This window comes from Leptolyngbya sp. FACHB-60 (genome assembly GCF_014695775.1).
Lineage (GTDB): Bacteria > Cyanobacteriota > Cyanobacteriia > Phormidesmidales > Phormidesmidaceae > Nodosilinea.
This window is the reverse complement of sequence record NZ_JACJOX010000061.1, coordinates 1-56,209: the sequence shown is the minus strand read 5'-3', so window position 1 is coordinate 56,209 and position 56,209 is coordinate 1. Positions and strand designations below refer to the sequence as shown.

55 protein-coding genes, 2 tRNA genes and 1 riboswitch (1 of these 58 cut by a window edge) are annotated in these 56,209 nt (G+C 55.4%); of the genes, 26 read left to right on the top strand and 31 right to left on the bottom strand.

Features of this window, described 5'->3' with window-relative positions:
- Positions 1-165 carry the 3' portion of a hypothetical protein gene (locus H6F57_RS27305; RefSeq protein ID WP_190624501.1) on the top strand. The gene continues 9 nt to the left of window position 1, outside the view, so the window shows 165 of its 174 coding nt (coding positions 10-174); the start codon falls outside the window, past its left edge; its stop codon occupies positions 163-165.
- Between the two features lie 8 nt (positions 166-173).
- Positions 174-1,037 (top strand): alpha/beta hydrolase, encoded by an 864-nt coding sequence (locus H6F57_RS23020; RefSeq protein WP_190624500.1) that lies wholly within the window; start codon positions 174-176, stop codon positions 1,035-1,037.
- 310 nt (positions 1,038-1,347) lie between these two features.
- On the opposite strand, the gene H6F57_RS23015 is transcribed toward H6F57_RS23020, so the two are convergent.
- Both H6F57_RS23015 and rppA read right to left on the bottom strand, forming a co-directional pair.
- Entirely contained in the window at positions 1,348-2,625 is a 1,278-nt protein-coding gene (locus H6F57_RS23015; protein WP_190624499.1) for an ATP-binding protein, read from the bottom strand.
- A 9-nt stretch (positions 2,626-2,634) separates the two neighbouring features.
- Positions 2,635-3,321 carry a two-component system response regulator RppA gene (rppA, locus tag H6F57_RS23010; protein ID WP_190624509.1) on the bottom strand — a complete coding sequence of 229 codons (687 nt, stop codon included), beginning with the start codon at positions 3,319-3,321 and terminating at the stop codon, positions 2,635-2,637.
- Between the two features lie 195 nt (positions 3,322-3,516).
- Between rppA and H6F57_RS23005 the strand changes: the two genes are divergently transcribed.
- Positions 3,517-3,852 carry a hypothetical protein gene (locus H6F57_RS23005; protein ID WP_199294878.1) on the top strand — a complete coding sequence of 112 codons (336 nt, stop codon included), beginning with the start codon at positions 3,517-3,519 and terminating at the stop codon, positions 3,850-3,852.
- A gap of 10 nt (positions 3,853-3,862) precedes the next feature.
- On the opposite strand, the gene H6F57_RS23000 is transcribed toward H6F57_RS23005, so the two are convergent.
- Positions 3,863-4,585: a bacteriorhodopsin gene (locus tag H6F57_RS23000; protein ID WP_190624497.1), complete on the bottom strand. Its 723-nt coding sequence runs from the start codon at positions 4,583-4,585 to the stop codon at positions 3,863-3,865.
- A gap of 180 nt (positions 4,586-4,765) precedes the next feature.
- Here H6F57_RS23000 and H6F57_RS22995 point away from each other — a divergent pair, with 180 nt between their 5' ends.
- Entirely contained in the window at positions 4,766-7,480 is a 2,715-nt protein-coding gene (locus tag H6F57_RS22995; RefSeq protein WP_190624496.1) for a cation-transporting P-type ATPase, read from the top strand.
- Between the two features lie 75 nt (positions 7,481-7,555).
- The gene (locus tag H6F57_RS22990) at positions 7,556-8,086 is read left to right on the top strand and encodes a hypothetical protein (protein WP_190624495.1); all 531 of its coding nucleotides are present in this window, start codon (positions 7,556-7,558) and stop codon (positions 8,084-8,086) included.
- Between the two features lie 526 nt (positions 8,087-8,612).
- On the opposite strand, the gene H6F57_RS22985 is transcribed toward H6F57_RS22990, so the two are convergent.
- The 5 genes from H6F57_RS22985 to H6F57_RS22965 form a co-directional block, all read right to left on the bottom strand.
- Positions 8,613-8,918 (bottom strand): hypothetical protein, encoded by a 306-nt coding sequence (locus H6F57_RS22985; RefSeq protein ID WP_190624494.1) that lies wholly within the window; start codon positions 8,916-8,918, stop codon positions 8,613-8,615.
- A gap of 54 nt (positions 8,919-8,972) precedes the next feature.
- On the bottom strand, positions 8,973-10,484 hold the full coding sequence (locus H6F57_RS22980) for a sulfite exporter TauE/SafE family protein (protein ID WP_190624493.1): 1,512 nt from the start codon (positions 10,482-10,484) through the stop codon (positions 8,973-8,975).
- The gene (locus tag H6F57_RS22975) at positions 10,484-11,776 is read right to left on the bottom strand and encodes a tetratricopeptide repeat protein (protein ID WP_206753724.1); all 1,293 of its coding nucleotides are present in this window, start codon (positions 11,774-11,776) and stop codon (positions 10,484-10,486) included. The genes H6F57_RS22980 and H6F57_RS22975 overlap by 1 nt, the downstream gene beginning before the upstream one ends.
- 269 nt (positions 11,777-12,045) lie before the next feature.
- A complete protein-coding gene (locus H6F57_RS22970; protein ID WP_190624491.1) occupies positions 12,046-13,269 on the bottom strand; it encodes a DUF4331 domain-containing protein in 1,224 nt (407 codons plus the stop codon).
- A 112-nt stretch (positions 13,270-13,381) separates the two neighbouring features.
- Positions 13,382-15,184: a DUF4394 domain-containing protein gene (locus H6F57_RS22965; RefSeq protein WP_190624490.1), complete on the bottom strand. Its 1,803-nt coding sequence runs from the start codon at positions 15,182-15,184 to the stop codon at positions 13,382-13,384.
- Positions 15,185-15,496: 312 nt separating this feature from the next.
- Here H6F57_RS22965 and H6F57_RS28130 point away from each other — a divergent pair, with 312 nt between their 5' ends.
- Positions 15,497-15,622, top strand: coding sequence for a hypothetical protein (locus tag H6F57_RS28130; protein WP_277881795.1), 126 nt, complete (start codon positions 15,497-15,499; stop codon positions 15,620-15,622).
- A gap of 260 nt (positions 15,623-15,882) precedes the next feature.
- Here H6F57_RS28130 and H6F57_RS22960 read toward each other — a convergent pair whose 3' ends face one another.
- The 8 genes from H6F57_RS22960 to H6F57_RS22925 form a co-directional block, all read right to left on the bottom strand.
- Entirely contained in the window at positions 15,883-16,710 is an 828-nt protein-coding gene (locus H6F57_RS22960) for an SPFH domain-containing protein (RefSeq protein WP_190624489.1), read from the bottom strand.
- A gap of 486 nt (positions 16,711-17,196) precedes the next feature.
- Positions 17,197-17,400, bottom strand: coding sequence for a hypothetical protein (locus H6F57_RS22955; RefSeq protein ID WP_190624488.1), 204 nt, complete (start codon positions 17,398-17,400; stop codon positions 17,197-17,199).
- A 36-nt stretch (positions 17,401-17,436) separates the two neighbouring features.
- Entirely contained in the window at positions 17,437-17,613 is a 177-nt protein-coding gene (locus H6F57_RS22950) for a hypothetical protein (protein ID WP_242024714.1), read from the bottom strand.
- A gap of 25 nt (positions 17,614-17,638) precedes the next feature.
- Positions 17,639-17,902: a hypothetical protein gene (locus H6F57_RS22945; RefSeq protein WP_190624486.1), complete on the bottom strand. Its 264-nt coding sequence runs from the start codon at positions 17,900-17,902 to the stop codon at positions 17,639-17,641.
- 315 nt (positions 17,903-18,217) lie between these two features.
- A tRNA-Val gene (locus H6F57_RS22940) sits at positions 18,218-18,291 on the bottom strand.
- Positions 18,292-18,350: 59 nt separating this feature from the next.
- The gene (locus H6F57_RS22935; protein WP_190624485.1) at positions 18,351-19,565 is read right to left on the bottom strand and encodes a SpoIID/LytB domain-containing protein; all 1,215 of its coding nucleotides are present in this window, start codon (positions 19,563-19,565) and stop codon (positions 18,351-18,353) included.
- Positions 19,566-19,722: 157 nt separating this feature from the next.
- On the bottom strand, positions 19,723-21,081 hold the full coding sequence (locus H6F57_RS22930; protein ID WP_190624484.1) for an N-acetylmuramoyl-L-alanine amidase: 1,359 nt from the start codon (positions 21,079-21,081) through the stop codon (positions 19,723-19,725).
- Between the two features lie 159 nt (positions 21,082-21,240).
- Positions 21,241-21,738 carry a GNAT family N-acetyltransferase gene (locus tag H6F57_RS22925; protein ID WP_190624483.1) on the bottom strand — a complete coding sequence of 166 codons (498 nt, stop codon included), beginning with the start codon at positions 21,736-21,738 and terminating at the stop codon, positions 21,241-21,243.
- 537 nt (positions 21,739-22,275) lie between these two features.
- Here H6F57_RS22925 and H6F57_RS22920 point away from each other — a divergent pair.
- Positions 22,276-23,754 (top strand): alpha-amylase, encoded by a 1,479-nt coding sequence (locus H6F57_RS22920; RefSeq protein WP_190624482.1) that lies wholly within the window; start codon positions 22,276-22,278, stop codon positions 23,752-23,754.
- A 114-nt stretch (positions 23,755-23,868) separates the two neighbouring features.
- On the opposite strand, the gene truB is transcribed toward H6F57_RS22920, so the two are convergent.
- The gene (gene truB / locus H6F57_RS22915; protein ID WP_190624481.1) at positions 23,869-24,756 is read right to left on the bottom strand and encodes a tRNA pseudouridine(55) synthase TruB; all 888 of its coding nucleotides are present in this window, start codon (positions 24,754-24,756) and stop codon (positions 23,869-23,871) included.
- Positions 24,757-24,850: 94 nt separating this feature from the next.
- Entirely contained in the window at positions 24,851-25,507 is a 657-nt protein-coding gene (gene msrA / locus H6F57_RS22910) for a peptide-methionine (S)-S-oxide reductase MsrA (RefSeq protein WP_190624480.1), read from the bottom strand.
- A gap of 314 nt (positions 25,508-25,821) precedes the next feature.
- On the opposite strand from msrA, the gene H6F57_RS22905 reads away from it, so the two are divergent.
- The 4 genes from H6F57_RS22905 (at position 25,822) to H6F57_RS22890 (ending at position 29,369) form a co-directional block, all read left to right on the top strand.
- Positions 25,822-26,529: an FCD domain-containing protein gene (locus tag H6F57_RS22905; RefSeq protein ID WP_190624479.1), complete on the top strand. Its 708-nt coding sequence runs from the start codon at positions 25,822-25,824 to the stop codon at positions 26,527-26,529.
- A gap of 82 nt (positions 26,530-26,611) precedes the next feature.
- The gene (locus H6F57_RS22900) at positions 26,612-26,899 is read left to right on the top strand and encodes a DUF4090 family protein (protein WP_190624478.1); all 288 of its coding nucleotides are present in this window, start codon (positions 26,612-26,614) and stop codon (positions 26,897-26,899) included.
- A 184-nt stretch (positions 26,900-27,083) separates the two neighbouring features.
- Positions 27,084-28,184 carry a hypothetical protein gene (locus H6F57_RS22895; RefSeq protein ID WP_190624477.1) on the top strand — a complete coding sequence of 367 codons (1,101 nt, stop codon included), beginning with the start codon at positions 27,084-27,086 and terminating at the stop codon, positions 28,182-28,184.
- Between the two features lie 249 nt (positions 28,185-28,433).
- Complete coding sequence (locus H6F57_RS22890) at positions 28,434-29,369, top strand: DUF3365 domain-containing protein (RefSeq protein ID WP_190624476.1); 936 nt, start codon at positions 28,434-28,436, stop codon at positions 29,367-29,369.
- A gap of 65 nt (positions 29,370-29,434) precedes the next feature.
- On the opposite strand, the gene H6F57_RS22885 is transcribed toward H6F57_RS22890, so the two are convergent.
- From H6F57_RS22885 to H6F57_RS22870, 4 genes are all read right to left on the bottom strand, one after another.
- Positions 29,435-30,238, bottom strand: a complete 804-nt coding sequence (locus H6F57_RS22885; protein ID WP_190624475.1) for a hypothetical protein — start codon at positions 30,236-30,238, stop codon at positions 29,435-29,437.
- 104 nt (positions 30,239-30,342) lie between these two features.
- The gene (locus H6F57_RS22880) at positions 30,343-32,385 is read right to left on the bottom strand and encodes a protein kinase (protein ID WP_190624474.1); all 2,043 of its coding nucleotides are present in this window, start codon (positions 32,383-32,385) and stop codon (positions 30,343-30,345) included.
- 324 nt (positions 32,386-32,709) lie between these two features.
- Complete coding sequence (locus H6F57_RS22875) at positions 32,710-33,588, bottom strand: PhnD/SsuA/transferrin family substrate-binding protein (protein ID WP_190624473.1); 879 nt, start codon at positions 33,586-33,588, stop codon at positions 32,710-32,712.
- Between the two features lie 135 nt (positions 33,589-33,723).
- Positions 33,724-34,305, bottom strand: a complete 582-nt coding sequence (locus H6F57_RS22870) for a thioredoxin family protein (protein ID WP_190624472.1) — start codon at positions 34,303-34,305, stop codon at positions 33,724-33,726.
- Positions 34,306-34,356: 51 nt separating this feature from the next.
- Between H6F57_RS22870 and H6F57_RS22865 the strand changes: the two genes are divergently transcribed.
- From H6F57_RS22865 to H6F57_RS22855, 3 genes are all read left to right on the top strand, one after another.
- Positions 34,357-34,806, top strand: coding sequence for a protein tyrosine phosphatase family protein (locus H6F57_RS22865; RefSeq protein WP_190624471.1), 450 nt, complete (start codon positions 34,357-34,359; stop codon positions 34,804-34,806).
- A 62-nt stretch (positions 34,807-34,868) separates the two neighbouring features.
- Entirely contained in the window at positions 34,869-35,579 is a 711-nt protein-coding gene (locus H6F57_RS22860) for a DnaJ domain-containing protein (RefSeq protein ID WP_190624470.1), read from the top strand.
- Between the two features lie 69 nt (positions 35,580-35,648).
- Positions 35,649-36,602, top strand: a complete 954-nt coding sequence (locus tag H6F57_RS22855; RefSeq protein WP_190624469.1) for a pseudouridine synthase — start codon at positions 35,649-35,651, stop codon at positions 36,600-36,602.
- A 41-nt stretch (positions 36,603-36,643) separates the two neighbouring features.
- On the opposite strand, the gene H6F57_RS22850 is transcribed toward H6F57_RS22855, so the two are convergent.
- Positions 36,644-37,051, bottom strand: a complete 408-nt coding sequence (locus H6F57_RS22850) for a GNAT family N-acetyltransferase (RefSeq protein ID WP_190624468.1) — start codon at positions 37,049-37,051, stop codon at positions 36,644-36,646.
- A 274-nt stretch (positions 37,052-37,325) separates the two neighbouring features.
- Here H6F57_RS22850 and H6F57_RS22845 point away from each other — a divergent pair, with 274 nt between their 5' ends.
- Complete coding sequence (locus H6F57_RS22845) at positions 37,326-37,757, top strand: pentapeptide repeat-containing protein (RefSeq protein ID WP_190624467.1); 432 nt, start codon at positions 37,326-37,328, stop codon at positions 37,755-37,757.
- A 169-nt stretch (positions 37,758-37,926) separates the two neighbouring features.
- Here the strand turns inward: H6F57_RS22845 and H6F57_RS22840 are convergent.
- Positions 37,927-37,997 (bottom strand) — tRNA-Cys (locus H6F57_RS22840).
- 149 nt (positions 37,998-38,146) lie between these two features.
- On the bottom strand, positions 38,147-38,965 hold the full coding sequence (locus H6F57_RS22835; RefSeq protein WP_190624466.1) for a creatininase family protein: 819 nt from the start codon (positions 38,963-38,965) through the stop codon (positions 38,147-38,149).
- A gap of 149 nt (positions 38,966-39,114) precedes the next feature.
- Positions 39,115-39,170: riboswitch (Glutamine riboswitch) on the top strand.
- Positions 39,171-39,209: 39 nt separating this feature from the next.
- On the opposite strand from H6F57_RS22835, the gene H6F57_RS22830 reads away from it, so the two are divergent.
- The 4 genes from H6F57_RS22830 (at position 39,210) to H6F57_RS22815 (ending at position 42,669) form a co-directional block, all read left to right on the top strand.
- A complete protein-coding gene (locus H6F57_RS22830) occupies positions 39,210-39,380 on the top strand; it encodes a DUF4278 domain-containing protein (RefSeq protein ID WP_190624465.1) in 171 nt (56 codons plus the stop codon).
- Positions 39,381-39,558: 178 nt separating this feature from the next.
- Positions 39,559-40,917 carry a PAS domain-containing sensor histidine kinase gene (locus H6F57_RS22825; protein ID WP_190624464.1) on the top strand — a complete coding sequence of 453 codons (1,359 nt, stop codon included), beginning with the start codon at positions 39,559-39,561 and terminating at the stop codon, positions 40,915-40,917.
- A gap of 175 nt (positions 40,918-41,092) precedes the next feature.
- On the top strand, positions 41,093-41,860 hold the full coding sequence (locus H6F57_RS22820) for a pseudouridine synthase (RefSeq protein ID WP_190624508.1): 768 nt from the start codon (positions 41,093-41,095) through the stop codon (positions 41,858-41,860).
- A gap of 32 nt (positions 41,861-41,892) precedes the next feature.
- Positions 41,893-42,669 (top strand): RodZ domain-containing protein, encoded by a 777-nt coding sequence (locus H6F57_RS22815; protein ID WP_190624463.1) that lies wholly within the window; start codon positions 41,893-41,895, stop codon positions 42,667-42,669.
- Between the two features lie 79 nt (positions 42,670-42,748).
- On the opposite strand, the gene H6F57_RS22810 is transcribed toward H6F57_RS22815, so the two are convergent.
- Together H6F57_RS22810 and purM are read right to left on the bottom strand one after the other, a co-directional pair.
- Complete coding sequence (locus H6F57_RS22810) at positions 42,749-43,570, bottom strand: prohibitin family protein (RefSeq protein WP_347279984.1); 822 nt, start codon at positions 43,568-43,570, stop codon at positions 42,749-42,751.
- 161 nt (positions 43,571-43,731) lie between these two features.
- On the bottom strand, positions 43,732-44,784 hold the full coding sequence (gene purM, locus H6F57_RS22805) for a phosphoribosylformylglycinamidine cyclo-ligase (RefSeq protein WP_190624461.1): 1,053 nt from the start codon (positions 44,782-44,784) through the stop codon (positions 43,732-43,734).
- 618 nt (positions 44,785-45,402) lie between these two features.
- Here purM and H6F57_RS27720 point away from each other — a divergent pair.
- The 3 genes from H6F57_RS27720 to H6F57_RS22790 all read left to right on the top strand — a co-directional run bounded on the left by H6F57_RS27720 (position 45,403) and on the right by H6F57_RS22790 (position 49,338).
- Complete coding sequence (locus H6F57_RS27720; RefSeq protein WP_190624460.1) at positions 45,403-46,512, top strand: septal ring lytic transglycosylase RlpA family protein; 1,110 nt, start codon at positions 45,403-45,405, stop codon at positions 46,510-46,512.
- A gap of 255 nt (positions 46,513-46,767) precedes the next feature.
- Positions 46,768-48,339 (top strand): bifunctional pantoate--beta-alanine ligase/(d)CMP kinase, encoded by a 1,572-nt coding sequence (locus H6F57_RS22795; protein WP_190624459.1) that lies wholly within the window; start codon positions 46,768-46,770, stop codon positions 48,337-48,339.
- A 138-nt stretch (positions 48,340-48,477) separates the two neighbouring features.
- Positions 48,478-49,338 carry a shikimate dehydrogenase gene (locus H6F57_RS22790; protein WP_190624458.1) on the top strand — a complete coding sequence of 287 codons (861 nt, stop codon included), beginning with the start codon at positions 48,478-48,480 and terminating at the stop codon, positions 49,336-49,338.
- A gap of 109 nt (positions 49,339-49,447) precedes the next feature.
- On the opposite strand, the gene H6F57_RS22785 is transcribed toward H6F57_RS22790, so the two are convergent.
- Both H6F57_RS22785 and H6F57_RS22780 read right to left on the bottom strand, forming a co-directional pair.
- Positions 49,448-50,779, bottom strand: a complete 1,332-nt coding sequence (locus tag H6F57_RS22785) for a serine hydrolase (protein ID WP_190624457.1) — start codon at positions 50,777-50,779, stop codon at positions 49,448-49,450.
- Between the two features lie 116 nt (positions 50,780-50,895).
- Positions 50,896-51,267, bottom strand: coding sequence for a hypothetical protein (locus H6F57_RS22780; RefSeq protein ID WP_190624456.1), 372 nt, complete (start codon positions 51,265-51,267; stop codon positions 50,896-50,898).
- 71 nt (positions 51,268-51,338) lie between these two features.
- Between H6F57_RS22780 and recR the strand changes: the two genes are divergently transcribed.
- The 4 genes from recR to H6F57_RS22760 all read left to right on the top strand — a co-directional run bounded on the left by recR (position 51,339) and on the right by H6F57_RS22760 (position 54,748).
- Positions 51,339-51,932, top strand: a complete 594-nt coding sequence (gene recR, locus H6F57_RS22775) for a recombination mediator RecR (protein ID WP_190624507.1) — start codon at positions 51,339-51,341, stop codon at positions 51,930-51,932.
- A gap of 149 nt (positions 51,933-52,081) precedes the next feature.
- Positions 52,082-52,726 (top strand): histidine phosphatase family protein, encoded by a 645-nt coding sequence (locus tag H6F57_RS22770; protein ID WP_190624455.1) that lies wholly within the window; start codon positions 52,082-52,084, stop codon positions 52,724-52,726.
- 13 nt (positions 52,727-52,739) lie between these two features.
- Positions 52,740-53,393 (top strand): histidine phosphatase family protein, encoded by a 654-nt coding sequence (locus H6F57_RS22765; RefSeq protein WP_190624454.1) that lies wholly within the window; start codon positions 52,740-52,742, stop codon positions 53,391-53,393.
- Between the two features lie 134 nt (positions 53,394-53,527).
- A complete protein-coding gene (locus tag H6F57_RS22760) occupies positions 53,528-54,748 on the top strand; it encodes a PQQ-dependent sugar dehydrogenase (RefSeq protein ID WP_190624453.1) in 1,221 nt (406 codons plus the stop codon).
- Positions 54,749-55,021: 273 nt separating this feature from the next.
- On the opposite strand, the gene H6F57_RS22755 is transcribed toward H6F57_RS22760, so the two are convergent.
- The gene (locus H6F57_RS22755) at positions 55,022-55,246 is read right to left on the bottom strand and encodes a DUF2811 domain-containing protein (RefSeq protein ID WP_242024713.1); all 225 of its coding nucleotides are present in this window, start codon (positions 55,244-55,246) and stop codon (positions 55,022-55,024) included.
- A gap of 807 nt (positions 55,247-56,053) precedes the next feature.
- Positions 56,054-56,209: transposase (locus H6F57_RS22750; protein ID WP_190507635.1), on the bottom strand; the 156-nt coding region annotated here is incomplete at its 5' end.

Sequence of the window (56,209 nt, the reverse complement as noted above, 5' to 3'; positions counted from 1 at the left end):
GTTCTGAAGAAGATAAAATTTTGTTTGGTTCTATTCTGTATTGGGTCAATGGCAACCTTGATAGGAGTTCCAATCATTTCGCAAGAGAAAATTGAGCAAATCATTCAAGCTAAAAATCGAGATGTAGCAGCAGAAGTAGAGCAGGCTTCAGATGAGCAACGGTGAGGAGGTTTATGAATACAACAAATTTGCTGACTTTACCTGGCAATCGGCAGTTAGCCTATGCAGAATATGGTAAACCCAATGGTCATCCACTTCTTTACTTTCATGGTGGTGGAGCTTCTCGATTAGAGCCATTGTTGTTGGGCGATGAAGTTTTTAGTCGATTGGGGTTACGGGTCATTGCACCAGATCGTCCGGGAATCGGGCAATCTGACTTTCAACCCAAACGCGGATTTTCTGACTGGGTGAAGGATATTGAGGTGCTTGCTGATGGGTTGGGATTGGATAAATTCTCAGTTTTGGGCATTTCGGCAGGAGGTGGCTATGCTGCTGTCTGTGCTGCAAAGATTCCCGAACGATTACACGCAGTGGTGATTGCATCAGGGGCATGGCAAATGGATACCATCAACAATTTGCCGCAGTTCAATCGTTGGAGTTGGATTCTCATCAAACAATTTCCTTTATTACATCGAGGGTCGCTGAAAGTTATGCAGCGATCGCTCAACAGTTCTCCAGAAAGATTGCTTGCTTCGTTCAAACCGCAACTTCCACTATCTGACTATGTAGTCTTGGAATCACCGGGTCGAATGGAAGTTTATCGTCAAGCAGCGATCGAAGGACTGCGTTTAGGTACGCGAGGAGCGGCTTGGGATATTCAGCTTTATTTGAGGAAGTGGGATTTCAGTTTGGATGAAATCCAAATGCCATTAACGCTGTTCTATGGTGAAGAAGATAGGAACGTACCGCTCGACCTAGTAAGGCGAGTCGCTGGTGGTCTACCTCAAGCTAAATTGATCATCCTCCCAAACGAAGGACATATTTCAGTCGCGGTCAATCAGATTGAAGCGATCGCCAAAGTGCTTGTGGGTGAATGAAAGACTCCACCAGGTTTGTGCTGACCTAGCAAGCAGGCTAACAACACCCGTGAACCCATCTGTTTAATGGTTATTAATTGAGTTCGAGAGTCTATTCGCGGCGGGTTACGGGCAACGTTCGATCACCTGCAATCAACCTATTTCCTGAAATATCGATTTTGAATGGGCAGAATGACGCTGCTGGGAGGTAACTGAGGTAACTATTGATAATGGCCTTAACCTGAGTTCGGGTTAAGTACTAAGGACTTCTCTGGGCCGTCTGCACCGCAGCCGGAGTTCCTCATTCTGGACTTCTGAATCCGTTAAGACCCTAGTAGGGCTTGAGGGGCAGTTCAATCTGAAACTTTGAGCCTTTACTTACCTCACTTGTGACATAGATACGCCCGCTATGAGCATGGACAATTTGCCGGGCGATCGCCAACCCTAGCCCAAAACCACCGTTTTCCTGAGAACGCTGAGTGTCTACCCGGTAGAATCGATCGAAGATATAGGGTAGGTCGGTTTCTGGAATTCCAACGCCTGTGTCAATTACCTGAATCACGGCCCAACCAGGGTGAGGCACTAAGCGCACCAGGATCACGCCACCAGAAGGAGTATATTTACAGGCATTGTTGAGCAAATTTTCGATCGCCTGTCGCAGCAAGTCGGGGTCAGCCCACAGTTCGATTAATTGCTCAGGCGGCTCATAGGTCAAGTTGATAGATTGCTGTTTTGCTAGGGTTACAAGCTGAGTCACCAGATTGTTGAGCAAATCGTCGAGATTGATTATTTTGAGTGATTCTGGTGCAAGCTGTCCCTGATGACGAGCGAGCAATAACAGATTATTGACGAGAGTACCCATTGATCTTGCGCTATCCACGATGTTTTCCAAGGGAGGGTGATAGCGGGAATCATCATCGGCGATGAGTAATCCCAATTGCGCATTGGTCAAAATCGCAGAAATGGGCGATCGCAACTCATGGGAAGCATCTGCTGTAAACCGTTGAAGCTGTTGATAGGCTTGCCGAATGGGTTGCATAGCAAAGCCGCTGAGAATCCAACCTGTGAGGGCAATGAGTCCTAGTGTGAGCGGTACTGTCAGAGCCAGCACCATCTGAAGCTCCTGAAGGTCTTGTTGAGTCTCCATGAGGGGAACGGCAACCTGAAGATACCCCAAAGTTCCAGTTCTGCCCTCAACCGGTAATGTCGCCTGACGGAGCCAAATTTCTTCCTCCAAAAGTGGATCTGTCGATTGAACTGTGAGATAACCAAGAGGTGTATCTAACCGGTCTGAAGGGGGCGCTCCGAAAAAGCGAACGAGCCGTCCTTGCGCGTTATACCAGCGCACATAAATCAGCTCCTCTGCAAGCGGATGGGAGCCACTGCCCAATAACGGAACATGGCTCAGATCGACCTGACTCTGGTCTTGGCGCACTTCATAATGCACGCTGGCAGCCATCACTCTAGTCTTGTCGTGAAGTAAGCGATCGAGTGCTTCCAGTTTTTCCGTGATCTCGATCTGATAAATTGCTCCAGCAAACAGCACCAGAATGCTTCCCATTGAAAGGGTGAACCAACGAGCCAGGTTGCGACGACTTCGGTTAAACACGTCTTGCCTTCAAGATTCATGCGTTTCAGGAGGCGTTAGGCGATAACCCATGCCATAAATGCTCTCAACCCAGTCAGCTGCTCCTACAGTCTGCAAGCGTTGACGCAGTTTGCGAATCAGGACAGTGATTGCATTGCTTTCGGGTTCGGTTCCCCACTCCCACACTGCCTGCTCGATTTGGTTGCGGGTTAATACCTGTCGAGGGTGGCGCATGAAGTACTCCAACAGTTGAAACTCACGACTGGAAAGAGCAACAGTGTCATCTTGCCGTTTGACAGTCAGGGTATCGAGGTGGAGGTGCAGATCCTCAAGACTTAGTGTATCTCCCTGCCAGAGGGGCGATCGCCGTCTTAATGCCCGGACTCGTGCCATGAACTCCACCAGGTCAATCGGCTTCACCAGGTAGTCATCTGCGCCTGCGTCTAAGCCAGTTACTTTCTCAGGCGTAGTGTCTCTTGCCGTGATCATCAAAACTGGAGCTGTTTTCCCGGCTGCTCGATATTGGCGACAGAGGGTTACGCCGCTGACATGCGGTAACATCCAGTCTAGAATCAGCAGATCATATTCTTTTTCTGATAAAAGCCACTGAGCCGTCTCACCATTATTGACACCATCGACGCTGTGTCCTGCCTGAGAGAGCGCCATTTGCAGCGGCATCAGTTGTTTTGGGTCATCTTCTACCAGCAGAACTCTCATTCCTTTGCTGCTCCCCTTGCGGCTTGCAAGAGTGAGCATAGGCATTTAGCACAATGTAAACATCCCCTTTGAGCCAGATTTTGAGGCAGATTAGATTGTTAGAGTGCAGACAGCAGAACAGATAAGCTGATGAGAAATAATAGTAGGTGGCGGGCAATCAAACATTGGCTCCAAGCATCGGGGGCAGAATTCTGGTTGCCACTGCCGTTTGTGGCGATCGCCTTTTGGTTTGGCACCAATACTCTGATGGCTCAAGAGCTGCGGCAACCCCAACTGACCGAAACAAGACTTCAGGCAGATACCCAGCTTAAGGCAACTGTATCCATCAACGTTTTGCTAATCAATGCAACCGTCAATCGACAGCAGGGGGTTACGCAGGTTGAGGTAGAAACAACGGAACCCATCTTGAAGCGGTTGGAACTGGAATTGCCGATGACCAACATTAACCAAATCGAGGCGGCGATCGCGCAAGAACTTCAGCTATCTCTTCAAGATGTGCGGCAACTCGTTCGCTATGAAATTGTTGAATGAGACGACTGTATCAATAGGCTACGTCGTGACTTGCAGTATTTACACTGTTTTTGATCCGGTTTAAGCGACGTAAACCATTCAAATCTAAATAGCTAAAACCAACTTTGGAGAAAAAGGGCAGCACACAAAATAATAGTGTCTCAATCGTCTGGTTGACCCAACCCAAACCAGAAGGACCAATCAACCAGGTGATCGGGTAGCTAATCCATAGCACCGTAAAGTAGCTCAGAAGTGTGTCATACAGCCTAGATAACTCTACCCCTTGCCCACGAGTTTTAGTCCGCAAAGGCACCCAAATTCCCCAAAGGACAACCAGAAACGCAACAACACCACAGGTGTACCAAAGAAATCTGGCTTCATCGGTTGTGGACAGGTCAGCGATCAGCCCTGATACCACGACGATCACTTGGGTTCCCATGAGTGAAGCAATTAATATCCAGTCTTTGGCAATGAAATACATTGCTGTTAAGGAAAGTGATAGCAGGAGTAAAGGGGTGGTGACAATCCAGTCGATGTAGCGAGCGTAGTGAGTAATTTGGCCTGTAATTTCGATCTTCCCTTGACCGAGTGCCATTGCCATGTAAGCCAAACCCGACCAGATGGGAATAAAAGTGGCAATTAAATACTCATATTTGGGAACACCACGCGGATTGGTGCCAAGTGAAATGAAATATAATGCGCCGATCGCCATCGCAATCACATAAGCCCAGTGAAATAGAGCTTGCAAATCCATAAGCTACCTCCATCTTTTCTCAGTCTTATATTACAAATGTGATCCAAAAGTGAGTAGTAGAGATTTGGCACTCACTTTTGGATCACTTTCTTGAAGGAGGCTAGAGAGGTAGAGAAGCAAGCAATGCTGGCTTACAGCAGCCGTGCTGCTCCAGATGGTATGAGGTCGGGAGGCAATGAGATGGCAGTACTGGACAGCGTCAAATCTACAGAACAGCAATGGCATCACCTTTCCCAAGAGCAGGTTGTCCGTTCGCTCAAAACTGATCCTGAGCAGGGTTTATCTTTTACAGAAGCAGCAGAGCGACACGATCGCTTTGGTCCGAATCAGTTGACAGCTCAGAAGAAACAGAGCGCTTGGGTGCGTTTTCTTCAACAGTTCAATCAGCCATTGCTCTACATCTTGCTAGTTGCGGGGTTGGTGACAGCGTTTCTGAGAGAGTGGATTGATTCGGGCGTGATTTTTGGGGTGACGCTGCTCAATGCCATCATTGGCTTTGTACAAGAGTCTAAGGCAGAGGATGCGATCGCCGCCTTATCAGAAGCGGTTACAACCGATGCAACCATTCACCGCAACGGTCAGAAGCAAGTTGTTTCATCCCGCGAACTGGTTCCTGGCGATCTCGTCTTGCTATCTTCCGGCGATAAAGTACCTGCGGATCTGCGGCTGATCGAACTTCGTGACTTACAGGTAGACGAATCAGCCCTTACAGGAGAATCGGTTCCAGTCGAAAAAAACCTCGATCCCCTCGAAGCAGACGCTCCGCTCGCAGAGCGCACCAACATGGTGTACACCGGCAGCCTCATCACTTTTGGGCAAGCGCGTGGAGTTGTTGTGGGCATTGGTGAGATGACCGAAACCGGGCACCTCTCCCAACTGATGCAGCAAAGTACAACCATAGACACTCCCCTGACTCGCAAGATTGATAAATTCAGCAAAACCTTGCTCTACGTCATTTTGGGACTCGCTACCTTCACCTTTGCTGTTGGCATTGCTCAAGGGTTTTCCTGGATTGAAGTGTTTAAGGCGGCGGTTGCGCTGGCGGTCAGTGCGATTCCTGAAGGATTGCCTGCCATTCTCACCGTGACATTGGCGATCGGCGTATCTCGGATGGCAAAACACCACGCCATCATTCGCAAACTGCCGGCGATCGAGACTCTGGGCAGTACCACCGTGATTTGTTCTGACAAAACCGGAACTCTGACCGAGAACCAAATGACGGTTCAAGAAATTGATGCTGGTAGCAGGCGTTTTCGGGTGAGTGGCGGAGGCTATGCGCCGGATGGTGAGATCTCTCTGAATGGACACGCAATTGATCTGGCAAAGACACCAGCTTTATATGAATGCCTGCAAGCTGGACTGTTGTGCAACGACTCCCATGTAGAAATGCAGGACGGAAACTGGATGGTGGTCGGTAGCCCCACAGAAGGAGCACTGGTTGCTGTCGCTCACAAAGCGGGACTCGTTACAGACAAGCTGGAGCAGGCGATTCCTCGACTTGACACCCTGCCGTTTGAATCTCAATTTCAATATATGGCAACACTGCATCGCAACCAACCAGAACGGTTGATTTATGTTAAAGGTTCGGCTGAAGCCATCCTCAAACGATGTCGTCAGATGGTTGATGAAGATGGAGAAGCGATCGCCCTTAACCCGACACAGCTTGAGCAAACTGTAGAGAGCATGGCAAAAAAAGGGCTGCGGGTTCTGGCACTTGCCCGGAAAGCTGTTCCTGATTCCCAAAGCTCGATTGATCATTCTGACCTGGAGCAGGGTTTGGTATTTCTGGGATTGCAAGGCATGATCGATCCGCCTCGTCCCGAAGCAATTCACGCCATCGAATCTTGTAAGTCTGCGGGGATTCAGGTCAAGATGATCACAGGCGACCATGCCAAAACAGCAGCGGCGATCGCTCAACAAATGGGCCTAAATCAGACAAAAAATGCACCTGTTGTCACAGGTCAGGAACTTGCCCAACTAGATGAGCAAGGATTAGCCAACGCTGTTGAGCAGAGCAATGTGTTTGCACGAGTTGCACCTGAGCAAAAACTGCGGATTGTAGAAGCACTTCAATCCAAAGGTGAGATTGTGGCAATGACCGGAGATGGAGTCAATGATGCGCCTGCATTGAAGCAAGCTGACATTGGCGTGGCAATGGGCATCACGGGCACCGAAGTCACGAAAGAAGCAGCAGATATGATTCTGACGAACGATAACTTCGCTTCGATTGAAGCCGCTGTTGAAGAAGGACGCACTGTTTATAAAAATCTGTTGCGGGCGATCGCCTTTATCTTGCCCGTAAACGGTGGCGAATCGATGACCATTTTGATCGCCGTGATGCTAGCAACGCCACTGCCAATTCTGCCCGTGCAAATTCTCTGGTTGAACATGGTCAGTTCTGTGGTCTTGAGCCTACCGCTGGCATTTGAGCCGCCTTCTCCAGATGTGATGCAGCACCCACCTCGTCCTGTTAATGAACCGCTGCTATCACGCAAGCTAATCAGCCGAATTCTAACCGTTTCGCTGTTTAACTGGATTGTGATCTTCGGAACGTTTAATTGGATTGTTCGTACCACTGGAAACGAAGACCTAGCACGAACGATGGCGATTCAAGCATTGGTTGCCGCAGAAGCATTCTACTTGTTAGGGATCAGCCGCTTTATTCCCGCGATCGTTGCAAGGCTACGTGGTAAAGATGAATCACTCGGTTACGCTGTGGCGCTCGGTATTGCAGGGGTTTTCATACTTCAACTTTTATTTAGCCAATGGAGCCTCATGAATAGGCTCTTCGCGACTGAAGCATTAACTCTGACTCAAGGCTTGATCTGCCTTGGCATTGGGTTACCCATGATTGCTTTAGCGGCGTTGCTGAAGCGTTTTGCTCCGCTGACATAAATGACTTCAATAAAGCCGCTCCTCGGATCGTGCTTGTCCCACAAATTTTGTAGTGTTGATATCCATTTTTGTCTTATGGCTTCTCATAATCTCAAACGTGCGATCGGCATATTCTCCAACCGCCGAGACGCAGAACAGGCAATAGCTGAGCTAAAAAACAAGGGTTTTCCCATGCACAAGCTCTCAGTGATCAACAAGTCATCTGGTGATAACAATAGTTTAGATAGTCAAAGTCTAGGGCAGCCTTCGATTACAAGAGTGCAAGGTGCAAAAACAGGCGCGATCGCGGGAAGTATAGGAGTAGGTTCACTTGCCCTGATTGTAGGACTCGCTAGCCTGCTAATTCCCGGCATTGGTCAGATATTAGCGATAGAAAGCCTTTTAACAACCTTTCTTGGAAGTGGAATTGCTGCAACTGCTGGTGGTCTATATGGCGCTATTCAAGGATGGCTGGTGCCAGCGGAACAAACAAAAATGTACAGCGACAGATTTAACCGAGGGGATTATTTGATCATCATGGAGGTAGTAGAGAATGAGATCCTGATTGCTGAATCTGTCCTTAAGCACCGGGGGATGCGGACATGGCGTGTCTATGATGCCTCTTGAACTCGAGGGCTGCACTAGCGGCGGCATTTCCTCATCTGCGCTATCAGAGGGCTGCATGACCTCTTTAGCAAACTCATCAGCATAAGCACCTGGGCAGTGTTGCGGTAGTTGAGCTTGAGGATAGTCGTTCTACCCTCTGTTCACATTCCTTTGCTTTAGATGACCTAATTGCCACATATTTTTCTAATCCAGCTCTGGATTAAAGACGACTCCTAGGCCATGGGCCAGCCCCGCAATTGAAACGCCTGTGAAGTCAGCCCAGCTGCCCCCTAAGAGGATGTTTTAAAAGGGTCGGATTGAGGATCAAAAGTCACCTGTACGGATCACCTCGTTCCTTGAAACCCTCATTCCTTCGTAGTCGTCCCTCAGTAGTTAAGGTAGTTTAAGTTACTCCAGAGGGCTTTTCAAACACCCTCTAAAACTATCCCAACTAGAAAGACATCCCTTCCAAGGACGCGAACTCGTCCCGTTGGGGTCAGAGCTATGGTGAAATCCCGGATAAGTATTTAGTTGGAACGCTCTAAACCTAGTTACTAAAGGGGGGCCTACCCGTTGCAGTACAGGGCTTGCCGTCGCTATCGAGGAAATAGCAGGGCTCGGTATTTTGAACCACTTGTTGAGGGGCAGCATCCGACGAGCTACCGCACAGTGACGACAGGTCGCGCACTTGGCCATCGGTAGTGACCATGTAGCAAAAGAGCGAAACGACGGATTCAGCCTGGCGCGGGGGGGAAGCCGGATTAGCTAGGGCGGGCGAGACGACGGCGATCGCCAGGGGCAGGGTCATCGTCCATCGCAGCAGGGTTGGCATGGTGTGCATCCAATTAGTCAAAGGGGCAAGTTGGTCGGTGAGCAAAGACGCGGGCGGTGAACCTGGCGTTAAGCGCTAGAGCAGCTGCATGATCGATCGGGTCGAAATGCCGAGGCCGATGATGGTGATGCCCACCGCGCTCGCAAGCGGCAGCCACTGCAACGCTTGAAGGCGGGGCGCGGGAACTTGCCTAAACATCCGTTTAGCCGAAACCAGCAGCAGGCCCAAACCCGCTAAAACGCTGGCCAGCCCCAGACTAAAGGCCACCACCAGCAGCAACCCCGAGATCGGATTGCCAAAGGCGATCGCCCCCAACAGCAGCACCAGGGCCGCCGGACAGGGCACCAGCCCCGCCGACAATCCCAGCAGCAGCAGACTGCGCCAGGACATTGCAGTGCCGTCGGGCGTCACGGGCAAATGGCTGTGGGAATGTCTGCCGTGGTGGTGCCCGTGAGCTTGGGCATGGGGGGGATGAACGGAGTCGTGATCATGGTGATCGCGGGCATGAGAGTGATGCCCATGGGCATGGTGAGGGCTGTCATGGGAATGGTGATCGTGGGCGGGGGAATTTGTGTAGGCATGGGCATGAACCAGTTCACTGGGGGAGTGAGCATGGGTGCTAGGAGCATGGGTGTGAGCCAGTTCACCGGGGGAGTGAGCGTGGGCGCTGGGTTGATGGCCAGCGCGCTGCCGCCGCTGGACAATTAGGTTGGCACCAATGCAGACAATCATGACCCCGGAGATCAGGCTCAGCCAGGGATAAATTTGCTCGGGCAGCACATAGCGGGCTGCCGCTAGGGTGATGAGGCCGAGGGCAAAGACACCGAGGGTATGGGTGACGGTGGTCATCAGCGCCAAAAACAGGGCGTGGCGGGGGGTGGCGCGTTCGCCTACCAGGTAGGCCCCTACCAAGGTTTTGCCGTGCCCCGGCGACAGCGAGTGTACCGCACCCCACAAAAATGCCCCAAGCAGCGTGACAAACCAGGCCTTGCTGCCTAACGCAGCTGAGCTAGCTGACTTCACAGTGAAGGAGGAGTCTTCAGGGGTGAAGACGTAGTTGGTGACCTGCCCGTTTTGAGCAATAGTGGCCAAGCAACTTGCCTCGGGCGCATCAACCGGAAAAAGGGTGTAGGTGATCGCCAACCCCGACGGTGGCTCGGTCCAGGAGTATAGGAGTTGCAGCGTGGTGTGGCTGCCGGGGGCAGTTCTGGCATTGGCAGAGGCGATGTCTACGGCGGGCTGGAGGGTTAGCTGGGGCGATTGGTTGCGGCTGTCTCTAAGGGCGATCGCAGACTCAAGCTCTCGCGTTAGCGCCTCTCGATGGCGAATCAGTTCGGCGGTAGAGAGTTGTCCGCTGCCGTCGTCATCGGCAAAGGCGGTCAACCCGGTTGGGTAGGTCAGGGCGATGCGGGTCTCAGTCCCCTCCAGGGCAATTTCAGCAGCGGCCAAATCGCCCCAGTGGGCGGCGGCGGGTGGGGCGATCGCCAGCCCAACCACGATGCAGCTAAGGGCGACCAGCAGCCCCAAAACACCGTACGAGCGAAAACGAAGTCGGCGCAAATTCTGGTGCAACTGCTGGGTAATCATCAAAGTTCCTCCTGTTTGGTCAGGCCTAACCGTTGCCGAGTCTGGGGGGTAAACGTGGGATCTATCGCTGTCGCCTGGCGAAAAAATTCTGCCGCCTGGGCGGGATGATTGAGAGCTGACTCAATCTCTCCTGCTCGGTAGGCGATCGCCGCACTGCGCACCCCTTGGTCTAACGCCTCTTGGATCACCTGTTGGGCCTCGGGCAGTCGGTCCGCCGCCCCCAGCGCCCAGGCCAATATATCGAGGGTTTCAGCATCTCGGCGGTTGGCAGTTTCGGTTTCCATCAGCGCTACCGCCTCTGCCACATCGGCAGGGTCACCCCGTTCTAGCAGTAGATGGGCCAAATCGCGCCGATGCCCCAGAGCGTTGCCCTCGACGTTGCGTCGCAGCTCGGTTTCGGCCACATTCCAGTCCTCGGTTGCCGTTCGCCCGCGCAGGGCTTCGATTCGAGCCAGGCCGTGGAGCGCGGTTGGCCCGCCGACCTCGTGGTAGTGGTGTTTGGCCCTGCGATATTGTCCTTGAACCGTTGCCAACTCCGCCAGCTGAAGATGCGCTAGCGGATGGTTAGGGACGATCTTTAGCGCCTCATCGTAAAGGGCTTGAGCCGTTTTGTAGTCGCCCCGCTGAGCGTAAAACCGGCCCAAAAACACGCGGGTCTGGGCCGAACCGGCGGGGTTGTCGGGTTCTTCTGCTGCGATCGCCCGCTGAAAAGCCGACAGGGCTTGGTCATCTTGCCCTTGGGCTTTGTGGGCCAGGGCCTTGAGCGTCAGGCTCCCCAGTGACGGATACTGCTCCGCTAACGCGTTAGTTAAAGGCTGTGCTTCTGACACCTGGCCCATCGCCAGCTTAGAAGTAATCACTAAACCTAAAGCTTCGGGGGTGCCTACGCTTTCCGCTAGACTAACGGCGGTCTTAAAGTCATGCTGTGCCTCAGCGATCTTAGCCAGGGCCAAGATTGCGCCTTGATTATCGAAGGGCAAATTTGCCAGCGATTGTTGCGCCGATTTTTCTGCCAGTAAGTACCAGCTATCGTTACGCGTGGCGCGGGCCATTTGAATGTAGAGATTGGCCAACGTCGCCTGATCGAGCCCATCGGTTGGGTTCTTTTGCACCTGCCCTTGGTAGAACGAAATCGACTGCTCTAGGGTTTGCTGACCCTGGCGATCTAGAAAGTCAGGAAACGAATATTCGTAGGCAGTCTGAGGCCAAAACGTCGGCCATTGCCAGTTTGGAACCTGCGTCAGAGCGACTGCCCCAAGCGCGAGCAGACCCAAACCTAGGCCCCTAGACATAGATGCTCGCCCCGAAGCCGATGCTATTGATTTGATGGGTACCATTGCGATCGCGTCCTACACTTACCAAACGTCTCCACCCGCCCAGGGGACCAGCACCAAGTAACGGAGCCATGAACTAATTGCTCCTAACCCAGCCTCAAACGGAAGAATCAAAGGAAACTGCCGCTGCTAAGCGTTAGGTTCTGGCTGCTGCTGAACGGCTGGCGGCAGATCGCCAAAACCTAACGACTTACTCTCCTTGCTGTTAATAGAGAGAGTGTGGGCGGCTAGTTAGCAGGAGCCAGGTAAGGGAAAGCCGGCTCTAAGGGGTCATGGCCCTGGGCCTGGTTGCCGGTGGTTCCTTGATAGGACACACCGTCGCTGGTGATGGCGCCGTTAGTGAGCACCGAGAGCGTGATATCGACAACGTCGTCTAACAGTAGTCGCCCCCGAATAGGGCTGCCCTTAGCATTAACGGCACTGGCGTAGCCGCTCGGCCCAGTAGTGTCGATCCGCATGACGTCGGGCAGAAAGGCCCCGAGCAGGGCATTGGCCCGCTCCTCGCTATTGCCGAGCGCCAGCAGCGTTTGTTTGGCTTCTGCAACAATAGGAGCCCCCGCACTGGCTGCCGGTTCCTGACCCGCCAAAATTGCGGCCTCAAAGGCTGGGTCAACGCTGTTAAGGGTGTTCAAGAAGTCGTTGGTGACGATCAGGCCCTCATTGATAGCGGGGCGAGCCAAGCGCTCGACCTGATTAAACTTCTTGCTCCCCGGCAGTGTTACCGTCATCCACACATCAAAGGTCGTGGCACTGCTTGAGCCCTGTAAAAGGTCGATCGGCAGCTGAACGGCGATCGCATTGACGTTATACCCCTTGGTAAAGTCCACCGCTGTAGCGGGGTCGCGAAACCCAACTGCAGGCCCTTTGCCCAGCGCCCCAGCCCGCACCCGAAAGAACTGCTCTACATCAAAAAAGAACGGATCTTCGCGCAGGCCTGCAAATACCTGAACGTTTGAACCATCGACGGTGCCCGTATTCAGAATTGGGGTCTCTTGCAGCGCGGTTGTCTGTCCTTCAATCACGTCCTTGCTGCCGTCTTTGGTGATCGTCATCTTGTAGTCTTGGCTATTGTTGCCTTTCGGCGGGCCAAACTCAAACTCTAGGACAACATCCGATAACCCTGTCGGCGTAGCATCTTTGTTGCTAACGCGGGAAATATTAAATTTGTACTTCGCTCGGGTGCTGAAATAATACTGCTGCCCTGCTACAGAGCGGGGATTGGTATCCATAATCAGCACCAAATTTTCCGGTGAAGCGGCAGGATTTTGATCGCTTTCTCGGAACACATAAAGATCGGTCAGGTTCAGGTTGCGTCCTTTGATTTCTGACTCGCCGTCATCGTGGTCAGATGCGTTGACAAACACAGCGCCTGCGCCAATGGTGGTCGCAAGCCCAAGCAATAACCCAGCAGCAAGCAGAGACTTTTTAAAGGTCTGGTTCGTGGTCTTCATTGTAGGTATAACCCTTGATTTGGATAAGAACTAGTGATCGGGGTTTTGAAAGCCAAGTAGCTTAACTCCCAAAACTTGTCGATGGGATAATAGAGACCAACTTTGCGATCGCTTAAACGATCACGCTGACCTCAGGAGAAAGCGTCACAATTAAGTCGTTAAAGTCAAAATCTCCAGCATCTTCAAACAGCAACGTGTTTCCCTCACGCTTAATGCGCGTCTGCCCTAGGGCCGCGTCGCCTACTGTCGCCAGGTTTTGAATGTTGCCATCGATCAGCAATGCCGGCGCGTAGTAGGTTCCGCCAAGGAGGTTTAGCCCCACATCAATACTTTGATTGTTGCCAACCGTCAGAGCGATGCCATCGAGAAGATTGGCGGCAACGGCGGCTTCATAGCCTGCGTCCCCGGGCAGCAAGCCATCCACCCGTCCCAAGGCGTCGGTTTCATAAAAGGCCAGCACATTATCAAAGAAGGCTTCACGGGAAAGCTGTTGGATAACGTTAACTGCCACATTGCTATCAAAGCCGGTCAGGTCGAACAGCTCGGGCAATGGTTCAACGTCGGCGATCGAGGGTGCGGTCGTCAATCCCTGGAAGCTGATCATGTCGTCGGTGCCGATCGCCCCCAGGCTGGTTGCAGTCCCAGACTCAAGGTTGAGGGCATAAAGGGTCGCATCAGACACCACAAACGCAGTATTGTCTCCCGCTGAGGAGGCCACAATTTCGAACCCCCCTAGGGTGGCGAGGTCAAAACCCAGCCCGCCTACCGTTTGCAACGTGCCATCGTTGGGCGGGTTTTGCAACACCAGACTGTCCAGCTCAGCGTCAAGGTCAAAGAGCTGCGTCGCTGTGGTGCCCGCAAACGAGTTGGTGTAGGCAGCCCCAGTCACGCTGGGGTTAACTCCGACATTGACATCTCCAGAGCCAAAGGTGAGGGTGCCGTCCACAGTCACCGCACCAGTATCAACATTGATGCGGAAGCTTTGATCGTTCTCACCCACCAGACGCAGGCGATCGGCCACGGGGTTGAAGTCAAAGCCCGAAACGGCACTGCCCTCAAAAGGCTGAGATAAGGTGCTGACCAGCGTTGCCTCGGCAACGTCGCCCTTGAGGGCCAGGGTGTAGAGCTGGTTAGTAGTCGTGAGGCCGTAGAGCAATCCGTTGGCCGGACGCACATCAATGCCGATCAGGGTGCCCTCAATACCAGTCACAGACAATGTGGTTGTCTGAACCAGGTTGTCTGTAGAAAACGACACGAGCTGATTGTTGTCGGTCAGGCCCAATAGGTCAAAGGCTGCGGGCGGTGGGGTCGGCGTGACGGTTTGGGCACCGGTAAGAGCGATAGTGTAATTACCGCTAGGGGCATCCTCTCCAGCAAACCCCACTAGAGGAGAGCCTGCACCCGATCCAGTGGGCAACAAGACGCCATCGAAGGATTCGTCAGCAAAGATTTCCCCGCCGGTACTGATGGGGTCGTAATCGAAGCCAGAGATGGCTAGGTAGTAGATGCCGGGAGTAAGCAAGCCTGACCTAGACGGCAAGGTGGCCTGGGCTGAACCAAACAGATCGTCGTTGCCATAAATACCGTTGCCTGCGGCATCGAACAGAAAGAGCTGGGGATCTTCCAGCAGGCTGGTGGGAATCCCCAACGCATTGTCGATGGGCAGGCCAAGCAGGGTTTCTGCATCCAGCGTTGTCGCTGAAAAAGGCTGCTCACCCGAAATAAAGATTTGAAAGAGATCGGCATCTCCAGAAACAGTTCCAGTAATAAACGCCAACGGCTGTGCCAGATCAGAAATGATGGAGACAGCTCCGTCAATCTGCTCTCCAGCGTCATCCGTTTCGGCAAATGTAATGGGCTGAGGGGAGACGGGAGCCGTCTCAGAGGCAAGGGCTTCAGAATCGAGGGGGCTCATGCAAACACTCCTACACCTGGTGCTTAGGGGAGCTCAAGCATCAGGCTGGTTAAAGTTTTCATGCTCACTACGAGTAAGTTGACGAGGCAGATTTAAATCAGGAAAGCTGTAACAAAACGTAGATTTCTTGGGCAGCACGTGCACGACAAGGTTAAAACTCTGTTGTTATAACCTTTGGAAAACCCTTGTTTTGAAGCCCAAAACCTTTGTAGCAACGGCTTCAACCGCCATATTAAGATTTGTTGTCGCAACTTTAATCACTGCGTTCTAGAGACAATTTTTTGGAGTTGAACATCGCCAGCGATTAAGGCAATGGAGCTGATGATGAACGACTGGCTTTTAGTTGAGGCTATGGCCCTGGTGACATTTTCAATTCGCTACGCACTGCTAGCCTGGAGCGGGCGGATTCAGCTGTCGCATACTCTGTACGGGCACTGAGGCTATGTGCTCCCGGTGGTACTGACGACACTGCGCGCAGCTAGCCGTCGCAACTACTTACGGCACCCAAAGGCCACATCTAAGCCATTCGGCTTACCCCTGTGCCGCCCTCTACCAATCGGGGCAACCTAGGCTCAGCATATTTGCGATACATCTTGAGAATTTCCCACTGGCTGCACTGGCCGGTGGGATTTATTTTGGTCGGTGCTGACCACTGACCGCGATGCTTGAGCCGTTTATGTGGCGATCGCGTGGGCAGGCTACTGGGCGGGCGGAGCGGGTTGCTGGAGGTTGATAAACGGGACGGTTTCGCCCGTCACTTGAGGGAGAACCCCGTTCCACTTTTCGATGGCACGTTGCTGGAGTAGTTCAGCGGAGATGGACTGTTGCTGAAGGCGGTTAGCTTCTGCCTGGGCGCGGGCGGTGGCGACCGTTGCCTCACCGTTGGCCTTCGCCTTCTCTACTTCCTGTCGCGCCCGCTCAGCCTCCTGCTTGGCGGTGATGACAGAGTTGATGGCAGCCTGTAGCTCTGCGTCTGGACGGAGGGAGACAAAGCTGATGGAGTGGACCTGGAAGCCGAGGGGATCTAGGTCGGACTGAATCTCCTTGAGGACGGTATCGAGGAACAGGCTTTTCTGCTCTCCGTAGATTTCGATTGCTTTCATGGTGGAGCCGACTCGGTTGAAGGAGTCCTGTACCATGCGTCGAACGTAGACATCCGCAATCATTTCAGGGGACTGGCGAAACTCAGAAAAGATTTGCTCGGCCTTGTCAGGGGCGAAGCTGTAGGAGATAGCCACGTCTGCCGTGAAGCTAGCGCCCTCAGATGAGTTGAGGGTAATCTGCTCATTCTCGTCAGGGTTGTCGCTGCGCTCCCAAACCAGGTTCTGGCGGTAGGTGGGGAAGTTGTAGATCTCCTCTGTCACCGGGTTGACACCGTAGCGCCCCACCTCAAGGGTTTCCATCTGACCACGCTTGCCGCCTGCCTGGTAGACCTTTACACCAACATTGCCGGGAGGGACGGTAGCGCAGCCGCCGAGAAGAGTGGCAGAAAGAACGATCGAGATTCCAAGAGTCTTGGTCTTCATTTGATTTGCGCCAAAGCGTAAAGGACAGAGAGTGTGCCTGCCAGCCCCAGGATTACTGAGGCCGGCAGGGCAAAAGGAAAGGCAGCATTGAAAGCTTCTTCCGCCATCAGGAACAAGATGACTCCGATCGCTAGCGGAAAAAATACATTAAGCGTCTTCCGGATCATGGCTAAATATGGTTCTGGATTTGTAGGATGGTCAGCATTGCAAGCCCGTCCTTGAGGGGTAGATGGTCCAAGTATTCCCTGAGGTGTTCGATCGCTTCATTTCACTGATGGCTCCGCGTGCGATCGCGACCCTGATTCCGTTGTGCGAAAGGTCATTTAAGATTGGTTGTCTCCGTTGGTTGAGTGGACAGAATTAAAGACCATCCGATCCTGGTCTTCTTTGTCCTAGTCACTATCAGGGGCTCTGATGAGGTGGGATGTAGTTAGTAGGTTGCGATCGAGCCTGGACCCCATTGCCGCCCCTCGGCCGTCTCTTTTCTCAGAAAGCGATCGCCCGGCCTGCTGCCATCATGGCGGTGACGGGGTCGATGCTTTGGTCGTGGCTAATGGTTATTCGTGGCCTAGGTAGAGTCATCAATTGCCGCCAATAGTCAGTTCTAGGCAGCGTTCGGGTGTCACTCTCCTTCTCGCGGCGCTTGACTAAGCCAGGCAGCACCTTGCCCCCAGTCTTTGTCGTGCCCAATTCGTGCTTATTTAGCCCCGGTGTGCAGTTATCTAGCTATAGATCAATCGCTAGGTTCCCCAGGTCATTTACGAAACACCCTAGCCCAATCGCAATGCCCAACCACGCCGCCCCAAACGGTGACACTCCCCATAACCACGACAGACCGAGCAGCACAGGCCACCACCCGTAGATAACCCGCGCCACGGTGCCAATCAGCAGACCGTGACTCATCAGCCCCCGGTGCTTCACAAAGTGGTCATAGGGCAGCCAGTAGAGACAGGGTGGTTTGCGTTTGTGCTTCCACGTCCCGGTCTGCGGTGGCCCACAGTTCATGTAGGTAGGCAGTGCCCCCAGCAACAATCCACAGCCCCTCGCGCGGCATCTGCCACCAATAACCCCAGGCCATTACCCCAGGGTTCACGACAGAGAGGCTGCACAGTGCGATCGCGCAGGTAACCGACATGCGCAGGTGGTGTTTGCGGTTGGAGCCGCCGTAGAGCCAGCGTAAAGGGGTGGTCATTGTCTATTTCTGAATAGACACAAAATTCCCAAACACCCATCCCTGATAGCCAGAAGCGGGAAATTGAACGTGAAATCACTTTTCGCAGCTTGGCCCGATAGACTCGCCCATGACGGCGATCGCCTCGCCGTCCAAGCCATAACTACCGCTGACAGCTACGGCAGGTGGCTGGGGCCGCACATTGATTATTGAACGACATCAATTTGTCACCAGTCCTTTGGCGACAGAATTTTGCCTCGATGACACTAATGTGGCACCAGCGACATGAATATGTCACCGATGACAAATAAAGCGTCACTGTACATTTAAACTAAATGGACGTAACTGGACTCGAACCAGTGACCCCCACGATGTCAACGTGGTGCTCTAACCAACTGAGCTATACGTCCTTGCAGAGGTCGAATTTAGCATATCCCCTGGGGCGATCGCAACCTCTACCGCCGCTAATCTAATGGGCTAGGCCGGGCTGAAGCACTTTGGGATCTAGCAGCAGCGGCATATCCTGCTTGGCGGTGGTGGCCACTCGCAGGTTAGAGAGAGCAGTGCCCTGGTAGTAGTGGGCTAAGATTTGCTGGTAGTTTTGGCCTCGGGTGGCCAGCCCGCGCGCGCCCCACTGGCTCATGCCCAGGCCGTGGCCATAACCGCGCCCGTCAACCCGTAGGGTATCGCCCGTCAGGGTAAGAGAACATAATGAGCTACGCAGACCCAACGCCTGGCGAAACTCGGTGCCCGTCATGGTGCGGGTGCCCTGGGTGCCCTGGAGCCGAATGGAGGCGATGCGCCCCTGGGGAGTGGCGCGCTCAGTGACAACTCCTGTTAGGCGGCCAATGCCAGTAATACGCTGTGCAATCTGTTGGGTCGAAAAGGTCTCAGACCACTGAAACACCGGAGCCTCTTGGTCGTAGTCGGCCACGCCGCGCAGGTAGGGGGTGGCGCTTTGCCAAATATCTTCAGAGTTTTCGGTATAGCCGCCGGAGGAGGAATGGAACACCGCCTCAATCACTCGGCCTCCATAGGTCAGCACCTGGCCCTGGGTAGCGTTGACGGCAGCTTGTACAGAGGGAGCTTCGGCGGCCAGCCCTCCATAGACCTGATGGGCCGTGGTGCCTCCCACATCAAACAGGTCGCCTTGGGTGCGATCGCGCCGATACATTGCGTAGGAGCGAGCCGCTACCGCTTGGGCCTTAAGCGCCTCGTGGGGCCAGCTGGCGGGCATTTCACCACCGACGACGCCGTAGAGATAGGCTTCGAGATCCACCCAGTTGACGGCGGTCACTTTGCCATCGATGGGCACCACCAGCACCCGACCCCGATACCATTTGTCGTTGATAAAGATATAGCCACCGCTGGTCGGCTCTACCCAAAAGGCCTGCCCCTGCCAATCAGCTAGCTTTAGCCCGCTTCCCTGGGGAGTGACAGTGATCGATCGCCCCTGGGGAATTTGGCCCACGCCTTGGCCTGTCCCGTTTTTAACCACGGCTGGGGTAGAGCTGCCGACCACCGCTTGATTGAGGCGATCGCCCACAGCCACCCGCATTTCGACCGCCGCCTGCACCGGCAGCGTTGCTAGCCACCAGAGCACCGATAGGCTGAAACCATGTTTGAGAAGGCCTAGGGAGTGGCTGAGCAGCAGCCCAAACAGGGGTTGGCGAAGTAAATTCATCGGTTGCGGCAGAACGTAGAGAACGTGTGGGATCACCGGACAGCGCTTTTTACGGTATCACCGATAGCTCAACCCGGCACATTAGGATCCAATCATTCCCATGACGACCTCGACAGCCGCAGGTTTCCCCTGGGGAGACAGCGGTCAAAGTGGTCGCTTAGGGCGGCACGATCGGCTCGTAAAGCCTCCGCAGAAAGGCCATAATTTTGCGGCCATACTCTGGGTCGGCGCTCCAGCGACCGCTGAGCTGATTGACTAGAGGGGCAATTCCTCTGACCACAAACAGAAAGCGAGGGTCGACCTGGCGTTGCACCAGGGGGTCGAGGCTAGCGTAGGCCTTGAGGTGCTGAATTTGCGCCCGCACCCCCACCCGAGCGCTGGGGAACGACGACCCCTCTGGCCCGCCCGTGGGTGAGCCAATGCCGCCAAAGTTGTTTTGGGCCGGGTTGAGGCTGCCGCCAAAGTTGAGGGAGTTGGTTTCGACCAGCATTTGACAAAAGGCAATGTCGTGGTTGACCCCCTCGATCGCCGCCTCTTCGCGGTAGAGCTTGGGCAGGTCGCGGTAAGCGTTGACGGCACCCTGATTGACGCTTTGCAGAAACAGGGTCAACTGCGTCTCTGACGTGCTGCCGTTGCCCATGATGCGATCCATCGAGCCAGGGCAAAACTGGGTGCCCGTGCGCGATCGCAGCCGAATCGTTCGGCTCGCCGCATCCCAGGTCACCGTCACGTTGTAGTTTTGCAGATCCACCGCCTTGATGTAGACCACATTGGCGTAGCGAATGCGGGTGATATTGGGGGAACTGGTCGCGTCTACCCCCAGCAAGTCGGCAATGTCGATGGGCACGTAGGCGTTGCCGTTGACGATAATGCCGGTTTCTGGATAAATGCCGCCGTTGAGGTTGATGCGAATTTCGGGCAGGTTGCTCCCCGGCGCAGTGGGAGTGCCGCTGCCCACCGCCCGGCTCCAGGAGGCCAGCCCGTCGGCAATACCCAGGGCCACATCGCGGCGCTGCCGCTGAATGACGGCCAAATCTTGGGGATTGCTTAGGTAGCCCACCTCCATCAGCAGCGAAGGGCAGCCCAGGTTGCGGCAAAAGGACAGCAGACCTGTCGGCGATTCGGTGTCGGGCTTGACGCCTCGGCTAGGCACCTGGGGGATGCGGCGCAGCAGAGCCAGCAGCACAATTTCAGCATGGGTGCGGCGCGTGTCGTTTTTGGCAATGTAAAACACCGCCGAACCCCGCACCGCCGGGTCGCTGAAGACCCCAGCGTGAATTTCGAGGGCCACATCTTCAGGGCGACAGCGGGCGTTAATCCAGGCCAGGGTTTGGGTGGCGCTGAGGTCGTCGGGCACAGACAGCACCGCTAGCTGGCGCGACCTAAGCTCAGCCACCACCAAATCGCGAATCTGAATCATCTCCGCCGCTTCGGTGGTGTTAGGCAGCACGGCACCGGGGTCTACCACCCCATTCTCAAAGCCGCCGTGGCCCGCCGAGATAAAAATCTGTGCCATATAGAACCGAATGCTTAGACTCTCTGGCCAGAATCATACCTATGAAATGGGGAAGTGGATGGATGGGTAGGGGATGTGGATGAGATGAGGAAGGTAGGGAGGGTGAGGAAGCCTTTGTCCTCGTCATCTCCCTCATCTCCCCTATCTCCCCCATCCCTCTCACATCTCCCCAAACGCCGCCAACGCCTCCCCTGTCACCCGGCAGGTCTGCCACTCGGGTTTAATCTCGGCCCCCATGCTCTGGTAAAACTCGATCGCGGGGGTGTTCCAGTCGAGCACGCTCCACTCAAAGCGACCGCAGTCTCGCTCTAGAGCTAGCTTGCCCAGGTGCACTAGCAGCGCTTTGCCGATGCCCTGGCGGCGGTAGTCAGGGTACACATAGAGGTCTTCTAGGTAAATACCAGGCTTCATCAAAAAGGTCGAAAAGTTGTGGAAAAACAAGGCCATGCCAGCGGGCTGGTCGTCTACCCAGGCGAGTAGGGCTTCGGCGCAGGGGCGATCGCCAAACAGAGCAGCGGCCAAATCGTCCGGGCTGCCGGTCACCTCATGGGCCAGCTTTTCGTAATCGGCTAGGGCTTTGATTAAGTCCACTAGGGCTGGCACATCGGCGGGAGTGGCGGGGCGAATAGTGATCGGGCGAGCGGCAGTGGAGGTCATAGGTTCTAATTCAGGCTAGATGAAAATAATGGGGCCAGGTGCGATCGCAGTATGAACTGGGTTACGGGTGCATCGCTAGGTCTGCCAACGATGGATAGTAACAATTTGATTCATGCATTCCTTCAGGGAAGCTGCTCAGGGACATAGCAGAACGGATGCCCCGCGAAGCGGTCAAGCCTCCGAACCGTGTGTAGGTTGGGAACTGCTGGGGGAGAACCGATTGAGACGCTGGATGGGGGCGATCGCATTCCCCGCCGCCTTGAAGGTGAACCGGCCGCAACCGACGTTCTCTAAGTTTTATTTTTCACAAAAAAGAGTGCGTCTACGTATTAGGTAATGCGTATGAAGATGCCTATTTAGTAATGTCTAGAAACTAAATAAAGCAGCATACCCTTCCCGCAAAAAAGCGCAATAGTAAACAGTCAAGCAGAAATTATGGCCTTTGGCAATATCCCAATAGGCAGACTAGAAAAACTAAAGACATCTGCCATAATCTCGAAGCTAACATTTCTTATTACTTAACGGAGCCCGCGGGTTATGTCTGAGCCGAATGGCGTGATGATGCAGTATTTTCACTGGTATATTGAGCCCGACGGCAACCTGTGGAATGAGCTTGCTAAGAACGCAAAAGACTTGGCAGAGGCTGGCATTACTTCTGTTTGGCTCCCCCCCGCCTACAAGGGCAATACTGGCGGCTACGACGTAGGCTACAGCGTCTACGACTTGTATGACCTAGGCGAATTCGACCAAAAGGGCAGTGTTCGCACGAAATACGGCACTAAAGACGAATATCTTCAGGCCATAAAAACCGCCAAAGAAGCGGGTGTTCGGGTTTATGCCGATGTGGTGTTTAACCACATGATGGGCGGCGATGCTCTTGAAGAAGTCGAAGCCACCCCCATGAGCCACGACGACCGCCATGAAGTAATTGGCGAAAATCGCACGGTTAACGTGTGGACGCACTTTAAATTTCCTGGCCGTGAGGGCAAGTACTCTGATATGGAGTGGCACTGGTGGCATTTTGATGCCGTTGACTACGACGAAAATGACCCCGGTTACGATGCGGTTTATCTATTCGAAGGTAAGTCTTTTGACGAAAATGTTGACCTCGAAAAAGGTGCCTTTGACTACCTAATGGGCTGCGACCTCGACATGGAATCGGACGAGGTGCGCGAGGCCCTCAAAGAGTGGGGAACCTGGTACACCGACACCACCCAGGTCGATGGCTTTCGCTTTGATGCGGTGAAGCACGTGCGGGCGGGCTTTTTCCCCCACTGGCTACAGCACTGTCGGTACCAGGCGGGCCGCAGGCTGTTTGCGGTGGGCGAATATTGGTCCTACGAAATTGAGGCGCTGCACCACTTTATTGAAGTTACTGAGGGCGATGTGCATCTGTTTGATGCGCCCCTACACTACAACTTTAGCGAGGCCAGCAAAGCCGGTGGCGACTATGACCTCACCACCATTTTTGACAACACCCTGGTGAAAGAGCAGCCCGCTCTCGCCGTTACTCTGGTCGATAACCACGACTCGCAACCTTTGCAATCGCTTGAGTCGGTAGTAGAGCCCTGGTTTAAGCCCCTAGCCTACGCGCTCATTCTGCTGCGTCAGGATGGCTACCCCTGCATTTTCTACGCCGACTACTATGGGGCTCACTACAAAGACACCGGCAAAGACGGCGGCGAATATGAGATCTGGCTCGATAGCCACAAGTGGCTGATTGATAAGTTCTTGTACGCGCGCAGCACCTATGCCTTCGGTGACCAGTACGACTACTTCGACCACCCCACCACCATTGGCTGGACTCGGCTCGGTAACGAAACAAACCCTGGCGGCATGGCCGTGGTGCTAACTAACGGTGACGACGGCCACAAGTGGATGGAGGTAGGCCGGCCCAACTGCACCTACTACGACATCACTGAGCACGTGAGCGAGCCGGTCACCACCAACGACGAAGGTTGGGCTGAATTTAGCTGTACGGCGGGGTCGGTGTCGGTATGGGTGCCGAAGGAGTAGATGGGTATGTGGGTGGATGGGCAGGGGCGAATGGCATTCGCCCAGTGCAACAGCTGTAGCATCCAGTCAAAGAAATAACTTAGGCGAGGGTTATGGCAAGCACTCTACCTGTCCCTAAAGCACCATTTTTGCTTTGAGAATCGGCCCTTCTTCCCGTTCTTCGAGCTGGGCGATGCCCAAGAATTCCCCGCTTGACTCGTTGATGACTCGGTATGGAGTGTTTGGCGGTATTACCATGGTGGGCGGAAACTTTTGCCCCTGCTGCCAGCGCAGAGCCAGCTCGGCGGGCAGGGCGATCGCAGGCAGATGCCCCAGACATAGCGCCGGATCCACCAGCCTCAATGCCTGCTTTGCAACCGAATCCGTCACATCGTCCAGTGTGAGGCTGTGCGACGCGTCAAAGCCGCCGCTGCGGGTGCGTGTCAGATGGGCCAGGGTGGCTCCGGTGCCGAGGCGATCGCCCAAATCTCGCGCGATCGAGCGAATGTAGGTGCCAGGGCCGCAGTCTATATTCAGCGTTAACTCTGGCTGCTCTCCCGGCTGCCAGTGTTGTACCGATAGTTGGTGGATCGTCACAACGCGCGAGGGCGGCGTGACAACCCGACCCTTGCGCGCCAGATCGTAGAGGCGCTGCCCCTGCACCTGAATGGCGCTAAAGGCTGGGGGCACCTGATCGATTGTCCCCTGGAACTCGGGTAGGCAAGCCGCAATATCCTCCACCGTCAGGCGATCGGCGGCTTGCTGGGTAAGAATTTCTCCTTCTAGATCGTCGGTGGTGGTAGTGATGCCAAAGCGAATCACCGCCCGATAGGCCTTGCCCTCTGGCAGGTAGGGCAGCAGGCGTGTGGCCCGACCCACAGCTATGGGCAGCACTCCTTCAGCCAAAGGATCCAACGTACCCCCATGACCCACTTTTTTGATGCCTGTTAGCCGCCGCACTGCCCCTACGCAGTCGTGAGAACTCATGCCCTGGGGCTTATAGAAGTTCAGAAATCCCTGCACGGTAGTCAGTTTGTTTAGATCTCAAGTGTTGGGTGTCAGGTTTCAGGTGTTAGGTGTCAGGTGCTAGTCATCTACCCATCCACCCATCCACCTCCTACTCCCCATTGCCCCACACTTCGGCCAAGCGGCGATCGCGCCCACAGGCCGTGCGGTAATACTTATAGCGCAGCGGGTGCTTCAGATAATAGTCCTGGTGGTAGTCTTCAGCGGGGTAGAAAGCCTGGGCAGGCTCAATGGCCGTAACGATGGGATTTTTCTGAAACTTCGGCCCAGCGCTCAGCGCTTGTTTAGACTGTTCTGCCAAGGCCTGCTGTTGGTCGTCGTTGGCAAAGATTTTGGCCTGGTACTGACTGCCCTTGTCGCAGAACTGGCCTCGGCTGTCTATTGGGTCTACATTCTGCCAAAAGACCTGAAGCAGCGTCTCGTAGCTGACTTTATCAGGGTCGTAGACGACTTGAACCGCTTCCACATGACCAGTGCTCCCAGCGGAAACTTCGGCGTAAGTGGGGTCAACCTTAGTGCCGCCGGTATAGCCCGAGGTGGTCGAAATCACGCCCTCTAGCTCGTCAAAGGGGCCTTCCATGCACCAGAAACAGCCTCCGGCAAAGGTAGCGGTGGCTAAGCTGGGGTCAGAGACTGCCGTAGACTTGGGCATCGAGTCGGCGGTGGCGTAGAAGGGTAGGGCGTCCCACATCAGCCCCACGGTGGCTAGCAGCAGTAGGCCCAACAACAGCCTGCGCACAATTTGCATAGTTATATTCGTTGCGGTTGATCTCAACTATCAGCTTACGGCAACGGGCTGAGATTCTTGTGAAGGCCTTACTTGCTCCCGGTCTTGAAGCTAGCGATGGAACGATAGGTCAGGATCGCTCCGGAGAACGTTTAAATGCAGCAATTCTGTAGTTATTCCTGGTTTAGGGCAGCTTTTCTGCACCTTGAGAACTTTTTTGGCCCTCATTACGGGCCAACTTTGTATGATTAGGAAGTATTGCCGTTCTAGCCGCACCGCGCGTTGCGGCAGTCCATTGGGCCAGTATTCTCCCTGCTCCAGAGGTTAAGCCCCCTGTGATTTTATCGTCTCCCCCTACCATCAACCGCGGCAAGTCTCTGTATGAGCAGGTTTACCATGCGCTGCGATCGGCCATTTTGACCGGGGCGCTTTCGCCGGGCGATCGCCTAGTAGAAACTCAGCTAGCCGAGTGGCTACAGGTGAGCCGCACCCCCCTGCGGGAGGCCCTGCGCCAGCTCCAGCAAGACGGTTTGGTGACCGCCGACGTCAGCGGCGGGCTGCGGGTAACTACCATTACGGCTGCCGATGCCGAAGAACTCTACGACTGCCGCCTGGCCCTAGAGGCGCTGGCGGTGGCTGGAGCCTGCACCCACGCCACTGAGGATCAGCTTGAGGCGATCGCCGCCTGTGTGGCCAAGGCTGAAGGGGCCATCGCCAACAGCCACGGCAGCCTCTCGGCCGAGAGCCTGCTCGATGTCGATTACCAGTTTCACCATCTGATTGCCGAAGGCTCGGGCAATCGGCGGCTGGTGTCGCTGTTAGATAGCCTGTTTGATGCCATGGCGCTGCTGCGCATTCAAACCCTTCAGCAAAACCCCAACGTGCTCGACATTCGCCTAGAGCATCGCCAAATCTACGAGGCCATTCTCAGCCGCGACCCCGATGGGGCTGTGGCGGCGATTAGCCAACACCTGCGCGCTAGCAAGACCCGTGTGGTCAAAGAAATCGAGGGCAGCCAGCCGGTAGCGGTGGCAAAGTCGTAACCGCTAGCTCTGCCCCCAGCCCAGGCGGGGATCGCGGTCTGGTAGGATTTTGGGACTACTCACGTTAGCAGGACTAGCTACCATGTCTCAAACGCCAACCACCGGGGCCGATGCCGTAGATGCCGCGATCGCCCAGGGCATTGACCTCGACGGCACCCCCATTCCCGCCGCTAAGCTCGACCTCTACCACACGGTGATGGCTAAAGAAGCCGGGCGGCAGCGCAGCGGGGTGTCTAACTCGATGCGATCGCGCATTGTGCGCATTGGGGCCAAGCACTTCGCCGCTGATGACCTCAACGCCATGCTGCAAGCGGCCGACTTTGCGCCCCTCAAAGACAAAGAGATCGCCTACTTCTACGGCGGCAAGTAGCCCCAGTTAGCTGTTTAATTGTGAACCCCCTGCATCCCAAAACTGGGATGCAGGGGTTTTTGCCAATTTTGAAGCGGTTTGAGCGATCGCTAAATCAACACAACTAGATGGCCAATCAAAGCAACAGAGCTGGCTCCCAGGGGAACACTGAAACAGCCTTTGCTTTGATTGAGAAACAACGGTTATGGTGGCTCGTACATTTGGGTGTTTGGGTTCGGCAGTGGTTACGGTGGCGGGGCTGGCCGGGATAACATGGGTGCTCAACCTGCCCTACCCCATGGTTCGCTGGCCTGTGGCCAAGACGGCCCCCCTAATTTTGCTGCCCAGCTATATCAAGATGGATCGCGACTATCGGCAAGCGGTGTCGCTGGTAGAGCAGGCCGACCAGCTGGTAAACCAGGCCACCTCAGCCCAAGATATTGAACTAGGCGAAGAAAAAGTCACCCAGGCCCAGGAGCACTTAGACGGCCTGCCGGTGTGGTTTTTAGGCTACTACCCACAGGGCTACTGTGGGTTTGTGGGCTGTAGCTGGCGGTTTACCCTCGATGAGTTTGAGACCGCCCGCGCCGAAATTGGCCGCATGGAGGCCGTCGTGTTTCAAGAGCGCAACGCCCAAACCCTTCTGGCGGAAGGCACCACGACCGTCGATGGGGCACAGCAGGCATTTCAAACAGCGGCATCTAGTACCGACCGGGCCACAGCCTTCACCATTTGGCAGCAGGGAATGGATCGGCTAAACGAAATTCCACCAGAAACGCTAGCCGGACGGCAGTCGGCCACCAAACTGAATGCCTATCAGCGCGACTATCAGCAGGTGGCGGGCAATATCGCTGGTGGCAACCGCTCTGGCACACTGGTCGATGCGGCTAAAGCCTTTGGCTATGAAGCTGCCGTAGCCGGCCAAAACCCGCCGCACAGTGCCGCCCGCTGGGAGACCGTTGCGGGGCTTTGGGAAACGGCGATCGCCCGCCTAGAAAACATTCCCATCGAAGATCTGGGCTATGGCGAGGCCCAAACCCTGCTGGCCCAATACCAAAACAATCTCGGCATTGTGCAAGAAAACATCGACAAAGAAGAGACCTCCGCCCGAGCCTTCGACAGCGCTAACGAAAAAAGCACTCGTATGCTGGCTCAAAACCTAGAGGGTATGGAGCGCAACCAGATTGCCAGCCTGCTGCAAGACATCATCAACGATTTAGAAAAAGTTCAACCCAACACCACCAGCCATGCTCGGGCCAGCGAAATGCTCAGGTCTGCCAACCAAAAGCTGGCTCAGCTTAAGTAAAGAACTTGATTGGCTTAAGGTTTTTGGATCTCAGATAATGGGCAACCTAACGCCAATTTTTCGCAGATGTTGAACTGTTACTCACTCCCTTAGGTGGAACAGGCTTCGCTCTACAATTGACAGCATCTGCGCCGCAGACAAGGGCTTGGGCATGGAAGTATTGCTCTTCTTTGCAAAACCCCTAGTGTCTCCGGAAGCAGGCCGGGTGCAGGTGTATTTGATGACGGAACCATCCACCCATGCCACTCCATGCTCAAGCTCGATAACTTGCAACTCGGCCAAAAATTTACCTTGCTGCTGCTGCTCGTATTTCTGGGGGGCATTATTGCCAGCAGCATCGCCCTATCTTCGGTTTTAAACCAGAGCGCTCAGGCTCAACTCACCACCAACGCCTTAATGTTGATGGAAACGATGAATTCTGTGCGAGATTACACCACTAATCAGGTTAATCCAGAACTGCTCGCGCGGCTAGATACCGAGTTTTTGCCTGAAACCGTGCCGGCTTATTCTGCGCGAGAAGTGTTTGAAACTTTTCGTGGCAACCCGATTTATGCTGACTTTTTCTATAAAGAGGCCACCCTCAACCCCACCAATTTGAGGGACAAGGCCGATGGCTTTGAGGCCCAGCTTGTCGAACAATTTAAACAGCAGAACACAGCCCACGAAACCAGTGGCTTTCGGCAAACCCCGGCGGGCGGCCTCTACTACATTGCTCGCCCCATTAAAATTAGCAAGCCGAGCTGCCTAGAATGCCACAGCACCCCAGCCGCTGCCCCGGCCAGCATGATCGAGCGCTACGGTGCCAACAACGGCTTTGGCTGGCATCTCGATGAAATTGTTGGGGCTCAAATGATCTCCGTGCCCGCAGAAAAGGTGCTGAAAAGTGCCCGTCAGTCTCTGGTGCTGATCCTCGGCATTTTTGTGATTGCCTTTTCGCTGGCGATCGTGCTGGTAAATCTCTGGCTCAAGCGCTACGTGGTGCGTCCCCTCAACCGCATGGCTTTGGCAGCGGAAGCGGCCAGCATGGGTGACCCAGTGGCAGAGTTTAGCCAAGATTCTAATGACGAAGTGGGCCAATTAGCCGAAGCTTTTAACCGCATGCAAATGAGCCTGCAAATGGCCATGCAGCGCTTGGAGCGCTACCGAGAAGGGCGACGCAATTCGGGAGACTTTTCTGGTAAATAAGAGTCTTAGCTGATTCCTTAATTAGGGAGCGATCGCAGTTCACTTAGCAGCTAGCTCATTCGCCATCACCTAGTTCTGTATATTCTGTATAGACTTTGAAACAGCGCGATCGCGATTACAGTAAGCAGAAAGATAGGCAGAGAAACCCTAATACCTGCCAACACCGATGTATAAAGACGCGGCGAAGGTAGACAAGAGACCACATCTGCACTTAGATCACCACAAACCAAAAACTCCAAAAGCGAGTTGCCTAAACGAGGGCAGAGCAGCGCAAACAAGGCAACCTTTACCCAGTCCGCTTGCTGACCCAAAAAAATATCATCCAAATATCGCTTGGGTTTGTTTAGCGGCGTGGTGTCCGACGTAGCTGGCTCAGCCGCCCAACTAGGCTGCTCTGCAATGAGTCTATGGTTATACCAGTCGGCCAGATTTTGACCGAGCAATCCGCCCGCCCACCCAGCCACTATTGATGCCAACACAGAGCCAAAGCCAATCAAAACGGCTGAGCTAGGCGTCATCACTGTGGCAGAAACATACCAAGGCCCAACGGCGATGACCCCTGCCCAGGCGATAAAAGCGCTTATAACGGTAAGCGTTAGCCGATAGCGCCGCCCATGGTGCAATGGATAAAAAAACAGGCCCGTCACGGCACTGATTAATAACCCGTTAATCAGGCCCAAGCCTATCCCCAAACCAGCGCTGACTAATCCTGTCAAAATAAAAACGAGATAAGTAACGCCAAATAACCCTCCTAGCACGCTGCCAGAGAGTAAACCGATGACAGCACTGCGTAAAACAAAGCCCTTGATTAAAACTGGCATTGAGATCAATCTGCTAATCTTTAGGTCAGATTTATGATTAATTGCCATACCATTTTCTTTGGGGAACTCTGCGCGGCATTACTGATTGTGCTTTAGGCAAAAGACTCAGCTAAAGGATAAAAGTTGCCTCCGCAAGCCAATCGGCTGTGCCCCTACTGCATTTGCTGGCGAAAGATCTCTGCCTTTTTAGAATCGGGAATTTCAGCCGTCAGGCGAGTCACCAAATCCTGAGGCGAGAGGTGCGGAAAATCGGCTAGAGTGTCTTCGATTAGGTAGTTGGCCATGGGGCCGATGCAGCGAGTCAGAGTTTGCCGGCAGCGGTTCACAAAATCTGGGCTGAGACGCTCTGCGGCTGGGTCTACAACATCAAATATTGACTCTGGATCGGCAGCCGTAAGATCTTGTGACTCATCGAGCAGGCTGGCGGCGTTTTCGCCTACGGCGAGCTGAATGCGGCTCACAAAATCTGTGGCCTGGCGTCCATTGGATAGCTGGCTCGCCAAAATTTCGACAAATTCCTGCGGTGTGGCCTGGGGATGTTGCTCGATCATGTCTTCGACAATCACGCTGGCCATGGGGCCAATGCAGCGAGCGAGCTCCTGACGGCAGGCCTCCATGAATGAGGGATTTTGCCCCTCAGAGAGGGCTATCTTGGGTGTGGCAACGGCAGGGGAAGTTAGCCGATGGACAGACGGAATCCAAGCCGGTGCAACAGTCAGAGGAGAGATGGGGACTTTGATCGCATCGGCCAGAGGTGACAGGCGCTGCATCACGTCGCGGGCCGTTTGAAAACGGGCTTTTGGTTTCTGCTGCACCAGCTGGGTGAGAATAGCTGCCAAACTTGGGCTCACGCTGACGTAGCTTTGCCAGTGCCACTCGAGCGACTCTCGGTCGATCAAGTCACGGGGGTAGCGGCCAGTCAGCAGCACGATCGCCGTCACCCCCAACGCATAGAGGTCGCTGGAGGGAAAACTCTGGCCCAGGTGAATTTGCTCTGGCGGTGAGTAGCCATATTTGCCCACCATGGTGGCAGGCTGGGCATCGTCGGCTGCGGTCACTTCGTCAGACAGCAGGGTGCTAATGGCGTCGCTGACTAGGCCGAAATCGATCAGCACTGGCAAGCTGCGATCGCGACAATACATAATGTTGTCCGGCGAGATATCGCGGTGCACAATATTCAGGCCGTGGAGATAATCCAGCACCTGCAGCATCTGCATCAGCCACTGGGCGACCTCGGCCTCAGAAAACTGGCTGTTTTGCTGGCGGCGCTGCTTGATCAGCTGGGAATAGGGCACCCCATCAATGTATTCCTGCACAATGAACAGGCGCTCTTTCTGGGTAAAACAGGCCAAAAACTTAGGCACCTGGGGATGGTCGAGCTGGTATAGGGTTTTGGCTTCTCGCTTGAATAAATCTAAGGCTTTACGTAAGTTGCTCCCCGACTTTTTGGTGGGGAAAAACTCCTTCAGCACGCAGGCTTCACCAAACCGCTGAGAATCTTCGACTAAATAAGACCGACCGAAGCCGCCCTGTCCCAGCACGCGCTGAACGATATAGCGACCGCCCACCTTAGTGCCTGGGGCCAAAAGCTTGCGGTCTGTAGAGACTTCAGGAAGTGACTCAAGCCCTTCTTCTGTGGTGATTGCGGAGGGGCTGGCCTCATTTGGCTCTTTCGGCAGGGCATGGACATGGTAGGCCGGCACCAGCTCTTGAATGTTTTTGAGCCGTAAGGGCCCGGCGTAGGTGGTGTCTAAATCGAGACGTGACTTGACCACGTCGTAGACAATTTTAGAAATGCAAATCCCGCTGGGGTGCGCTTCGCTCTGGAGGCGGGCGGCAATATTGACCCCATTGCCCATGACGTCAGACTGGCTAAAAAAGACATCGCCTAAGTGGATGCCGATGCGGTGCAGCAGGGCGGGTTCACCCTCGGCATTGGCATTGATGCGGTGCAGTTCTTTTTGAATTTCGAGCCCGCAGGTAACGGCCTGCACTGCACTGGCAAAATACATCAGCAGGCCATCGCCAGTTGACTTCAGCACTTTGCCCTCAAACTGATCGCAGAGCGCTTCCATTAACGCCTGGTCGCGCTGGAGCTGGGAGAGGGTTAATTCTTCCTGTACTGACATGCGGGCGCTAAAGCCAACCGCATCGGTCAGCATAATAGCGGCTAGGGTGCGATGTCCGTGGGTCACACGAGTCAGCTCCAAGGGTTGCTAGAGACGTCTAAACAGCTAACGGACCGATGCGGTGAACAGCAGTGAACGTCATCCCATGGGCGGCAATCCCTCCCAGACGGTGATGATGGTATAGCATGCACTCCTAGACCTGAGATCTATCGTTCTAGCGATCGTTTTGACCGCAAAACACCGGGCAAATGAGCGGTGAACAATGTCTCTCTGAAAATGACTTTGGCCCTAATTCTAGCCTATGGATAGAGTCCTCGCCGTCTCACAACTCACGATCCAAGGATCTCGGTACAGTTGATATGTAAGGGATGCGCGGCGCATTGTCTGCGGCTAAGAACCTAGGGTTAGCACCACAGGCTGCTCTTTAATACGCGACTCTAACGGCCGCACTTTGTTAACTAAAGCGATCAGCTGACTTAAGTCGGGTGGGGGCGTGTTGGGAACATAGCCCGCATCAGCGGTGATGGTAGATGGGGCATTCTGCATAGCTTGCTCAAGGTACTGCTGCTGGTTGCGATCGATATTGGGGCTAATCAAGACCGCCCCTGGAGGAATGGCTCGGCTGGCGTGCAAAATGCGAAAGATGTTGCCATCAAAGGCGCTGCGCTGCTGCTGGAAGGCGTCTTCTGACATGGCCCCTGCGGCCACTCGGCCGTTGGCAACCCACTCCAATGCCGTAGCGGGGGTGGAGGCAAACTCAATAGCCTTAAGGGTGAGGCCGTAGAGGTCGTAGAGGGGAAGGTAGTAGCCCGTAGCAGATCCGGGTTCTCCTAGGACGAGGGTTTGGTTGGCGAGGTCGCCTAGCGCCTGAAACGGGCTATCGTTGCGCACCACCAGCACAGACTTTTGGTTTGGGGCACCCAGCATGGGGAAGATGGGTAGATAGTTAGCTTCGGCAATGGCGATCGCCGCCAGCCCTGATGGCGCAAACACCAGCGACCAGTTGGCGTCACGAATTTGCTCAACAGCGCGAATTTCGTTGAACACGGGCTCTAGCTCAACGATCGCCTTCAGCTGCTCAGCCAGGTAGGTTTGAAAGCGCTGATATCTTTCTAGTGAGCTAGCGCCGTCGTCGTAGCTCACTAGTCCTACAGTCAGCCGCAGGGGCTGGCCGGATACCTTGGCCGGGCCACAGCCGATCGCCTGGAGCAGCACTACCGCCATCAGACCCACCAGGCATGATTTAAAGAACCGACGCAGACGACTCATAACGATCCACAAAGTTGAGCGAGATTTCTATCCGACCGAAACTCTGCACCAGTGTGTGCAGCTTAGATCGACGGCTTTGATAATCCAGCTCTTCTTTGTATTCTGTGACGTTTGGGCTGCTGTGGGGCGATCACGCTACCCAAAGTAGTCCGGTTCATTTCCTGGCGTCCACTTGATGTTGCAGCCAATGCTGGGTTTTTGGTGGCCGGGCATGGCTTCAGCCGCTAGCACTGCATCTAGCGCCGCCCGCAGATCTGTGCCCGTTACGGGCACGTTGTTGCCTGGGCGACTATCGTCGAGCTGGCCCCGATAGGCCAGGGTTTTGGCCTGGTCAAACACAAAAAAATCGGGGGTGCAGGCGGCGGTGTAAGCCTTGGCAACCTCCTGGGTTTCGTCGAAGCAGTAGGGAAAGGTGAAGCCCACGTCCTGGGCTTGGGCCTTGAGATGTTCTGGGCCATCCTGGGGATGGGTTTGCAGGCTGTTGGCGCTGATGGCGACGATGCCCACGCCCTTGGGGTCGTAGTCTCGGCCAAGGCGGGCCAACTCTTGCTCCACATGCTTAACGAAAGGGCAGTGGCGGCAGATAAACATCACCAGCAGGGCCGGGGCATCGGCAAACGTGCCGAGGTTGATGGTTTGGCCGCTGACAACGTCTCTGAGTTCAAAGTGGGGGGCAGCGGTGCCCAGGGGCAGCATGGTAGATTCCACCATAGCCATGGGTTGAAGTCTCCAGGGTGAGTTTTCTTTATCGTACCTAGGGATCTGGCTATGACCGCTGATTCTTTGCAGGCCATCCGCAACTACCTGGCCCTTTCGCCCACTTTGGGCACCGCTGGGCAGCCCACCGCAGAGCAGTTTAAGGCGGTGGCCGAAGCCGGTTACACAGTCGTGGTAAATCTGGCGCTGTCGACCTCCGATCATGCCATTGCCAACGAAGCAGAAGTGCTGAAAAGCCTGGGGATGACCTACGTTCACATTCCGGTGGTGTGGGAAGCGCCGACCCCGGCAGATTTGGCCATCTTTTTTAAGGTGATGGATCGCAATCGCGAGGTTAAGGTCTTGGTTCACTGTGCTCTCAATATGCGCGTCTCTGCCTTCGTCTATCTCTACCGTGTGCTTCGCCTGGGTATAGACCCTGCTGTTGCGATCGCCGACCTACACCGCATCTGGCAACCCAATCCCACCTGGCAAACCTTCATCGATCAGTCCCTAGCCTAATCCCCACCCGCCTACCCATCCACCCCTTACCCCCCACCCCCTCCCTCCCCTAAAATGTCTCTATGGCAAACGAGACTCACTACCAAACCCTCGATGTGCACGAGTCGGCGACTCAGGCGGAAATTAAGCGCGCCTACCGTCGTCTGGCTAAGCAGTATCACCCCGACAGCAAGAGCGATCAGGCGTCCCACGATCGCATTGCTCGCATCAACATTGCCTACGAAGTCATTGGTGACCCGTCGCGGCGCACGGTTTACGACCAGCAGCGTCAGGGGTTTGTGGCTGTTGACCCAGTAGAGAGTGCCGCCAACCGGGCGAAGCGCACCGCCGCCGCCGCTGCGGTGTATCGCCAGGCCCGCCAGGCTATGCAATCGTCTGAAGCACGGGAGGACGCCTGGCTGAAGCTGGTGTATGGCCCGGTGGACAGGCTGCTAGGCAAGAGCATATCGCCTCTGAGAACCGAAATTCGCAAGCTGTCGGCTGACCCCTTTGACGATGAGCTGATGGAGGGGTTTATGGCGTATCTGGAGCAGGGGCGTACCTGGCTGGAGCAGGCCCAGAGCAAGTTTAACTCAATGGCGAATCCGGCGAGTATGGCGGGGGTGGCGGCGGATATTTACCACTGCCTGGGGCTGCTGGAGGATGGCTTGGATGAATTCGATCGCTTCACGATGAGCTATGAGGAGAGCTACATTCACACCGGAACGGAACTGTTTCGGCGGGTAAAGCAGCTGCGAGCGGATGCGAAGGAGCGGTTGAAGCGGTTGGTGTAAGGTGTCTCGTAGGGTGCATCCGCGCAGCGATGCACCATCTTCAGGAGACCTTCCCACAATAGAACTGGTATGAATCAAGGATGGGTTTACACCGATCGCATCACCCTCGCCGAAGCCGGTCTCTCCGTCCTCGACTTCTATAGCAATCGTTACAGGCACTTTAGTCGGGCGATATGGCGCGATCGCATTACAGCTGGCCAAATTCGCCAAGACGGCATTGCCCTAGCCTCCGACGATCGCCTCAGTGCAGGGGACAGGTTGGACTACCATCGCCCTCCGTGGGAGGAGCCGGAGGCACCGCTGGAGTTTGAGGTGCTGTATGAGGATGGGGATTTAATGGCGATCGCCAAACCGTCGGGCCTGCCGGTGCTGCCTGGCGGGGGCTTTCTCACCCATACACTGCTGCACCAGCTCAGGCTGCGCTATCCCGACAACCCGCCTATTCCGGTGCATCGGCTGGGGCGGGGAACTTCGGGGGTGATGATTTTGGGGCGATCGACCCTAGCCCGCTCGACCCTCAGCCGCCAGCTGCGCGACTCCACGGCTACTGCCCACGATTCTCAGGCACCGCACCCCATTCGCAAAACCTACCGAGCGCTGATTGGGGTCAACGATTTGCCCGACGCATTTACCCTCACAACACCCATCGGCAAAGTCGATCATCCAGCGCTGGGGTATGTGTATGCGGCCTCGCCCACTGGTCTGCCCGCCTACAGCGAGGGAAGAGTTGTCCACCGCACCGCAGACTCTACCCTAATAGAAGTCACCATCCGTACTGGGCGGCCCCACCAAATCCGCATCCACCTCGCGGCGGCAGGGTTTCCGTTAATTGGCGATCCCTTCTATGCAATCGGCGGCCTACCGCTGCCTATCGAATCCTCTGTGGATAGTAGAGTTCCCGTCCCTGGCGACATCGGCTACCATCTCCATGCCTACCGCCTAGAGCTACCCCATCCTCGCACCCAGGAGCCTCTAGAGATTGTGTGTTCTGCCCCTGCGGCATTACAAGGTTTCGACAGCTAAATTCCTCTGTTCGCCTAGCCTGACCATCCCTCACTCCCCGCCTATCCCCGAGGTCGTACCATGAGCAACTGCTCAGCCTGACCAAAGCCATATTTCTCGTAGAATGACTGCATATCGGCTATGCAAAATAGCTGAATACACTCCACCTGAGAGAGTTTGGGGTGATGGGTCACCTGCTCAATTAGCTCTGCCCCCAGGCCTTGCCCACGATAGTCTGCCGCCACAATTACATCGAATACGATCGCTCGATACACCCAGTCCGTCAGGACTCGACAAAAGCCCGCCAGCCGCTGCGCCTCCTCATCCCACAGGCCAAAGAGTAGGTCGCTGTTGGCCAGCAGGCGCGGCATATCGGCTAGAGCACGTTCGTTGCTCCACCACTCCTGCAAATACATCTGGTGAAGCTGCTCGACCTGAGCGGAGGTGAACTGATGAATGACAGTGAACATGGGTAGATCGCGACTCCTTACGGTACGGATATCCTGACCCAGCGGCTCAGAAAAAGGGCTACGATCGAGCAGTAGCACAGGCGCAAGACCTATCTTACTGCCGATGGCAAGAGCTAAGGCCACCGATACAGTTAGGTGTAGCTTGCAGCAAATTCCCCTCTACTGCTTAGAGCAGAGTGCACGCGAAACGGAGGGGTAATAGAAAGCTACTTCCGTCAGCTAGGACTCAACTAAATAGTACTGGCACTGATCACCAATAGCGGAGGATTCCTCCATGAAACTCACTCTACTCGCCGGGGCCGCGATCGCTATCCCATTAGCGCTCAGTTTACCCGCCCAGGCCGAAAACCCGGTCCATGTACAACAGCTCCTCGAAACCAACCTCTGTCAAGGCTGTGATTTGTCGGGTGCTAATCTAACCCAGGCTCACCTAATCGGTGCTGACCTGCGCGACGCCAATTTAGAAGGCGCGACTCTCTTAGAATCTAACCTAGAGGGGGCTGACTTAAGTGGTGCCGACTTGACTAGCGCCAACCTCACCGGAGCCTTTTTGACCAACGCCCTACTCGAAAATGCCACGCTTGACGAGGCAAACCTAACCGATGCCCATATCTACTTCGCCGATATCACTGGAGCTTCATTCTTAAATGCTGACCTGACAGGGGCAGACGTTGTGGGCACTCCCCTCAGTGTTGGTGGCGACTAGCACCGGCAAATAGCCTACTTGCGCTATCTATTTTTGGGCCTGTGTCTGCACCAGCCGCTAAATTAGTGTGTTGCAAGCTTGGTTTTAGAGGATCGAAGGATCTTTTTTCTCTTGTAACAGCGCCAATAGTCTGCAAGTACAGCCTACTTAGCTCTTGATCTACCCTTAAAGGCGACACCCGGATTCGAACCGGGGGTGGAGGTTTTGCAGACCTCTGCCTTACCACTTGGCTATGTCGCCGCCTTATCAGTTTTTGAGTATAGCAAACTCGGGGGCGTGATCTGGCGATCGCCCCCAACAGCCTTTGACAAATCCTTATCTACCCCAGAGACCGACAGGTTAACCTATCGGTCTCTGGGGCGATCGCGGTAGGCCTGTCTCTTAGAGGTCTAAGGTAAGCAGGCTGGGTCAGTGTGGGGCTGACGAAATCGATAAATATCCTCCAATGCTGTCGCCCAACTGGTGGCCAAAGAGGTGAGGATCTGCTCCCCTTTTTCCTCGGTCGCCACGGTCGGGTCTCCCAAAACTCCGCTAGCGCTTAGATCGCGGGTTACCCAGGCAAAGGGCAAGGCTCCCTCCATGGTAAGCCAGCTATCCGTTGGCAAGTTTTGAGGAAACTCGGCCTTTGCCTCAGCCATCCGCACCTGCTCAGGCATAATCGATAGCATCAGGCTGGTCTCGGCATCCCCGGCGTGAATGCCTAGCTCCATCTCTTTGGGTGTCAGCAAATCACCAGCGCAGTTTGGTACCGCCCACACAAAGAGAGGAAACACCATCAAATCACTGTGAACCTGATGCAGATCTCGTGCGGCAACTTCTAGCACCTGGGGCTGGCCGCCGTGGGCATTGAGCAGCACCAGCTTGCGAAATCCAGCTCGGTAGATGCTTTTGGCGACATCATAGATTACCTTCATCAGGGTTTCAGCCGAGAGGGTGATCGTGCCCGGAAAATGCCAGTGCTCGTTAGATTTGCCGTAGTACAGGGGAGGCAGGCTGTAGACCGGTACTGCGTCATCTAGCTGAGCCAGGGCATTGCCGAGCACGGTTGTGCAGATAGCGCTGTCTACGGCGAGGGGTAAGTGGGGCCCATGCTGCTCGATGGCTCCCATCGGCTGCACAATTACTACATTGGCGCGATCGGGCATGGCTGCGATGTCAGTCCAGGTGAGATAGGCAAAGTAGCGGTGGGGAGGAATAGGGCCGTGCATAGTTCTTTAGAGGGGGTTAGAGAATTTAGAGCTGCTTACAACCCCAAGCCCAAGGAACGTGGGGCTCCATGTTCCTTGGGCTTGGGGTTGTAAGGATAAAAAAGACTTGACATTTACGGGTAGAACGGTAACAATGAATACAGAAACAAATCGTTCATCTCTCAGTGAGAGACGGAAGTAGAGCTTCAGCTCGAAGGAACGCGCCTCTGTTTATACACCTTCATTCTTTAAGGAGAGGCGAGAGATGTCCTTGAAATATCGCGGCGTTGATTACGAACCGGCTATTGCTCAGGTCAATGTGTCTGAAGAAGTTATCGGTCGCTACCGTGGCGCTGTTGCTACCCGCCATGTAGCACCCCAGATTCAAGCTGAGCACCCCCAGGGTCTCAAGTATCGTGGGGCCACTGTCCGATAAGCTAAGTTTGCCCGGTTAGGCTGAGCGGTGGTTTTAGCTGTAAGGCTGGAGCCACCGCCAACTATTTTTAATGGGTAGGAGATTACCTGAGTCGTCATTTTACTGAAGCACCTCCGTGGGGGTGCTTTTTTGTGCGATAGGCTTGGACAAGACGTGATCGCTGCGGCCGGGAAAAAGCTTGGTTATCTTTGCATATCTGCTGGGGTTAGCTACAGGAGTGCTACTGCTATTTTGGCAGCAGCGGCAGCAGCGGCAGCAGCGGTACCGCGAGCGGCGTTTAATTAAGACACTGCAAGCGACCGATTGGCCCACTGCCCTAGAGCAGGTTGAGCAGTTAGTAAAAACCCAGCCTCAGCAGCAGCGGCAGCTGCAATCGCTGGGCACTAGCCGCGATACCCTAGAGCGCATTTTACAGACGGCTCCCATCGGTTATCTACAGGTCGATGAAGAAAACCAGCTGGTTTGGTGCAACGACCAAGCCAACCGATTGCTCAAAATGAATCAGCCCCTGACGGGGCCAGTGCAGCGTCGCCGTCTGCTGCTAGAGGTCGCCCGCTCCTACGAACTCGACGCGCTGATTGAAGAAACCCGTGAGAAGCAAACCTGCTGCCAGCGCGAGTGGATGCTCTATCAGATTTCTCCGGATCCACTGCACCCTAAAGAAGAGCCCACTTTTCCCCTGCGGGGCTATGCCATTCCCCTCGACGGGGGGGAAGTTGGCGTATTTTTAGAGAACCGCCAAGAGGCCGCGTTGCTGGTGCAGCAGCGCGATCGCTGGACCTCTGACGTCGCCCATGAACTCAAGACCCCCCTGACATCCATTCGCCTGGTGGCCGAAACCCTCCAGCCCCGCGTTGATGAGAGTCAACGCCGCTGGCTTGACCGCTTGGTTAACGAAACCATTCGGCTCAGCAACTTAGTCGAAGATCTATTGAATCTCAGCCGTCTCCAGGGTGACCAGTTTCAGGGCCTGAGCCTCAAGCCTGTCGATCTGCCCCAGCTGGTTCAACGGGCCTGGATTAGTCTAGAACCTCTGGCCGAGGTCAAAGCACTCAAGCTAGCTTACGATGGCCCCTGCCACTGCATAACGAGTCTCGATGAGCCGCTCTTTCATCGGGTGCTGCTAAACCTGATCGACAACGCTATTAAGCACAGTCCCAGTCGCGCCACCGTATATGTTCGGTTGTCAGAGCCAAGGTCTGCCCTAGCGTTGGGTCACGATGCCGAAAACTCAGAGCCAGATACGCTAATCCTCGACGTGATGGATATGGGACCGGGCTTTAATGCTAAAGATCTGCCTTATATTTTTGACCGCTTTTATCGAGCCGATCCCTCACGCACTCGCGCTGACTCGCTAGTTGACCTGATTCCTGTAAATGCCGGGACCGCTTCAGAAATTGGCCGGGGTACAGGGCTGGGCCTAGCCATTGTGAGTCAAATTATAGAGGCTCACAATGGCACAATTACCGCCGCCAATCACCCCGAGCTGGGTGGCGGCTGGCTGCGGCTGCGGTTGCCGGCTACCCAGGCTGAGTAGCTTGCTATAAGGGGTGTTTCGTCGCCCTTGACCGCCAGCCCATTGACTGAGTTAAGCAGCGCTACTTAGAGATCTTAGTAAGAACTTATACTCAGATGCCCTAGATTGCTGCCATAATTGTTAAGCAGGATGACTAAACCCTGCCGGGGTCACCCTATCTATGCGTCACCACGTCATGGCAGAACGGCTACAAAAAATTCTCTCTCAGTACGGGGTTGCCTCCCGACGGCAGGCCGAGCAGATGATTGAGGCTGGGCAGGTGCAGGTTAACGGTGTCGTAGCCCACTTGGGCCAGCGGGCTGACCCTAGCTGCGATCGCATAGAAGTCAATCAACAACCCCTCCAGGCCCATCATCGGCCTACCCAGCACTATCTGCTCCTGCACAAGCCCCTTGGCATGGTGTCTACCTGTGCGGATCCTCAGGAGCGCCTTACCGTGCTGAATGCTCTACCCCCTGAGCTGCAAACCGTTGGCATTCACCCCGTAGGGCGACTAGATGCCTACACAACTGGAGCGCTGCTGCTCACCAACGATGGTGACTTCACCTTCCGGCTCACTCATCCCCGCCATGACGTCTCTAAAACCTATCGGGTGTATCTCGATGGTCAGCTGTCGCCCTCAGCCCTCGACGCTTGGCGACAGGGTATCTGGCTCGATCGCCAGCTGACCCGCCCTGCCCAAGTGCGAGTGATTGCCACCAACCCCAACCAAACCCAGCTTGAGGTTATTCTTCAAGAAGGGCGCAACCGGCAGATCCGCCGAGTGGCCAAGGCCCTAGGTCATCGGGTGATAAACTTACACCGAACCGCAGTGGGTTCAGTCACGCTGGGCAACTTAGGTGTGGGGGCTTACAGGGCTTTATCATCTGCCGAAATTGAGGCATTATTAGCTGAGTCATTGGTTCAATCAACCTCTCAGCAAACTGTCTCCGTCACTCATTAGCTGTTCGCCGTCTTGAGCTAGATTTTCCCTGTATGAAGACAAAAGAGTTGGTTGACCCTAATGCCCTCTACCGAGAACAGCTCTCGGAACTTGGTGCTCTGCTGCGATTGGCTCGCCAGCAGCAGGAGCAAAGCCTAGAGGTCATGGCTGAAAAAACCCTAATTCGTCCTACCCTGTTGACCGCCATTGAACAGGGCGATCTAGATGGGCTGCCCGAACCGGTCTACATCCGTGGTCTCCTGCGCCGCTACGGCGATGCCCTTGACCTCGACGGCGAGACCCTCGCCAGTCAGTTTTTTACTCCACCCCGCATCCAGCGGACCTCATGGAAAGAGACTCCAGCCGCACAGCTGCGCCCTTTGCACCTCTATGGGGCCTATTTTTTGCTGCTGGTCGCGGCCGTTAGCGGACTATCCTACGTGCTGCGGCAGACGGCCCCAGAAGTGACTATATTGCCTCCCTTAAACCCCCTGGAGGGGGTCGAGGCACCGGCTAACCCAGCGAATAATACCCCTGCCCCCGCCGCTATCGAGCCTGAGGATCCTCAAGCTCCGATCAAAGTCAAAATGACGCTCACGGCCCAGTCTTGGCTGCGCGTGACCTCTGACGGTAGAACTGAGTTTGAAGGCATTTTGCAGCCCGGCGATACCCGTCTATGGACCGCAGATCAAGCCTTAACGGTTCGAGCAGGCAATGCTGGTGCTGTAATGGTCAGCCATAACGACAAACAGGCCGAAGCCCTGGGTCAGCCTGGGATGGTGCGAGAGATTACCTACTCCCCCATTGATGCCATTAGCCTAGCCTGGTAAACCCCTGTTCTGAGAGACGCTGACCCTGCTTGCGCCATTTTAACGGCGCAAGCAGGGTCATGCTTTTTGGGCCACTGGGCTAGCCTGGCTGATCTGTCTCGTCACTGGCGACCTGCTGTAGGTCAAACAGGAGCGGCATATTGCTCCCTTGACCCATCACCAAGACTCTGGGGACTTGAGCGCCTCCTCCTTTCCAAGCCTCGATCGCCTCTTTTTGCAGGACGAGCTGACCACCCTTGGCCTTTAGGGTTTCAGCAATCAAGCGCTGGGCTTCGGCGCGGCCCTTGGCCCGGTTGATTTCGGCTTGTGCTTCCTGCTCTGCTTCTTGCGCAATGTAGACGGCGCGGCGGGCGCGCTGTTCGGCAATTTGCTTATCTTCTACGGCCTTGGCAAAATCGGTCGAGAAAGTCAAGTCGACCACGCTGGTATCTAGCACCAAAATGCCGTACTTAGCCAAGCGTGTGGTGAGGGCATCGTCAAAGTCTTGCTTGAGTTCGGCCCGCTGGGTGATTGCCTCTTCGACCGTGCGGCGAGCGGCGGCGATCTTAAACGACTCCTGGGTCTGGGGTGCCACAATTTTGGATACCAAGTTTTCGAGTGTGCCTTGGGTGCGGCGAATGTTCACGACCTCAGTAGGGTCAAGGCGAAAGTTAATAGCAAAGCGGCCCGAGAGGTCTTGCAGATCTTTGGTGGAGCTTTGGGCTGGCACCTCAAACTTCTGCACCGTGACGTCGTACACATCGACCGTAGACACGATCGGTGGCTTCAGGTGAATGCCTTCTATCAGCGCTCCATCCTGAGATTTTCCCAAAACACTCAATACCCCAGCCTGTCCAGGGTTAATAATGACAAAGCTGCTGGTTAACAGAGCCAAGGCCACAATGGCGAGAAAGCTCAGCACCACTGGTGGCCAGTTTAGCGTCGAAGATTTCAACGGATGTTCCTAATCATGCTGCCCCTCTACGGTATCGGCTATTGAGGCAGAACGGGGGGTTCTTCAGCAAGGCTTCGGATCAGCGCTGTCGTTGAGTGATGCCGTGGTGCTTCATTAAGGTGAGGAGGCTACTCGGGCAGGCCCGTTACCGATCCCGATCCCGAGATCACCTCGCCCACCAGGTGGGCTTCGACCTGGTGCTGGGCCAACCAGGCGAGGGCGCGATCGCTCTCTTGGGGAGGAACCACTAAAGCAAAGCCAAGGCCCATATTAAACGTGTTGTAGAGATCGGCGGCTGGCACCTGCCCCGCCTCGGCTAGCCAGCTAAACACTGGGGGCACCGGCCAGCTGCCCCTCTGGATGTGAATGCTCTGATCTGGCCCCAGGCAGCGGGGCAGGTTTTCGGGCAGACCGCCACCCGTGATGTGGGCCATGCCGTGGATAGTGAGCCCTTCTCGGCGAGCCTTGAGTACAGGCTCTACATAGATGCGCGTGGGGGTGAGAAAGATTTCCCCTAGGCTGTGGCTGCCCAGCGCCGGTATGGTTTCGTCCCAGGTATAGCCAGTGCTGGTGGCGTCAGTGCGCTGACCCTCGGCCACTACCTTACGCACTAGGCTAAAGCCGTTGCTGTGCACACCGCTGCTAGCTAAGCCAATGATGCGATCGCCCACCTGCACCTGACTGCCATCTAAAATCTGAGACTTCTCGACTACACCGACACAGAACCCCGCTAAGTCGTATTCACCCGGGCCATAGAAGCCGGGCATCTCGGCGGTTTCGCCCCCCAACAGAGCACAGCCGGCCAGCCGGCAGCCAGCCGCAATGCCCTCTACCACCTCCGCTAGGGCGGCGGGCTCGAGCTTGCCCGTAGCCAAATAGTCGAGAAAAAATAGCGGTTCGGCCCCGCTGGTAAGAATGTCGTTCACGCACATGGCTACCAGATCGATACCGACGGTGCTGTGGCGCTGGGTGATCTGGGCAATTTTGAGTTTGGTCCCCACGCCATCGGTGCCCGACACCAGCACGGGCTCGCGGTAGCCAGCGGGCAGTTCGCAGAGGCCGCTGAAGCCTCCCAAGCCCCCTAACACCTCTGGGCGGCGAGTGCTGTCTACCAGGGTGCGAATGCGCTGCACAAAGTCACGCCCTGCCTCTACGTCTACACCAGCATCCCGATAGTCCATGGGGTCAATCTCCTGTATGGCCAGTCTCTTACCTTAGAAACGGGGGTGAGCTTCGTCAATGGGCAAGAGAATCAGCAGCGGCGATCGCCCCAGTCGCAGTTCTAACTTTCTATCTTTTGGATCCAAAAAGGCTATTTCCCTAGTGCTTATTCAAGGCGTCAGGGGGTTGATTTTGACCTTAATAGGGCATCGTCATCAGGGACATTTGGCAACCAAACGCACGTTTAGGGTTCTGGGAACTTCACCTTTTGTTGACGGAACTCTGTCAAAACGATGAACAGATTGATTAATCTTACATAACTCGGTTGACTCCATAGATAAATAATTCGAAAGTTGACCGAGGTGGCTTAGACCCGGCAAGCCCAGCTACAACAGCGGGTTGAGCCAGTTATGGCAGGTCAGCTACTTTTTTGTTTTGTAGTCAAGGGCTAAGCCTGCCGGTAGATGCCCGGATTCGCAAAGTCATCCGAACGTGCTAGGTTACATTTCGTCAAAAAAACCGAAGACCAATTTGCAACGGGTATGGGATTTAAGGCAATTCCTGTGCTGCCTGTTCTGAGTCATTTTCCGTGACCAGGATTTATCCCCTGCTCCTCCTGCTGAATTCTTTTGGTGTAAATGAAACATCGCGTATTGGGCGGACTGACGGTTGCCGTCGCTATGTCCGTCTTTGGAGCACCTTTGCCTACTCAAGCCCAGGATAGCGGCGATAACAGTCTCTCCCTGGATCCAGAAGCGGAGCATCATGCCAATGTTCTTTCTCAAACTCCTGAGTCAGGTTTGCTGACGAATTCTGACTCTCCAGTTCTTGAGCCTAGCGAGCCAGACTCAGCATTATTACTTCAATCCTCTGGTTCTACTGACGACATTCTCGGGACAGCGACTGTCTTTCCCCACGCCCTAGAGGCCCCTCAAGGCCATCCTGCCGAACCCGACACAGCGCTATCGCTTCAGCCCCCTGGCTCTGCCGATCCGCTCGAGACAGCGACCGTCTTTTCCCACGCCCTAGACTCCCGTCAAGCAGCTACCGTTTACATTCGCTCGATTCCGGTTGTCACCTTGGTGGGCGGCGAGCTAGAAACTCTGAGTGCCAGCCTTGGTACCGTTGCCGTCGCCTCAGATGCCCAACCCCAGCACCGAGCCGAGACCGTTGTGTCTCGTCTACAGGAGCTGGCCGCTAACGGCGACGCTGACACTATTGTGGCCCGCTGGGACAGCGATGATGAGTCATTTGTGGTGGCTTGGGGAGAAGAATCCCTAATCACCCTTGATAGCGAGACGATTTTGCCCGACACCACTGGCAACCCTGGTGAAGATGCGCTTCAGATCGCCAACCGACTACGGCGGCTGCTGGGCGATGCCCCTCCCCTGGCTAGCATTGAGGGCCTACCCGAACCTTCGGCTTCCGACACCCGAGTTGGCATCGTAACCTCTACCCTCACTGGCATGGCCTCCTGGTATGGGCCTGGGTTCCACGGACGACGTAGCGCCAGCGGTGAGGTGTTTAACCAAAACGACCTGACGGCTGCCCACCGCACTTTGCCCTTTGGCACTCGAGTGCGGGTGACTAATGTATCTACGGGGCAGTCTGTGGTGGTGCGCATCAACGATCGCGGCCCTTTCAGCCACGGTCGGGTGATTGATCTTTCAGCCGCAGCGGCCACCAATATTGGCTTGAGGGCCAGCGGAGTGGCGCGCGTGCAGCTAGAGGTGCTGTCGGCTGAGTAGTTGATCTGCCCAACCTGGCTGCTCTGGAGATTGCTCCTTTGGGGGTTTGAGCTAGCCCTCTTTACCAACTTGGTTAGAGAGGGCTTTTGACGGTGTGCTCTAGCCTTGGCGCTACAAAAGAGCTGAAGTAAAGTCATGGAAGAGTAGGGCACTGGCAATATGCTCATGACTTTAAATCTGGTACGGTATTACCTTTGGAGCGAGGTGGCCAGAAACTCAGCTGTCACACACTCACGCAGTAGAGGGTAAGAGATTGTGCGAGTACTCAAGACAGTTGAAGGAGTAAGACGCTATTTGGGCCAAATGCGCCGCGAGCAGAGCGCCGAGGACGGCGTAGCGGTGGGGCTGGTGCCGACCATGGGCAATTTGCACCAAGGCCATCTAAGCCTGATTGAACGGGCTCGGCTGGAGAACGGGGTGGTTGTAGTCAGCATTTTTGTGAATCCGCTGCAGTTTGGCCCCCTAGAGGATTTGGCTCGTTACCCTCACACTCCCGAGCAAGACCTGTGGCTGTGTGAACAGGCTGGGGTCGATGCGGTGTTTATGCCAACTGCCACTGCCTTCTATGGCGCTGCTCAGCCCCGGGCTGACGCCATGACTCGGGTGATGCCGCCAAGGGCAATGGTGGCGGTGCTGTGTGGCCCCCACCGGCCAGGTCACTTTGAGGGGGTGGCGACAGTAGTAACTAAGTTGTTGAGTTTGGTGGCTCCCGATCGCGCTTACTTTGGCTATAAAGATGCTCAACAGCTGGCCATTCTCAAACGCTTGAGCCGCGATCTTAACCTGCCTGGGCAACTGGTCGGTTGCCCTACGGTACGCGAGACGAGCGGTTTGGCTCTGAGCTCCCGCAACAGCTACTTGAGTGAGGTCGAGCGACAGCAGGCGGCAGTTATCTACCGAGGGTTGTTGGCAGCCCAGCAGTGCTTTCAAGCTGGTGAGCGGCTGAGTACTGCCCTGATAGCGGCTGTGTATGCGGAACTGTCTCAGGAGCCTGCCCTAAGCCCTCAATACGTTGAGATGGTGCACCCCGAAACCCTGCAACCCCTTGAGCGGGTGGAGACGTTGGGGATGCTGGCGGTGGCGGCCCACCTGGGTACCACGCGGCTAATTGACAACATGTTGCTGCGCGATCGCCAGCCGATTGTGGCCATTGATGGGCCGGCTGGGGCCGGTAAGTCGACTGTGGCTCGCCAAGTGGCCGAACGGCTAAACCTGCTTTATCTCGACAGCGGCGCGATGTATCGGGCGGTGACCTGGCTGATTCTGGAGCGCGGCATTGACGTGCAGGACGAGGTTGCGATCGCAGAGCTCGTGCAGGACTGTGAAATTCGCCTAGAGGCCTCAGGCCATGACTCGGCTTTTGCCGCCTATCCTAGCCGCATCTGGCTCAATGGCCAGGAAGTGACCCAGGCCATTCGCAGCACCGCCGTCACGGCTGAGGTCTCGGCAGTGTCAGCTCAGCCCACGGTGCGCGAGATTCTCCTGCGCCAGCAGCAGCAGTATGGCGTTACCGGCGGTGTTGTCATGGAAGGTCGGGACATTGGCACCCAGGTGTTTCCCCAAGCGGAGCTGAAAATTTTTCTCACCGCGTCGGTAGGTGAACGGGCTCGCCGCCGCCAGCGCGACTTAGCTGCCCAAGATCAGCCAGCCGTATCCCTCAGCAATCTGGAGCAGGCCATTGGTGAGCGCGATCGCAAAGATAGCAGTCGCCGGGTGTCGCCCCTGCGTCAGGCCGATGATGCGATCGCACTCAACACCGACGGCCTCTCCATCGAGGATGTGGTGAGCAAAATAGTTCAGCTCTTTAAATCTAGGGTGGAGCGATAAGTAGATAGGAAAGTAGGGAGATGAGGAAGATAGGGCAGTAAATTCAACGTTCCTAGACAATACCTAATCGTTCTACCCCTCGCCTTCCTCTTCCTCCTCATCTCCCTCACCGTCCCTATCCCCTCACTCCCAGATCCCATGCCCATCACCGGAACTACCCAAATCCTTGGCATCATTGGCGACCCGGTTACCCACTCCCTGTCCCCGGTGATGCACAATGCTGCTCTGGCAGAACTTGGGGCTGATTATATCTATGTACCCTTCCCAGTACTGGCAGAAGGGCTTGAGGCGGCGATCGCTGGCTTTGCTGCCACTGGGGTACAGGGGTTCAGCATTACCATTCCCCATAAGCAGGCCATTCTGCCTCTGTTGGCAACAGTTACTGACGCAGCCCAGGCGGTAGGGGCGGTTAACACGGTGTGGCGCACCGAGCAGGGTTGGGCCGGTACCAATACCGACGTAGCCGGGTTTGTAGCTCCGCTCAAAGCATTTAGACCTTGGGCTGGATGCACGGCTCTGGTTCTAGGCAATGGTGGGGCAGCCAGGGCAGTAGTGGCAGGCTGTGCGCAGCTGGGATTTGCATCGGTGCAGGTGGTGGGGCGAAGGGCTGAAGCTTTGGAGGCCTTTCAGCGGGGCTGGGTAAATTCGCCCCTGCAACCTCCGCTCACAGTTCATTCTTGGGAAGCGCTACCGACTTTGCTGCCCACTGCTGATCTGATTGTCAACACGACTCCCCTCGGCATGCACACAACCGCAGGCCAAACTCCCTTGGCGCCAGAAGATCTGGCTTTGGCCCCGTCCCACGCCGTAGTCTACGACTTAATCTATACGCCGAGGCCAACCCACTTGCTGGCTCTGGCCGACCAGCGGGGGTTGGCCACCTTAGACGGATTAGAAATGCTGGTGCAGCAGGGGGCAGCAGCTCTGGAGATTTGGCTAAACTGCCCGGTGCCCATAGCCACGATGCGCCAGGCCTTAATTGATTGGTTGGAGCGGTAGCTCAATATTTGAGGCAGCTTTCCTGCTGCGTAGAGCGGTTGGATCGCTTGGTTGGATTGTCTACGTTATACCGAGCCCAGAGGCGATCGCTCCCTAGGGCAAGAACGTTCTAGAGCGCTGTATCCTCAGCCCTGGCCGCCTCATGCTCAAAGCCATTGTGGGTGAGCAGGTGCTGAATGACGCCAGCAATAATCGCTTGCATAGCCGCTTCGTTGGTGCTGTGGTCGAGGGTAGCGGTGATGATATAGCGTTGATTGCCCACCCCAACTGCTGTGGTGGTGCCTAGCACCTTAGAATTGCGGCCGGTTTTTTCGCCCAACCAGTCGGTAGGGGGACTCACAGCTGCGTGGCCCAGGTTGCGATCGCGCTGGTCGGCCAAAGCCGCTTCTATTAGGTCAGCTCCCGAAAACTCCCGGTTGTAAATAGCCACCATCATGTCGGTTAGCTCGTCGGTGGTGATGGCGTTGGGGGCGCTACCGGCGTTGGCTGGGTAGGTGGCTTCTCCTACCAGCTTTTTGGTGACGCGGGTGGCTTGGTAACCTCGACTACGCAGACTTTGATTGATGTCATCCCAGCCGATGTAGTCAATCAGCTGGTTGGTGGCGATATTGCCGCTGGCACTGATCATGTCGGCCATGATCTGCTCTAGGGGGTATGTGGTTCTGACCCAGGTAGAACCGGCATCCTCAGTCCAGTTGCTGGGGCTAACCCAGATAGCTGTGCTGGGGGCAGTGCCCTCTTGGTGAAGCTTGGTCATGAGCGCGATCGCCACCGGCACTTTAATCAGGCTGGCAGGGCTGGCCGGTGGACGGTTGCCCTGCCACCGTCGGCACTCTCGCTGCAGCGAGCACACGGTTAGGCGTACCCGCGAAGCCAGGCTAGTTTGTTCGACGATGGGCTTTAGAAAGGCTGAGCGGGCCGTGTCGTAGTGATAAGCCGCGATCGCCTGTTGATGCTCATACTGCTGTTTTTGAGCCGTTGCCTGGACCTCCCCAAACGTGTTAGGCGGAATCTGGTTCAGCGCCGCTACGGCTTTGTCCCAAAGGGTGTAGGCGGTAGCCAGGTCTTTGACGGGCAGGGAGGCGGGGTTGCCCAATGCGATCGCAGCCGCTGCGGCCTGCTCGGCTCGCTGCTGAAGCTGTCGAGCGGTTTCTTCCTGCTGTAGGCGGTAGTTAACTATGCCAAGCTGTGTCAGCACATCGGCGGGCGGGGGCTCCACCCCAGAGCGAGTGGCCACCATCACGGTGGGGTAATGGCTGAGTTCAACTCCCAGGCGATCGCGCAGACGATACAGCTCTGCCAAGGTCTCAACCTTGGGCACAGCGACCGTAGCCTGATTTTGCTCAGGTGCCGCCACTGGAAACTTGGGCAGCGCCACATTGGCCATCAAAACACCCAGTATCACCGTGGGCTTTAACACCTGTAACCAGACAGAATGCATTGCTCCCCGTCCTGAGTACAGTATCGAGGTTGCCTTAGGCAACCAGATATAGGCAATTTAAGCCCTTTTTTGAGCAAAAAATGCCAGCCAAGGCACAAAATCTCGGTTTTAGGTCTTTAGCTGAGAGTCGGTGTCAAGTTTCGCTGTAAAATCGCCTGCCAGCTAGCGCTTAAGTCGTCATCACTGCGGTGGGCCTCCCAAGGGCCGGCATCGAAACCGGCGATGCTCCACTGCCCGATAATATGATCCCCATCTTCAGATACCGTTCCCGTGTAATCAATGGCTGCTTGCCCCCGGCCCAAATAACGTTTGACAAACTGTACTCGACGACCAACCACGGTGCCGCTGAGTTGGGCCTCGCCCAGATAGCCGCTGTCGAGAATGCTGCCGCTTAGGGCGTTGCCACCCTGCACCAGGGTGGCCTCAAAGCGGGTTGGGGTATCCCGTTGCCAGTAGGTGCCTAGCCACATGCCGCTCAAATCTGCCATTGGCCTAACCTTATATGCACAGCCTTACACGTACAATTTAAATACTGAGCAATCCTTAGGAGTCTGTCCCCATTTACACTCGTCCCCTGGCTCGACTGATTGAAGAATTCCAGCGGCTGCCGGGGGTTGGCCCTAAGTCGGCCCAGCGGTTGGCGCTGCACATTCTCAAGCGCCCCCAAAACGAAGTGCAGGCTTTGGCCCAGGCGCTCATAGAGGCCAAAGCTCAGGTAGGGCAGTGCTCGGTGTGCTTTCACCTATCAGCTGACCCAGTGTGCGACATCTGCCGGGCTACCAACCGCGACCCTCAGACCCTCTGCGTAGTAGCCGACTCACGAGACGTAATTGCCATTGAGAAAACCCGCGAATATCGAGGCCGCTACCACGTGCTGGGCGGTCTGATCTCGCCTATGGATGGCATTGGCCCCGAGCAGCTGAACATTGGTCCCCTGGTGCACCGGGTGAGCAAAGAGAGCACTCAGGAGGTAATTATGGCAATTAGTCCCAGCATTGAGGGCGATACCACGACTCTCTACGTGGGCCAGTTGCTGAAGCCCTTTACTCGGGTGACGCGTATTGCCTTTGGCCTGCCCATGGGGGGCGATTTAGAATACGCCGACGAGGTCACCCTAGCCCGCGCCTTGGAGGGGCGCCGAGATCTAGACTAGACCAGGGTTTAGCCAAGTCTTATACAATTCTGAACCCGTTTTGGGTTGCCCAGCCCGTAGGTTAGATTAGGGATGATCAGCCCTTTGCTGGGTGAGTGTTAAGGGCTGCTGGCTAAAGATCTACCGCGCTTGTTTACCGTCAGGCACCGATGGGAGTTTTTCTCTATTTTTTACGGCATGGCCAGACAGCCTATAGCCTCACGGGGGGCTACTGTGGCATGCCCGAAAACGACCCTGGTCTCACCCCCGAGGGCATGGCCATGGCCCAGGAGTTTGCCGAAACCTACGCCCATCTGCCCTGGAGCGCCGCCTACGTCAGCCCTCTGCGGCGAGCGGTAGAGACTGCTCGCCCGCTGTGCGATGGGCTGAACTTGGAGATGCGACTGCGCGACGGGCTGCGGGAGGTGATGTATGGCCGTTGGGAAGGCATGCACCCCACAGCGGTCGACCGCGAGCACCACGATGAATATGTGGCCTGGCTAACCGACCCAGCCTGGTATGCCCCAGTGGGGGGCGAACGCGCCGTAGATATCGCCCGTCGGTCGGCCCAGGTGCTCGATGAAATCGAGCGCACCCACCCCAGCGGACATATCTTGCTAGTGTCTCACAAGGCCACCATTCGCATTATGCTCTGCACTCTGCTGGGCATTGATGTGGGCCGTTACCGCGATCGCATGGATATGCCCGTTGCCGCCGTAAGCGTAGTCGAGCTGGGCCCGCGGGGGCCGCTGTTTCACACCATTGCCGATCGCTCTCACCTGAGCGACCAGCTGCGATCGCTCCCCTCCACCTGAGGTCAATTGCCCTATGCCCCTGAGGCTTTACCTACTCCGCAACGCTGAAACCGAGTACTGCCGTACGGGTCGCTACTGTAGCCAAGATGGGGTAGCGCTGTCGGCCCAGGGGCAGCAGATGGCCGATTATTTTGCCAAGGCCTACCACCACCTCGACTGGAGGGCGGTTTTCTGTAGCCCGCTCAGCCATGCTGCCGCCACCGTGCAGCCCCTGTGCCAGATCACGGGGCTGACGGTGCAATGTCGCGAGCACTTACGAGAGCTGTCCTTTGGGCAGTGGGAAGGTATGGCCCCCGCCGAGGTCAACACCACGTTCCACGACGACTATATTCGCTGGCTGGCTGACCCCGCCTGGAACACGCCCACCGATGGCGAAAAGGCCATGCAGGTGGCCCGCCGCAGTTCCGATGTGCTGGCCGAAATCGAAGAGGCCTATCCCGACGGTAATGTGCTGATTGTTTCCCACAAGGCTACCCTGCGGATTATGCTGTGCACCCTACTGGGGATCGATGTCGGTCGATACCGCGATCGCTTGGCCATGTCCGTCACCGCCGTGTCGCTAGTTGAGCTGATGGAGTACGGCCCCTTTGTGCGCCAGCTCAACGACCGTGCCCATTTGCCCCTTCACCTGCGGCGTCCTTGGGCTGGCAACGGCTCTGACGGCTGAGGGAGACGATTAGAAACCGACAGCTCTGTCTGTGGGTAGATGGCGCTGGCCACAGACCCTAGGGAGATTGGTTATGGAGTGCGATCGCGATCGCTGCGACCACTCACGTTTTTGTTACATACACTTCGGTTGCCATGGTGTTTACTCGGTTTACCGCTATATTTGCGCCCTGTCTGGTGCTGTTGGCCCTTGGCAGCTGCGCCTCAGCCCCTAACCCTACCGCTCAGGCTCCAACCGACACTGCCCAGGTTGAACCTAGTCAGGCTCCAGCACAGCCAACCTCTGAGCCAGTTGTGAGTCGTGTTGAGCCTGTCACGGTTGTGGAGGGTCTAGAGCATCCCTGGAGCATGGTCTGGCTACCCGATGGTGACATGCTAATTACCGAGCGGCCTGGGCGTCTGCGCCGGGTCAGTAACGGCGCTTTAGACCCCACCCCTATCGCTGGGGTGCCTGAGGTGTTGGCCTTTCGTCAGGGGGGACTATTAGACATTGCTCTGCACCCCGAGTTTGAGAACAACGGTTTGATCTACCTAGCCTACGCCGACGGCACCCAGCAGGCTAACCGCACTCAGGTGGCCCGGGCACGCCTAGAGGGCAACACCCTCTCCGACTGGACGGTAATCTTTACTAACAACCGCGATAAATCAGACGGCCAACATTTTGGCTCACGCCTGCTGTGGCTGCCCGACGGCACTCTGTTGGTGGCCTTGGGCGATGGTGGTAATCCTCCGTTACAACTCAATGGTGAGCTAATTCGTAACCAGGCCCAAAACCGCCAAACTCTGCTGGGCTCGGTGGTGCGCCTTACTGAAGAAGGCGAGGCTCCTAGCGACAATCCTTTCGTGAATGATGCAGGCGCTAACCCGCTGGTTTGGAGCTACGGTCACCGCAATATTCAGGGTTTGGCCCTTGACCCTAAAACTAGTCGGGTATGGTCTACGGAGCACGGCTCTCGGGGCGGGGATGAACTCAACCGCTTAGAGCCGGGAGAGAACTATGGCTGGCCAGTGGTGACCTACAGTGATGAATATTCGGGCGGTCCAGTTTCCACCGAGCGATCGCGTCCAGATATGGTTGATCCTCTTACCTACTGGACGCCCTCCATTGCGCCCTCAGGGCTGGCGGTGTATCGGGGCGATCGCTATCCCCAGTGGCAAGGGCAGCTGTTTGCCGGGGGGTTAGTCTCCCAAGATGTGCGCCGTATCGAGGTGGATGCCAATGGTGCCGTAGTCGATCAGGTTTCGATTCCCATTGGTCAGCGGGTGCGCGATGTGCGCCAGGGCCCCGACGGTTTTCTCTACGTACTGACCGATGACCCCAATGGTCGCCTGGTGCGTTTAGAACCAGCCTCCTAGAGAGCCTTAATGTGTAGACTCTGCTAACGCAAAAGGGCATCCCAGATGAGATGCCCTTTTCGACTTTAAACTTTGGGCTGGCTATCCTTTGAGCGTGGCTCTGACCAGCCGCTCAACCCTTCGCAACGAACGGTAAGGATGTGGTTGAGCGATCGCGGGCTTAATCCAGGGATAGGGGTTTTACTGAAATGCTCCAATTCGATCGCTTAAATAGCCGCTTTCCTGGACGGGGACCTATCCTGAAGCGCCTCCTCGACAAGGCTCCCGGCGAAGCTAGGCAGCGTAGTCAAACACCGCATCCAGATACAGACGGTTAATGCGGCGATCGCTAATGCCGTTCTGCATCAAAAATAGTGACAGCGCCGCGCAGAACACCCGATGTTGGCTCCACGATGGGTGGGTCTCTACATAGTCACGCATAGCCTCAAACAACTCCTCCGGCACCTCTACACTGAGACTAATTCTCGATGCCATTGCCGCCACTGATTGCTCACTCATCTCCACTTCCCCAATCTGAAACTAGACAGCAAAATACACCCCCCGCCAGCTGTTTAACAAGCTGGATCCCCTGCTGGCAGGGAATTTAAAGCTTGTGAACGAGCTGGAACAGAAGCGCTGTATAAGCTGGTCGCACCATTGTCACCAGAGGGCAGGGGGATGTCAATCTTGCCAACTCCTCCCCGATCCGCTATCCCCTATTTCTGGCAAACGAGACCTCAAGGGTTCCAGCGATCTCCGTCTAGGCTCTTTGTAACCGCCGACACCTAAGCGATCTAATGTACTTGTGGAGAATCCCAATTCCCAGGTTTGGTCTAAAGCACTACTCCGTCGTTCATTCCTGGGGAAAACTCTGCCAAATCTGGGGAAAACCTTGGGGAAAACTCTAGAAGAAAAAGAAAATAATATAAAATCCGCCAGGGCTGCAAATTTTTAATAGTCTAGGCGGACAAAGCGTCAGATTGTTTTGCAGTTTAGGCGCTCATGGTTCCAATCGCCGACGCTTATAGCGCTGGCCAAATGGCTTAGGATACAGGAAGCTGACAAAGCCAAAAACTGTGACGCGGTCTAGCTCACCATCTCCACTCAAGGCGTTTTGTCTTTGCTTGTCCTAACTAAAGCGGCGATAGCTATCCTCCCTCTTTAGTCACTTTCGCTAGAAAATAGCCGGAACGACGGCAATTCGTTCAGCATGGCTCAGATAAATTGATGAAAACTGAGAGTAAACAGCATTGTTTTACTCTCCTCCCGAAGTGATTAAAGAGGGATCCTTCATCAGACAGCACGCTGATCCACTAGGGCGTGTCATCAATTAAGCCAAATCACGACAGCCGCCATGTAGATTGCACTGAGAAAGGTTTCTGCGAGCTTATCGTAGCGGGTAGCAATCGCTCGATACTGCTTAAGCTTGGCAAAGAAGTTCTCAATTAGATGCCGTGCTTTGTATAACTCCTGGTCATAGTC

Excerpts from the sequence above, each read along its gene's own strand:
- H6F57_RS22875 (WP_190624473.1), bottom strand. The coding sequence starts at position 33,588 with ATGAGTCGTCTGCGTCGGTTCTTTAAATCATGCCTGGTGGGTCTGATG.
- H6F57_RS22945 (WP_190624486.1), bottom strand. The coding sequence starts at position 17,902 with ATGACCACCCCTTTACGCTGGCTCTACGGCGGCTCCAACCGCAAACAC.
- H6F57_RS22960 (WP_190624489.1), bottom strand. The coding sequence starts at position 16,710 with ATGAAGACCAAGACTCTTGGAATCTCGATCGTTCTTTCTGCCACTCTT.
- H6F57_RS28130 (WP_277881795.1), top strand. The coding sequence starts at position 15,497 with ATGGAGCTGATGATGAACGACTGGCTTTTAGTTGAGGCTATGGCCCTG.
- H6F57_RS22980 (WP_190624493.1), bottom strand. The coding sequence starts at position 10,484 with ATGATTACCCAGCAGTTGCACCAGAATTTGCGCCGACTTCGTTTTCGC.
- purM (WP_190624461.1), bottom strand. The coding sequence starts at position 44,784 with ATGGACTATCGGGATGCTGGTGTAGACGTAGAGGCAGGGCGTGACTTT.
- msrA (WP_190624480.1), bottom strand. The coding sequence starts at position 25,507 with ATGCAAATTGTGCGCAGGCTGTTGTTGGGCCTACTGCTGCTAGCCACC.
- H6F57_RS22760 (WP_190624453.1), top strand. The coding sequence starts at position 53,528 with ATGGTGTTTACTCGGTTTACCGCTATATTTGCGCCCTGTCTGGTGCTG.
- H6F57_RS22965 (WP_190624490.1), bottom strand. The coding sequence starts at position 15,184 with ATGAGCCCCCTCGATTCTGAAGCCCTTGCCTCTGAGACGGCTCCCGTC.
- H6F57_RS22845 (WP_190624467.1), top strand. The coding sequence starts at position 37,326 with ATGAAACTCACTCTACTCGCCGGGGCCGCGATCGCTATCCCATTAGCG.
- H6F57_RS22975 (WP_206753724.1), bottom strand. The coding sequence starts at position 11,776 with ATGTCTAGGGGCCTAGGTTTGGGTCTGCTCGCGCTTGGGGCAGTCGCT.
- H6F57_RS22780 (WP_190624456.1), bottom strand. The coding sequence starts at position 51,267 with ATGGCAGATTTGAGCGGCATGTGGCTAGGCACCTACTGGCAACGGGAT.
- H6F57_RS22950 (WP_242024714.1), bottom strand. The coding sequence starts at position 17,613 with ATGAGTCACGGTCTGCTGATTGGCACCGTGGCGCGGGTTATCTACGGG.
- H6F57_RS22835 (WP_190624466.1), bottom strand. The coding sequence starts at position 38,965 with ATGCACGGCCCTATTCCTCCCCACCGCTACTTTGCCTATCTCACCTGG.
- H6F57_RS22935 (WP_190624485.1), bottom strand. The coding sequence starts at position 19,565 with ATGAATTTACTTCGCCAACCCCTGTTTGGGCTGCTGCTCAGCCACTCC.
- H6F57_RS22850 (WP_190624468.1), bottom strand. The coding sequence starts at position 37,051 with ATGTTCACTGTCATTCATCAGTTCACCTCCGCTCAGGTCGAGCAGCTT.
- H6F57_RS22830 (WP_190624465.1), top strand. The coding sequence starts at position 39,210 with ATGTCCTTGAAATATCGCGGCGTTGATTACGAACCGGCTATTGCTCAG.
- H6F57_RS23000 (WP_190624497.1), bottom strand. The coding sequence starts at position 4,585 with ATGGATTTGCAAGCTCTATTTCACTGGGCTTATGTGATTGCGATGGCG.
- H6F57_RS22870 (WP_190624472.1), bottom strand. The coding sequence starts at position 34,305 with ATGGCTATGGTGGAATCTACCATGCTGCCCCTGGGCACCGCTGCCCCC.
- H6F57_RS22820 (WP_190624508.1), top strand. The coding sequence starts at position 41,093 with ATGGCAGAACGGCTACAAAAAATTCTCTCTCAGTACGGGGTTGCCTCC.
- H6F57_RS22860 (WP_190624470.1), top strand. The coding sequence starts at position 34,869 with ATGGCAAACGAGACTCACTACCAAACCCTCGATGTGCACGAGTCGGCG.
- H6F57_RS22770 (WP_190624455.1), top strand. The coding sequence starts at position 52,082 with ATGGGAGTTTTTCTCTATTTTTTACGGCATGGCCAGACAGCCTATAGC.
- H6F57_RS22900 (WP_190624478.1), top strand. The coding sequence starts at position 26,612 with ATGTCTCAAACGCCAACCACCGGGGCCGATGCCGTAGATGCCGCGATC.
- H6F57_RS22855 (WP_190624469.1), top strand. The coding sequence starts at position 35,649 with ATGAATCAAGGATGGGTTTACACCGATCGCATCACCCTCGCCGAAGCC.
- H6F57_RS22990 (WP_190624495.1), top strand. The coding sequence starts at position 7,556 with ATGGCTTCTCATAATCTCAAACGTGCGATCGGCATATTCTCCAACCGC.
- H6F57_RS22755 (WP_242024713.1), bottom strand. The coding sequence starts at position 55,246 with ATGAGTGAGCAATCAGTGGCGGCAATGGCATCGAGAATTAGTCTCAGT.
- rppA (WP_190624509.1), bottom strand. The coding sequence starts at position 3,321 with ATGAGAGTTCTGCTGGTAGAAGATGACCCAAAACAACTGATGCCGCTG.
- H6F57_RS22890 (WP_190624476.1), top strand. The coding sequence starts at position 28,434 with ATGCTCAAGCTCGATAACTTGCAACTCGGCCAAAAATTTACCTTGCTG.
- H6F57_RS22925 (WP_190624483.1), bottom strand. The coding sequence starts at position 21,738 with ATGACCTCCACTGCCGCTCGCCCGATCACTATTCGCCCCGCCACTCCC.
- H6F57_RS22790 (WP_190624458.1), top strand. The coding sequence starts at position 48,478 with ATGCCCATCACCGGAACTACCCAAATCCTTGGCATCATTGGCGACCCG.
- H6F57_RS22765 (WP_190624454.1), top strand. The coding sequence starts at position 52,740 with ATGCCCCTGAGGCTTTACCTACTCCGCAACGCTGAAACCGAGTACTGC.
- H6F57_RS27720 (WP_190624460.1), top strand. The coding sequence starts at position 45,403 with ATGAAACATCGCGTATTGGGCGGACTGACGGTTGCCGTCGCTATGTCC.
- H6F57_RS22930 (WP_190624484.1), bottom strand. The coding sequence starts at position 21,081 with ATGGCACAGATTTTTATCTCGGCGGGCCACGGCGGCTTTGAGAATGGG.
- H6F57_RS22885 (WP_190624475.1), bottom strand. The coding sequence starts at position 30,238 with ATGGCAATTAATCATAAATCTGACCTAAAGATTAGCAGATTGATCTCA.
- H6F57_RS22970 (WP_190624491.1), bottom strand. The coding sequence starts at position 13,269 with ATGAAGACCACGAACCAGACCTTTAAAAAGTCTCTGCTTGCTGCTGGG.
- H6F57_RS22920 (WP_190624482.1), top strand. The coding sequence starts at position 22,276 with ATGTCTGAGCCGAATGGCGTGATGATGCAGTATTTTCACTGGTATATT.
- H6F57_RS22865 (WP_190624471.1), top strand. The coding sequence starts at position 34,357 with ATGACCGCTGATTCTTTGCAGGCCATCCGCAACTACCTGGCCCTTTCG.
- H6F57_RS23020 (WP_190624500.1), top strand. The coding sequence starts at position 174 with ATGAATACAACAAATTTGCTGACTTTACCTGGCAATCGGCAGTTAGCC.
- H6F57_RS22785 (WP_190624457.1), bottom strand. The coding sequence starts at position 50,779 with ATGCATTCTGTCTGGTTACAGGTGTTAAAGCCCACGGTGATACTGGGT.
- H6F57_RS22815 (WP_190624463.1), top strand. The coding sequence starts at position 41,893 with ATGAAGACAAAAGAGTTGGTTGACCCTAATGCCCTCTACCGAGAACAG.
- H6F57_RS22895 (WP_190624477.1), top strand. The coding sequence starts at position 27,084 with ATGGTGGCTCGTACATTTGGGTGTTTGGGTTCGGCAGTGGTTACGGTG.
- H6F57_RS22995 (WP_190624496.1), top strand. The coding sequence starts at position 4,766 with ATGGCAGTACTGGACAGCGTCAAATCTACAGAACAGCAATGGCATCAC.